This is a genomic window from Marinococcus halotolerans DSM 16375 (genome assembly GCF_000420725.1).
In the GTDB taxonomy this organism is placed as follows: Bacteria; Bacillota; Bacilli; order Bacillales; family Marinococcaceae; genus Marinococcus; species Marinococcus halotolerans.
In genome coordinates, this window is the sequence record NZ_ATVM01000018.1 from 1 (window position 1) to 55,816 (window position 55,816).

The 55,816-nt window shown below is 47.5% G+C and carries 68 protein-coding genes, 2 rRNA genes and 2 other annotated features (1 of these 72 cut by a window edge); all 70 genes read left to right on the forward strand.

Going from position 1 to position 55,816, the window contains the following annotated elements; all coding sequences use genetic code 11:
- A 23S ribosomal RNA gene (locus tag G548_RS0112200) occupies positions 1-145 on the forward strand; the annotation flags it as partial.
- Between the two features lie 66 nt (positions 146-211).
- Positions 212-328 (forward strand): 5S ribosomal RNA (gene rrf, locus G548_RS0112205).
- Between the two features lie 103 nt (positions 329-431).
- Positions 432-1,142, forward strand: coding sequence for an MgtC/SapB family protein (locus G548_RS0112210; RefSeq protein ID WP_022794435.1), 711 nt, complete (start codon positions 432-434; stop codon positions 1,140-1,142).
- Positions 1,143-1,283: 141 nt separating this feature from the next.
- Entirely contained in the window at positions 1,284-1,748 is a 465-nt protein-coding gene (locus G548_RS0112215; protein ID WP_022794436.1) for a CtsR family transcriptional regulator, read from the forward strand.
- A gap of 14 nt (positions 1,749-1,762) precedes the next feature.
- Positions 1,763-2,332: a protein-arginine kinase activator protein McsA gene (mcsA, locus tag G548_RS0112220; RefSeq protein ID WP_022794437.1), complete on the forward strand. Its 570-nt coding sequence runs from the start codon at positions 1,763-1,765 to the stop codon at positions 2,330-2,332.
- On the forward strand, positions 2,332-3,396 hold the full coding sequence (gene mcsB, locus G548_RS0112225) for a protein-arginine kinase McsB (RefSeq protein ID WP_022794438.1): 1,065 nt from the start codon (positions 2,332-2,334) through the stop codon (positions 3,394-3,396). The genes mcsA and mcsB overlap by 1 nt, the downstream gene beginning before the upstream one ends.
- Before the next feature lie 30 nt (positions 3,397-3,426).
- On the forward strand, positions 3,427-5,880 hold the full coding sequence (gene clpC, locus G548_RS0112230; RefSeq protein WP_022794439.1) for an ATP-dependent protease ATP-binding subunit ClpC: 2,454 nt from the start codon (positions 3,427-3,429) through the stop codon (positions 5,878-5,880).
- A gap of 131 nt (positions 5,881-6,011) precedes the next feature.
- The gene (gene radA, locus G548_RS0112235; protein WP_022794440.1) at positions 6,012-7,400 is read left to right on the forward strand and encodes a DNA repair protein RadA; all 1,389 of its coding nucleotides are present in this window, start codon (positions 6,012-6,014) and stop codon (positions 7,398-7,400) included.
- A 183-nt stretch (positions 7,401-7,583) separates the two neighbouring features.
- Positions 7,584-8,708 (forward strand): PIN/TRAM domain-containing protein, encoded by a 1,125-nt coding sequence (locus tag G548_RS0112240; RefSeq protein WP_022794441.1) that lies wholly within the window; start codon positions 7,584-7,586, stop codon positions 8,706-8,708.
- A gap of 239 nt (positions 8,709-8,947) precedes the next feature.
- On the forward strand, positions 8,948-9,643 hold the full coding sequence (ispD, locus tag G548_RS0112245; RefSeq protein WP_022794442.1) for a 2-C-methyl-D-erythritol 4-phosphate cytidylyltransferase: 696 nt from the start codon (positions 8,948-8,950) through the stop codon (positions 9,641-9,643).
- Complete coding sequence (ispF, locus tag G548_RS0112250) at positions 9,643-10,122, forward strand: 2-C-methyl-D-erythritol 2,4-cyclodiphosphate synthase (RefSeq protein ID WP_022794443.1); 480 nt, start codon at positions 9,643-9,645, stop codon at positions 10,120-10,122. The genes ispD and ispF overlap by 1 nt, the downstream gene beginning before the upstream one ends.
- Positions 10,123-10,175: 53 nt before the next feature.
- Complete coding sequence (gene gltX, locus G548_RS0112255; RefSeq protein WP_022794444.1) at positions 10,176-11,636, forward strand: glutamate--tRNA ligase; 1,461 nt, start codon at positions 10,176-10,178, stop codon at positions 11,634-11,636.
- Between the two features lie 9 nt (positions 11,637-11,645).
- Positions 11,646-11,861: a binding site (T-box leader), on the forward strand.
- Positions 11,862-11,949: 88 nt separating this feature from the next.
- A complete protein-coding gene (gene epsC / locus G548_RS0112260) occupies positions 11,950-12,624 on the forward strand; it encodes a serine O-acetyltransferase EpsC (protein WP_022794445.1) in 675 nt (224 codons plus the stop codon).
- Positions 12,624-14,018: a cysteine--tRNA ligase gene (cysS, locus tag G548_RS0112265; protein WP_022794446.1), complete on the forward strand. Its 1,395-nt coding sequence runs from the start codon at positions 12,624-12,626 to the stop codon at positions 14,016-14,018. Before epsC ends, cysS begins: the two co-directional genes overlap by 1 nt.
- A gap of 1 nt (position 14,019) precedes the next feature.
- On the forward strand, positions 14,020-14,436 hold the full coding sequence (locus G548_RS0112270) for a Mini-ribonuclease 3 (RefSeq protein WP_022794447.1): 417 nt from the start codon (positions 14,020-14,022) through the stop codon (positions 14,434-14,436).
- Complete coding sequence (rlmB, locus tag G548_RS0112275; protein WP_022794448.1) at positions 14,433-15,185, forward strand: 23S rRNA (guanosine(2251)-2'-O)-methyltransferase RlmB; 753 nt, start codon at positions 14,433-14,435, stop codon at positions 15,183-15,185. The genes G548_RS0112270 and rlmB overlap by 4 nt, the downstream gene beginning before the upstream one ends.
- Positions 15,182-15,694 carry an NYN domain-containing protein gene (locus G548_RS0112280; RefSeq protein ID WP_022794449.1) on the forward strand — a complete coding sequence of 171 codons (513 nt, stop codon included), beginning with the start codon at positions 15,182-15,184 and terminating at the stop codon, positions 15,692-15,694. The genes rlmB and G548_RS0112280 overlap by 4 nt, the downstream gene beginning before the upstream one ends.
- A 79-nt stretch (positions 15,695-15,773) precedes the next feature.
- A complete protein-coding gene (gene sigH / locus G548_RS0112285) occupies positions 15,774-16,424 on the forward strand; it encodes an RNA polymerase sporulation sigma factor SigH (protein WP_022794450.1) in 651 nt (216 codons plus the stop codon).
- Positions 16,425-16,776: 352 nt separating this feature from the next.
- Positions 16,777-17,604 carry an MIP/aquaporin family protein gene (locus G548_RS18135; protein WP_022794451.1) on the forward strand — a complete coding sequence of 276 codons (828 nt, stop codon included), beginning with the start codon at positions 16,777-16,779 and terminating at the stop codon, positions 17,602-17,604.
- A 33-nt stretch (positions 17,605-17,637) separates the two neighbouring features.
- The gene (gene glpK / locus G548_RS0112295) at positions 17,638-19,167 is read left to right on the forward strand and encodes a glycerol kinase GlpK (protein ID WP_022794452.1); all 1,530 of its coding nucleotides are present in this window, start codon (positions 17,638-17,640) and stop codon (positions 19,165-19,167) included.
- Positions 19,168-19,469: 302 nt separating this feature from the next.
- A complete protein-coding gene (gene secE, locus G548_RS0112300; RefSeq protein ID WP_022794453.1) occupies positions 19,470-19,667 on the forward strand; it encodes a preprotein translocase subunit SecE in 198 nt (65 codons plus the stop codon).
- Positions 19,668-19,722: 55 nt separating this feature from the next.
- Complete coding sequence (gene nusG, locus G548_RS0112305) at positions 19,723-20,256, forward strand: transcription termination/antitermination protein NusG (RefSeq protein WP_022794454.1); 534 nt, start codon at positions 19,723-19,725, stop codon at positions 20,254-20,256.
- Positions 20,257-20,435: 179 nt separating this feature from the next.
- Positions 20,436-20,861, forward strand: a complete 426-nt coding sequence (rplK, locus tag G548_RS0112310) for a 50S ribosomal protein L11 (RefSeq protein ID WP_022794455.1) — start codon at positions 20,436-20,438, stop codon at positions 20,859-20,861.
- A 120-nt stretch (positions 20,862-20,981) separates the two neighbouring features.
- On the forward strand, positions 20,982-21,680 hold the full coding sequence (gene rplA, locus G548_RS0112315; RefSeq protein WP_022794456.1) for a 50S ribosomal protein L1: 699 nt from the start codon (positions 20,982-20,984) through the stop codon (positions 21,678-21,680).
- Between the two features lie 100 nt (positions 21,681-21,780).
- Positions 21,781-21,935 (forward strand) — a sequence feature (ribosomal protein L10 leader region).
- 44 nt (positions 21,936-21,979) lie between these two features.
- Positions 21,980-22,483, forward strand: coding sequence for a 50S ribosomal protein L10 (gene rplJ, locus G548_RS0112320; RefSeq protein WP_027847394.1), 504 nt, complete (start codon positions 21,980-21,982; stop codon positions 22,481-22,483).
- A gap of 52 nt (positions 22,484-22,535) precedes the next feature.
- The gene (gene rplL, locus G548_RS0112325) at positions 22,536-22,898 is read left to right on the forward strand and encodes a 50S ribosomal protein L7/L12 (protein WP_022794458.1); all 363 of its coding nucleotides are present in this window, start codon (positions 22,536-22,538) and stop codon (positions 22,896-22,898) included.
- 105 nt (positions 22,899-23,003) lie between these two features.
- On the forward strand, positions 23,004-23,600 hold the full coding sequence (locus G548_RS0112330) for a class I SAM-dependent methyltransferase (protein WP_022794459.1): 597 nt from the start codon (positions 23,004-23,006) through the stop codon (positions 23,598-23,600).
- Between the two features lie 575 nt (positions 23,601-24,175).
- The gene (gene rpoB, locus G548_RS0112335) at positions 24,176-27,715 is read left to right on the forward strand and encodes a DNA-directed RNA polymerase subunit beta (protein WP_022794460.1); all 3,540 of its coding nucleotides are present in this window, start codon (positions 24,176-24,178) and stop codon (positions 27,713-27,715) included.
- A 122-nt stretch (positions 27,716-27,837) separates the two neighbouring features.
- A complete protein-coding gene (gene rpoC, locus G548_RS0112340; protein WP_022794461.1) occupies positions 27,838-31,455 on the forward strand; it encodes a DNA-directed RNA polymerase subunit beta' in 3,618 nt (1,205 codons plus the stop codon).
- Between the two features lie 77 nt (positions 31,456-31,532).
- Entirely contained in the window at positions 31,533-31,784 is a 252-nt protein-coding gene (locus tag G548_RS0112345) for a 50S ribosomal protein L7ae-like protein (RefSeq protein ID WP_022794462.1), read from the forward strand.
- Between the two features lie 117 nt (positions 31,785-31,901).
- Positions 31,902-32,321, forward strand: coding sequence for a 30S ribosomal protein S12 (gene rpsL, locus G548_RS0112350; protein WP_022794463.1), 420 nt, complete (start codon positions 31,902-31,904; stop codon positions 32,319-32,321).
- 39 nt (positions 32,322-32,360) lie between these two features.
- Complete coding sequence (gene rpsG, locus G548_RS0112355; protein WP_022794464.1) at positions 32,361-32,831, forward strand: 30S ribosomal protein S7; 471 nt, start codon at positions 32,361-32,363, stop codon at positions 32,829-32,831.
- Positions 32,832-32,882: 51 nt separating this feature from the next.
- A complete protein-coding gene (fusA, locus tag G548_RS0112360) occupies positions 32,883-34,961 on the forward strand; it encodes an elongation factor G (RefSeq protein WP_022794465.1) in 2,079 nt (692 codons plus the stop codon).
- Between the two features lie 130 nt (positions 34,962-35,091).
- Entirely contained in the window at positions 35,092-36,282 is a 1,191-nt protein-coding gene (tuf, locus tag G548_RS0112365) for an elongation factor Tu (RefSeq protein ID WP_022794466.1), read from the forward strand.
- A 321-nt stretch (positions 36,283-36,603) separates the two neighbouring features.
- On the forward strand, positions 36,604-36,915 hold the full coding sequence (gene rpsJ / locus G548_RS0112370; protein ID WP_027847395.1) for a 30S ribosomal protein S10: 312 nt from the start codon (positions 36,604-36,606) through the stop codon (positions 36,913-36,915).
- A gap of 43 nt (positions 36,916-36,958) precedes the next feature.
- A complete protein-coding gene (rplC, locus tag G548_RS0112375; protein ID WP_022794468.1) occupies positions 36,959-37,600 on the forward strand; it encodes a 50S ribosomal protein L3 in 642 nt (213 codons plus the stop codon).
- A gap of 18 nt (positions 37,601-37,618) precedes the next feature.
- Entirely contained in the window at positions 37,619-38,242 is a 624-nt protein-coding gene (gene rplD, locus G548_RS0112380) for a 50S ribosomal protein L4 (RefSeq protein ID WP_022794469.1), read from the forward strand.
- Positions 38,242-38,529, forward strand: coding sequence for a 50S ribosomal protein L23 (gene rplW / locus G548_RS0112385; protein WP_022794470.1), 288 nt, complete (start codon positions 38,242-38,244; stop codon positions 38,527-38,529). Before rplD ends, rplW begins: the two co-directional genes overlap by 1 nt.
- A gap of 32 nt (positions 38,530-38,561) precedes the next feature.
- Positions 38,562-39,401 carry a 50S ribosomal protein L2 gene (rplB, locus tag G548_RS0112390; protein ID WP_022794471.1) on the forward strand — a complete coding sequence of 280 codons (840 nt, stop codon included), beginning with the start codon at positions 38,562-38,564 and terminating at the stop codon, positions 39,399-39,401.
- A gap of 60 nt (positions 39,402-39,461) precedes the next feature.
- Complete coding sequence (gene rpsS, locus G548_RS0112395; protein WP_022794472.1) at positions 39,462-39,740, forward strand: 30S ribosomal protein S19; 279 nt, start codon at positions 39,462-39,464, stop codon at positions 39,738-39,740.
- 23 nt (positions 39,741-39,763) lie between these two features.
- Positions 39,764-40,105 carry a 50S ribosomal protein L22 gene (gene rplV, locus G548_RS0112400; protein ID WP_022794473.1) on the forward strand — a complete coding sequence of 114 codons (342 nt, stop codon included), beginning with the start codon at positions 39,764-39,766 and terminating at the stop codon, positions 40,103-40,105.
- 3 nt (positions 40,106-40,108) lie between these two features.
- Positions 40,109-40,768 carry a 30S ribosomal protein S3 gene (gene rpsC, locus G548_RS0112405; protein ID WP_022794474.1) on the forward strand — a complete coding sequence of 220 codons (660 nt, stop codon included), beginning with the start codon at positions 40,109-40,111 and terminating at the stop codon, positions 40,766-40,768.
- A gap of 1 nt (position 40,769) precedes the next feature.
- Positions 40,770-41,204, forward strand: coding sequence for a 50S ribosomal protein L16 (gene rplP / locus G548_RS0112410; protein ID WP_022794475.1), 435 nt, complete (start codon positions 40,770-40,772; stop codon positions 41,202-41,204).
- The gene (rpmC, locus tag G548_RS0112415; protein WP_022794476.1) at positions 41,194-41,397 is read left to right on the forward strand and encodes a 50S ribosomal protein L29; all 204 of its coding nucleotides are present in this window, start codon (positions 41,194-41,196) and stop codon (positions 41,395-41,397) included. Before rplP ends, rpmC begins: the two co-directional genes overlap by 11 nt.
- A 23-nt stretch (positions 41,398-41,420) precedes the next feature.
- Positions 41,421-41,687: a 30S ribosomal protein S17 gene (rpsQ, locus tag G548_RS0112420; protein WP_022794477.1), complete on the forward strand. Its 267-nt coding sequence runs from the start codon at positions 41,421-41,423 to the stop codon at positions 41,685-41,687.
- Between the two features lie 32 nt (positions 41,688-41,719).
- Positions 41,720-42,088 (forward strand): 50S ribosomal protein L14, encoded by a 369-nt coding sequence (gene rplN, locus G548_RS0112425; RefSeq protein ID WP_022794478.1) that lies wholly within the window; start codon positions 41,720-41,722, stop codon positions 42,086-42,088.
- 47 nt (positions 42,089-42,135) lie between these two features.
- A complete protein-coding gene (gene rplX / locus G548_RS0112430; RefSeq protein WP_022794479.1) occupies positions 42,136-42,459 on the forward strand; it encodes a 50S ribosomal protein L24 in 324 nt (107 codons plus the stop codon).
- Positions 42,460-42,490: 31 nt separating this feature from the next.
- Positions 42,491-43,030 (forward strand): 50S ribosomal protein L5, encoded by a 540-nt coding sequence (gene rplE / locus G548_RS0112435; protein WP_022794480.1) that lies wholly within the window; start codon positions 42,491-42,493, stop codon positions 43,028-43,030.
- A 64-nt stretch (positions 43,031-43,094) separates the two neighbouring features.
- Positions 43,095-43,493 carry a 30S ribosomal protein S8 gene (gene rpsH / locus G548_RS0112440; RefSeq protein WP_022794481.1) on the forward strand — a complete coding sequence of 133 codons (399 nt, stop codon included), beginning with the start codon at positions 43,095-43,097 and terminating at the stop codon, positions 43,491-43,493.
- A gap of 32 nt (positions 43,494-43,525) precedes the next feature.
- Complete coding sequence (gene rplF / locus G548_RS0112445) at positions 43,526-44,062, forward strand: 50S ribosomal protein L6 (RefSeq protein WP_022794482.1); 537 nt, start codon at positions 43,526-43,528, stop codon at positions 44,060-44,062.
- Between the two features lie 45 nt (positions 44,063-44,107).
- Entirely contained in the window at positions 44,108-44,467 is a 360-nt protein-coding gene (rplR, locus tag G548_RS0112450) for a 50S ribosomal protein L18 (protein ID WP_022794483.1), read from the forward strand.
- Between the two features lie 20 nt (positions 44,468-44,487).
- Positions 44,488-44,988 carry a 30S ribosomal protein S5 gene (gene rpsE / locus G548_RS0112455; RefSeq protein ID WP_022794484.1) on the forward strand — a complete coding sequence of 167 codons (501 nt, stop codon included), beginning with the start codon at positions 44,488-44,490 and terminating at the stop codon, positions 44,986-44,988.
- Between the two features lie 13 nt (positions 44,989-45,001).
- On the forward strand, positions 45,002-45,187 hold the full coding sequence (gene rpmD / locus G548_RS0112460; RefSeq protein ID WP_022794485.1) for a 50S ribosomal protein L30: 186 nt from the start codon (positions 45,002-45,004) through the stop codon (positions 45,185-45,187).
- Positions 45,188-45,222: 35 nt separating this feature from the next.
- Positions 45,223-45,663 carry a 50S ribosomal protein L15 gene (gene rplO, locus G548_RS0112465; protein WP_022794486.1) on the forward strand — a complete coding sequence of 147 codons (441 nt, stop codon included), beginning with the start codon at positions 45,223-45,225 and terminating at the stop codon, positions 45,661-45,663.
- Positions 45,663-46,955: a preprotein translocase subunit SecY gene (gene secY, locus G548_RS0112470; protein ID WP_022794487.1), complete on the forward strand. Its 1,293-nt coding sequence runs from the start codon at positions 45,663-45,665 to the stop codon at positions 46,953-46,955. The genes rplO and secY overlap by 1 nt, the downstream gene beginning before the upstream one ends.
- Before the next feature lie 70 nt (positions 46,956-47,025).
- Entirely contained in the window at positions 47,026-47,679 is a 654-nt protein-coding gene (locus G548_RS0112475; protein ID WP_022794488.1) for an adenylate kinase, read from the forward strand.
- 251 nt (positions 47,680-47,930) lie between these two features.
- On the forward strand, positions 47,931-48,239 hold the full coding sequence (locus G548_RS0112480; RefSeq protein WP_022794489.1) for a KOW domain-containing RNA-binding protein: 309 nt from the start codon (positions 47,931-47,933) through the stop codon (positions 48,237-48,239).
- Between the two features lie 3 nt (positions 48,240-48,242).
- Entirely contained in the window at positions 48,243-48,461 is a 219-nt protein-coding gene (infA, locus tag G548_RS0112485; protein WP_022794490.1) for a translation initiation factor IF-1, read from the forward strand.
- 70 nt (positions 48,462-48,531) lie between these two features.
- Positions 48,532-48,645, forward strand: a complete 114-nt coding sequence (gene rpmJ / locus G548_RS19030; protein WP_084687350.1) for a 50S ribosomal protein L36 — start codon at positions 48,532-48,534, stop codon at positions 48,643-48,645.
- 18 nt (positions 48,646-48,663) lie between these two features.
- On the forward strand, positions 48,664-49,032 hold the full coding sequence (gene rpsM / locus G548_RS0112490) for a 30S ribosomal protein S13 (protein WP_022794491.1): 369 nt from the start codon (positions 48,664-48,666) through the stop codon (positions 49,030-49,032).
- Between the two features lie 26 nt (positions 49,033-49,058).
- Positions 49,059-49,454, forward strand: a complete 396-nt coding sequence (gene rpsK, locus G548_RS0112495; protein ID WP_022794492.1) for a 30S ribosomal protein S11 — start codon at positions 49,059-49,061, stop codon at positions 49,452-49,454.
- A 131-nt stretch (positions 49,455-49,585) separates the two neighbouring features.
- Positions 49,586-50,530, forward strand: coding sequence for a DNA-directed RNA polymerase subunit alpha (locus G548_RS0112505; RefSeq protein WP_022794494.1), 945 nt, complete (start codon positions 49,586-49,588; stop codon positions 50,528-50,530).
- 36 nt (positions 50,531-50,566) lie between these two features.
- Entirely contained in the window at positions 50,567-50,926 is a 360-nt protein-coding gene (gene rplQ / locus G548_RS0112510; RefSeq protein ID WP_022794495.1) for a 50S ribosomal protein L17, read from the forward strand.
- Positions 50,927-51,063: 137 nt separating this feature from the next.
- A complete protein-coding gene (locus G548_RS18140; RefSeq protein WP_022794496.1) occupies positions 51,064-51,867 on the forward strand; it encodes an energy-coupling factor transporter ATPase in 804 nt (267 codons plus the stop codon).
- A 4-nt stretch (positions 51,868-51,871) separates the two neighbouring features.
- A complete protein-coding gene (locus tag G548_RS0112520; protein ID WP_022794497.1) occupies positions 51,872-52,747 on the forward strand; it encodes an energy-coupling factor transporter ATPase in 876 nt (291 codons plus the stop codon).
- Complete coding sequence (locus G548_RS0112525) at positions 52,740-53,537, forward strand: energy-coupling factor transporter transmembrane component T family protein (RefSeq protein WP_022794498.1); 798 nt, start codon at positions 52,740-52,742, stop codon at positions 53,535-53,537. The genes G548_RS0112520 and G548_RS0112525 overlap by 8 nt, the downstream gene beginning before the upstream one ends.
- 19 nt (positions 53,538-53,556) lie before the next feature.
- Positions 53,557-54,294 carry a tRNA pseudouridine(38-40) synthase TruA gene (gene truA, locus G548_RS0112530; protein ID WP_022794499.1) on the forward strand — a complete coding sequence of 246 codons (738 nt, stop codon included), beginning with the start codon at positions 53,557-53,559 and terminating at the stop codon, positions 54,292-54,294.
- A 242-nt stretch (positions 54,295-54,536) separates the two neighbouring features.
- Positions 54,537-54,974 (forward strand): 50S ribosomal protein L13, encoded by a 438-nt coding sequence (gene rplM, locus G548_RS0112535; RefSeq protein ID WP_022794500.1) that lies wholly within the window; start codon positions 54,537-54,539, stop codon positions 54,972-54,974.
- Between the two features lie 20 nt (positions 54,975-54,994).
- Positions 54,995-55,387 (forward strand): 30S ribosomal protein S9, encoded by a 393-nt coding sequence (gene rpsI / locus G548_RS0112540; protein WP_022794501.1) that lies wholly within the window; start codon positions 54,995-54,997, stop codon positions 55,385-55,387.
- Positions 55,388-55,579: 192 nt separating this feature from the next.
- Positions 55,580-55,816, forward strand: the 5' portion of a protein-coding gene (locus G548_RS0112545; RefSeq protein WP_022794502.1) for a P-loop NTPase. Its footprint extends 816 nt past the window's final position; only the first 237 of its 1,053 coding nucleotides appear in the window; it begins with the start codon at positions 55,580-55,582; the stop codon falls past the right edge of the window.

Below are 55,816 nucleotides of genomic sequence, written 5' to 3' on the forward strand. Positions count from 1 at the left end.
CATCTAAGCATGAAGCCCCCCTTAAGATGACCTTTCCCCTCTACGGAGATAAGACCCCTTGGAGATGACGAGGTAGATAGGTCCGGCGTGGACGCATGGCGACATGTGCAGCGGACGGATACTAATCGGTCGAAGTCTTATCCACGCACGAACACGATACGCGGCGGTGGCTGCGGTCTCGGTATTTGGTTGTCAGGGCCCGACGGGCCGGTCCGGTGGCAACAGCGAAGAGGATCCACCCGTTCCCATGCCGAACACGGAAGTTAAGCTCTTCAGCGTTGATGATAGCCGGGGGTTCTCCCCCCGTGAAAGTAGATCGCTGCCGGGCGAGTTAAACCGTTTCCCTTTTCGGAGGGAGGCGGTTTTTTATATGAGAAGCTTTAAATAAAGTAAAAAAGGTAAGGTATAATAGACGAAAGGATGTGATTCAGATGGAGCAGTGGATGGAATATGAATCAATCATTATATTAATTCGTTTAATTCTTGCCGCCTTTTTGGCGGGAGTGATAGGAATTGAGCGGGAATCGAAAGGACATCCAGCTGGTTTTCGAACCCATATGCTCGTTGGGACCGGCTCCTGTTTAGTGATGCTGCTTGCTTTATTTGGCTTTCAGGATTATTTAAACCAAAACGGGGATCTGGTCGCTTATGATCCTTCACGTTTGGCCTCGTATGTAATAAGCGGGATTGGTTTTCTTGGAGCTGGTACCATTATAGTGCAGGGGGCTTCTATCCGGGGACTGACTACCGCTGCTTCCATCTGGATAGTCGCTGCTATCGGTTTAACCATAGGGGCCGGCATGTTTTTTGCTGGTATCGCTGCCACAGTCCTGGTATTAACAAGTCTTATTTTTTTAAATCACGTGGACAAATGGTTTAAAAACGTTTCTGATACGGACGTATTGTTTATAGCTATGGATAAAAAAGCAAACGAACTCGGCGAAACAATTCAGCGCCTCGAAAGTATGGAAGTTCAAGTTCAAAAAATAAAGGGCAAGGAATTTGATGAAGAAGAAGCACCTTTGCTTCATTATTATATTAAAATTCACCTGCCGGAGGGTATAGCTGAAACAGAACTGTACCAGTCCTTATATAAAGTAGAAAGCATAAAAGAAATAGAGCTGAATCCGTCCTATGATTAATATATCACAGGGCGGATTTTTCATTTTGCCCCTCTCTAGCTTGAAAACAGCTGAATAATATTATATATTATAGTCAAAGATAGTCAAAATCAATTTTTTGATAATAGCAAGACGAACCGGGGCGGAGAGGAGGTCGCGGGAATGAAAAGCATGTCTGATGTTATTGAAAATTATTTGAAACAAATTTTAACACAGAGTGAACAGGATCTAATTGAAATTAAAAGAAGTGAACTTGCAAAGCGCTTTGAGTGTGTTCCCTCCCAGATTAATTATGTCATAAGCACGCGTTTCACTATTGAAAAAGGCTATGTAGTAGAGAGTAAACGTGGCGGTGGCGGGTATATACGAATTACAAGGGCTAAAATTTCAGATCACGCAGAACTGCTTCGACAAGTTTCAGATCTCGTGGGACATGGTATTGATCAAAGAACCGCGGAGAGTGTTATTATGCGTTTATTCGAGGAAAAAGTGGTGAATAAACGTGAAGCAAATTTGATGCTTGCGGCAGTTGATAGGTCTATACTGGCCTTAAAGTATCCAGAAGAAAGGGATATTGTTCGTGCGCGGATCATGCAAGCTATAATAGAAAGTCTGCGCTATGAATAAGGGAGGGAAGATATATGATCTGTCAGAATTGCGGTCAGCGACCGGCCTCTTTACATTACACGAAAATCGTTAATGGAGCTAAAACAGAGCTTCATTTATGCGAAGAGTGTGCAAAAGAGCAGGGGGAATCTTCTGAAACGGAGCATTCTTTCATGTCGGCTGCGGGCGGCTATACCATCCAGGACTTATTGTCGGATTTATTAAACATGGATCAGTCCAATACAGCTGGAAATGCTGAAAAGAAACAGCCTAAAAAAGCAGCCAGGCCGCTGACATGCGACAACTGCGGACTGACGTATAAACAGTTCACTAAAACCGGCCGTTTGGGCTGTGCTCATTGTTATCACGCCTTTGAATCGAAGCTGACCCCTGTTTTTCGCCGGGTGCACAGCGGCAATACTAATCATACCGGCAAGGTTCCAAAGCACAGGCATGAAAAGCTGCATGCCCAAAGGGAGCTGGATGAGAAAAAACGACAGATTAACATCCTCGTCCAAAATGAAGAGTTTGAAAAGGCTGCGGAATTAAGGGATGAAATCCGTACCCTTGAAAAACAGTTTCAGGGAAGGGAGGAAGACAGCTGATGGCATCCGAACACTTTTTTTCAGAGGCGATCAGTCCGTGGATGCAGGAAGGCCCGGGACCAGAAGGCGATATTGCTCTTAGCACCAGGGTCCGGCTTGCCCGTAATATAGAGCAGTACCCCTTCCCGGTGTTTGCTTCAGAAGAAGCAAGCGCAACACTTCTGCGCTACGCTTCCTCTACTTTGTTGAATCAATCAGAAGAAGTAGGCTCCCTTGAAGCATTGAATATGAATGAACTTCGTCCGAATGAACGCCAGGTACTGGTGGAAAAACATCTTGTGAGTCCGTATTTAATAAAAAACATGGAACATAGTGCTGTTCTTTTGAATAACGATGAATCAATCAGTATTATGGTTAATGAGGAAGATCATTTGCGTCTTCAATGTCTGAGTAACGGCATGCAGCTTGAAGAATGTTACAATGAAGCTGACCGCCTGGATGATTGGGCGGAAGCCAACCTTACCTATGCGTTTGACGAACGGCTCGGTTACTTAACAAGCTGCCCGACAAATGTAGGAACAGGTATGAGAGCTTCAGTAATGGTACATCTGCCTGCTCTAGTCTGGACCAACCAGCTCAGCCGCATTCTTCCGGCTATTCACCAGCTTGGTCTGGTCGTAAGAGGTATCTACGGAGAAGGCAGTGAAGCACTCGGCAACCTTTTTCAAATTTCCAATCAGATGACATTGGGAAAATCGGAAAAAGACATCATCGAAGATCTGCGCGGTGTAGTAATGCAGGTGATTCAAAGAGAACGCCATGCACGCGAGTCTCTGCTCGGCTCTTCAAGGGTAAAGCTCGAAGACCGGGTGTTCAGGTCCTATGGCATCCTTGCATACAGCCGCATGATGACGACCAAAGAAGCTGCCAACCGTTTATCGGATGTGAGGCTTGGTATTGATCTGGATTTAATTAAAGGGATTTCGGGTAATATTTTAAATGAACTTATGTTACTGACTCAGCCTGGTTTTCTTGAACAGTATGCAGGAGAATCACTGACTCAGGAAGAAGCAGATATAAGACGGGCAAATGTGATCCGTGAAAGAATAAAACTTGAATTATAGATTCACCAATGCGTAGGAGGTGCGTGCGACATGATGTTCGGCCGTTTTACAGAACGAGCGCAAAAAGTATTGGCGCTAGCTCAGGAAGAAGCTATCCGCCTTGGCCATAATAATATAGGGACAGAGCATATTCTGCTCGGTTTAGTGCGTGAAGGTGAGGGTATTGCTGCAAAAGCTCTCCAGGCACTGAATTTGGACACAGACCAGATTCAGCAGGAGGTAGAAACCCTTATCGGCACCGGTCAGCAGGGATCGAAAACGATTCATTATACCCCCCGGGCGAAAAAAGTCATTGAGCTTTCCATGGATGAAGCAAGAAAGCTTGGTCATTCCTATGTTGGCACAGAGCATATTCTGCTCGGATTAATCCGGGAAGGAGAAGGCGTTGCAGCCCGGGTATTGAATAATCTTGGAGTCAGCCTGAACAAAGCCCGTCAGCAGGTGCTTCAGCTTCTCGGAAGCAATGAAGGGGCTTCGAGCTCTGGCAGCCAGCAGGCTCCAGGAGCAGGCGGAAGCGCCAACACGCCGACTCTTGACAGTTTAGCAAGAGATTTGACGGCAGTAGCGAAAGAAGAAGGCCTCGATCCGGTCATCGGAAGAAGCCAGGAAATTGAACGTGTTATTCAGGTATTGAGCCGCCGGACAAAAAATAACCCGGTTCTTATCGGGGAGCCTGGTGTAGGTAAAACAGCTATTGCTGAAGGCCTGGCATTGTCGATTGTTTCCAATGAAGTACCGGAAACGCTACGCAATAAGCGGGTTATGACTCTCGATATGGGTACCGTTGTTGCTGGTACAAAATACCGCGGTGAATTTGAAGACCGTTTGAAGAAAGTAATGGAAGAAATCCGTCAGTCCGGAAATGTACTGTTGTTCATTGATGAACTTCACACATTAATCGGTGCCGGTGGTGCAGAAGGGGCCATCGATGCCTCAAACATCCTGAAGCCGTCACTTGCACGTGGAGAGCTTCAATGCATCGGTGCCACCACTCTGGATGAATACCGGAAGTATATTGAAAAGGATGCCGCGCTTGAACGTCGTTTCCAGCCAATTCAAGTGAACGAACCGACACTTGAAGAATCTATTCAAATCCTTGCCGGTCTGAGAGACCGTTACGAAGCCCACCACCGGGTAACTATTGGAGATGAAGCGATTGAACAGGCAGTGAAATTATCCGACCGGTATATTTCGGACCGTTTCCTGCCGGATAAAGCGATCGACTTAATCGACGAAGCGGGTTCACGGGTGCGCCTGCGTTCTTACACAGCGCCGCCGAACCTGAAAGAACTTGAACAGAATCTCGAAGAAACACGTAAGGAAAAAGATGCGGCCGTGCAGAGTCAGGAATTCGAAAAAGCGGCTTCACTTCGTGATTCCGAACAGCGGCTGCGTGCAGAAGTCGAAGAAATGAAAAATGAATGGAAAGAAAAGCAGGGGCAGGAAAACTCCGCAATTACCACAGAAGACATCGCCCAGGTGGTTTCAAGCTGGACAGGCGTTCCGGTATCCAAGCTTGCAGAAGAAGAAACGGACCGTCTGCTTCATATGGAAGATATCCTGCATAACAGGGTCGTCGGCCAGGACGAAGCAGTCAATGCTATTTCCAAAGCAGTGCGTCGTGCCCGTGCCGGCTTGAAAGATCCGAAACGGCCGATCGGTTCCTTTATCTTCCTCGGACCTACCGGTGTAGGTAAGACAGAACTGGCACGAGCTGTTGCAGAAACGTTATTTGGCGATGAAGAATCTATTATCCGAATCGATATGTCCGAATATATGGAACGGCATGCGACGAGTCGCCTGGTCGGTTCTCCTCCAGGCTATGTCGGCTATGAAGAAGGCGGACAGCTGACAGAAAAAGTGCGCCGTAATCCGTACTCCGTGATTTTGCTGGACGAAATTGAAAAAGCTCACCCGGAAGTATTTAACATTCTGCTTCAGGTACTTGAAGACGGTTTTCTTACCGACTCTAAAGGACGCCGGGTTGACTTTAGAAATACAGCGCTGATTCTGACCTCAAACGTCGGGGCAAGCACGCTGCGTCAAAATAAAAGTGTTGGCTTTGCGGCCCAGTCTACCGAGCAGAAATTCGACGATATGCGAGATAAAATCATGGGCGAGCTGAAAAACACGTTCCGTCCTGAATTTATCAACCGTCTGGATGAAATTATTGTCTTCCACAGCCTGGAAAAAGAGCACATCAAAAAGATTGTGCGCTTAATGACAGAGCAGCTTAAAAAGCGTGTGGAAGAGCACGGTATCAGTATTGAAATTACCGATGCAGCACTCGATAAAATTGCTGATGAAGGTTTTGACCCTGAATACGGGGCCCGGCCGCTCAGACGTGCTCTGCAGCGTCACGTGGAAGACCGCTTATCCGACGAACTGCTTAAAGGCACGCTTGAAGAAGGGAACACTGCTGTGATTGACGTAAAAGACAACGAGTTTATTGTTGAAACGAAAACAGGCACGGCAAAAGCATAATAAAGCTATATTCGAAACAGCTGCCTTGTGGCATATTGATGTCAGGGGGCAGCTGTTTCTCTTTTTATGAACAACATCGAGTGGAATCGAAACGCAAATAGATACAGCTCGTAGTAAAAGAGGAGGCTCGTATGGCAAAAGCAAAAACAAAATTTGTCTGCCAAGAGTGTGGGTATGAAACTCAAAAGTGGATGGGACGCTGTCCGGCCTGCAACAACTGGAATACGATGGTAGAGGAAAAGGAAGCTCCGGCTTCGAAAGCAGGCCGCCGCCCGGCGGCAAATGTATTCAGCGAAGCTGACAAACCGACACCGATTACCCAGGTAACTGGAGAAAAGGAAAACCGCATTTCAACGTCTGTAGGCGAATTAAACAGAGTGTTAGGCGGGGGCATCGTGCCCGGATCACTTGTGTTGGTCGGGGGAGATCCGGGGATTGGGAAGTCGACGCTGCTTCTGCAGGTTTCTGCTCTGCTTGCTTCCCAGAAGTACCGGGTCCTTTATGTTTCCGGAGAGGAGTCGGTCAAGCAGACGAAGATGAGAGCGGAACGCCTCGGTGTGGAAGCAGACACGCTGTTTGTGTTTGCCGAAACAAATATGGAGCGGATCGAGGCGGCGATGGAAGAAGTGAAGCCGGATCTTGTAATTATCGATTCAATTCAGACCGTTCATTCGGATGAAATCCAGTCGGCGCCCGGAAGCGTAGCGCAGGTGCGTGAATCAACATCGACATTTATGCACATTGCAAAAAATCGGGGCATTGCTGTATTTGTTGTTGGCCATATGACCAAGCAGGGATCAATTGCCGGACCGAAAATGCTCGAGCACATGGTGGATTCCGTGCTTTATTTTGAAGGTGAACAGCATAATACGTACCGGATCTTACGGGCCGTGAAAAACAGGTTTGGCTCAACGAATGAAATCGGGATCTTTGAAATGAAAGAGGCAGGGCTGAAGGAAGTAACAAATCCTTCAGAAATCTTTCTTGAAGAGCGCACGGAAGGTACTTCGGGATCGGCTGTTGTAGCTTCTTTAGAGGGGACCCGGCCAGTGCTTGTAGAACTGCAGGCGCTGATCGCCCCTACCAGCTACGCTTACCCGCGCCGGACAGCTACAGGAATTGATCAGAACCGGATTGCGCTGCTGATGGCAGTGCTTGAAAAGCGGCTTGGCATGCTTCTTCAAAATCAGGATGCCTATATTAACGTCGCGGGAGGCGTGAAGCTCGACGAGCCGGCAGTCGACCTTGGTATTGCTATATGCGTTGCTTCGAGCTTTCGGAACCAATCCACGAATCCGGGTGACATTGTTATGGGAGAAGTAGGCCTTACCGGAGAAATCCGGCGTATTTCCCGGGTGGAGGAGCGCGTGAAAGAGGCCGCGAAGCTCGGGTTTTCACGGGCGATTATTCCCTCGAAAAATATAGGCGGTTGGACATTTCCGGAAGGCATTCATGTAGTAGGCGTCAAAACGCTTGAAGAAGCACTCGATGCAGCACTCGAACCGGCTCCGCTTAGATAAGTTAACGATGAAGGTCCTGACCGCACATTAGGACCTTCTACATCCTTTTTCCTAATAATTAAGAAAATTCAACGATCTTATGAACAAATTGTATCAAATTGTCCAAAGTTATGATAAATATGACGTTAGTGGTTTGTGCCAGAGGAAAAATGTTTATAATACACTTAAGGAGGTGTTTGGAAAGTGTTGGAAAAGATTGTACAGCTGTTTTTTGTTCTTGCCGGTATTACGTTAGGATTTCTTTATATTCCTGAACTTATTTCTTTATTTCCTTTTTATACTTTTCCTGACTGGGTTTACAATACCTATATCGGTGCTACTGTAGGAGCGGTAATCGTTGGATTTGTGTTTTGGGCCGCGAGCCTTTGGATCGCGGGGCCAATCGTCAACGGTATGCGGTTCCTGGAAGAAAAGGTAGTCAAAGCTCCTGTTACAGACGTATTGTTCGGAACGCTCGGACTGATTTTCGGACTGGTCATTGCCTTTCTTATTTCCCTTCCACTCAATTCGATCCGTATTCCTGTAATTGATTCCGTACTTCCCTTGTTTTTATCCTTTTTCTGTGGCTATTTTGGCTTCCAGATTGGATTTAAAAAGCGTGATGAACTGTTAGGTCTTTTTTCGAGTTCAAAAAACGCTGCAGCAAAGGAAGAAGCAGCGTTGGCAGCTGCGGCAGCTTCAGAAGAAAATCAGGCATGGGAGAAGCTGCTCGATACAAGCGTAATTATTGACGGGCGCATTGCAGATATCTGCCAATCAGGATTTATTGAAGGGAAACTGGTGATCCCCGAATTTGTACTCGAAGAGCTTCAGCATATTGCGGATTCCTCGGATGTATTAAAGCGTAACCGTGGCCGCCGCGGGCTCGATATCCTAAACCGTATTCAAAAGGAACTTCCTATCGAAGTAGAAATTACGGATACTGATTTTGAAGATATTCATGAAGTGGACAGCAAGCTGGTAAAACTTGCGAAAGTGCGAAATGGTATTGTCGTTACCAATGATTTTAATTTAAACAAGGTGTGCGACCTTCAGGGCGTCAGCGTGTTAAATATTAATGATTTGGCAAATGCAGTAAAACCGGTGGTTCTTCCTGGCGAGGAAATGATGGTCCAGGTGATCAAGGACGGGAAGGAACAAAGCCAGGGAATTGGATACTTAGACGATGGCACGATGATTGTAGTCGAAAGCGGAAAAGGCTATATTGGCCAGGAAATAGAAGTGGTAGTTACGAGTGTCCTGCAGACGAGTGCGGGGCGGATGATATTTGCAAAACCAAAGGTATCAAAGCGCGAAAAAGCTTTATAATGAGATGCCCTGTGCCTGCACAGGGTTTTTTTATGCGGATTTTCATCAAATATAAATGGCTGGCAGCTTTTCCTATAGGGGAAGTTTTGGTAAAATTAATGTTTGATAAGCGGTGCGGTAGAATAAATACAGTGTTTTTCGGGTATCAGCATATTATTAACAGGCGGAATTTGCTTTAAGAGCAAAGAGAACGCGATACATACAACGGGAACACAATGTCTTGAAATTGGAGAGGTACTATGAACTATGCGGTAGTCATTCCTGCAGCCGGCCAGGGGAAACGAATGCAGGCGGGCCATAATAAACAGTTTCTCGTTTTAGAAGAACGGCCATTAATAATTCATACTGCATCTGTTTTCGAGCAGGATCCGTGGTGTAAAGAAATTATTGTTGTTGCCAACGCTTCCGAAATTTATGACATGGAAGAGCTTTTCAACGATTGGGGCATACGAAAGGTAAAGCAGGTGGTCGTGGGTGGAAACGAACGCCAGAACAGCGTGCATGAAGGGTTGAAACGCCTTCTTCCCGAGCACCAAGTCGTTCTGGTGCACGACGGGGCCCGCCCGTTCGTGGAGCAGGAAGATATCCACCGCCTCGTGGAACAGGCAGAGCAAACGGGGGCAGCGGTGCTTGGCACAAAAATGAAAGATACCGTTAAACGTACCGATGGGGCAACGGTGCTTGAAACGATCGACCGTTCCAGCTTATGGGCGGTACAGACTCCGCAGGCTTTTCAGGCAGCGGTTGTGACAGAAGCCTACGATTACGCAGCGACCCACCAGATTGTCGGCACAGACGATACCAGCCTGGTGGAATATATGGGCCGGCCGGTAAAAATTGTGGAAGGAAGCTACGATAATATCAAGCTGACTACTCCTGAAGACATGGTGGTGGCCCGGGCGATTTTGCAGAAGCGAAGAGAGGGAAGAAAGTAATGAGAATTGGACATGGATATGATGTACACCAGCTGCAGGAAGGCCGCCCTTTAATCCTCGGAGGAATAAATATTCCTCACGATAAAGGGCTGCTTGGACATTCGGATGCGGACGTTTTACTTCATGCAGTGACAGATGCGATACTGGGGGCAGTCGGGCTGGGCGATATCGGCAGGCATTTCCCGGATACGGACCCGGAATTTAAAGATGCTGATTCTGCAGACCTGCTTGCGCATGCCTGCAGTCTAGTACAAGCAAAGGGATGGAAGCTTGGAAATGTCGACGCGACTATTCTGGCCCAGCAGCCAAAAATGGCCCCGCACATCCCGGAAATGAAAAAGCGGATCGGCGACCTGCTTGAAGCAGAAGCAGAGGAGCAGGTGAATGTAAAAGCGACGACCACAGAAAAGCTCGGGTTTGTCGGCCGAAAAGAAGGTATTGCTGCTCATGCTGTTGTACTTCTGCAGCCGGCTGATTAAATAGACGTAAAAATAGAGCATATAAAAAAGAAAGTCTACGGAGGGTGAAGGACATGAGTGAAAAAGTACGTGTACGGTTTGCGCCGAGTCCGACCGGCCATCTTCATATCGGCGGAGCGCGCTCGGCGCTGTTTAATTATTTATTCGCCAGAAGCCAGGGCGGAGATTTTATTCTGCGCATTGAAGATACAGATCAGGAGCGTAACGTGGAAGACGCTACTGCCCGTTTAATGGAAAGCCTTCGCTGGCTGGGCATTGAATGGGATGAAAGTGTGGATGTGGGCGGTCCGCATGCGCCTTACCAGTCGATGGAACGAATCGACCTGTATAAAGAATACGTCCAGCGTCTTCTCGATGAAGGCAAGGCTTACTATGATTACATGACAGAAGAAGAGCTTGCCCAGGAAAGAGAAGAGCAGATGGCCCGCGGGGAAGCACCGAAATACAGCGGGCGCGACAGAGACCTTACACCGGCCCAGCGGAAAGCATATGAAGACCAGGGGATTAAACCGGTCGTTCGTTTCCGTGTTCCGGAAGGGCAGAGCGTCATCATTGATGATGTTGTAAGAGGAAACGTTATTTTCGAATCCAACGATATCGGTGATTTTGTCATTGCCCGTAAAGACGGCATACCAACATACAACTTTGCGGTAGTAATTGATGATCATCTAATGGAAATTTCTCACGTCATCCGTGCAGAAGAACATCTTTCCAACACTCCGCGCCAGGCCCTGGTCTACGACGCTTTTGACTGGGAGAAGCCGCGTTTTGCCCACGCATCGCTGATTTTAAATCCGAACCGCCAGAAAATGAGTAAGCGTGACGGCTCCGTGATCCAATTTGTCGAGCAGTACCGTGATCTTGGATACCTGCCGGAAGCTATCGTGAACTTCCTGGCACTGCTAGGGTGGTCTCCAAAAGGAGAAGAGGAGCTGTTTACCATTGAAGAATTAAAAGAACAGTTTTCGCTTGAGCGGGTGTCGAAGGCCCCGGCGGTCTTTGATACGGACAAGCTTGCCTGGATGAACAACCAGTACGTAAAAGAAGTGGACACAGAACGTCTGACCCTGCTTGCGCTTCCGCATCTGCAGGAAGCAGGCAAGCTGCCGGCAGAGCTTTCGGAAGATCAGTACGAGTGGCTGAAGCAGCTTGTCGGCATCTATCAGGAACAAATGCACTATGCAGCAGAAATTGTCGAGCTGACAGATTTGTTCTTCAAAACAGAAATTGACTATACCCAGGAAGCCCGGGAGGTGCTCGAGCAGGAGCATGTAAGCACCGTGCTGCAGCACTTCTCGAAAGAGCTCGACGAAGCTCCGGACTTTGAACCGGAAACGGTGAAAAAAGCGGTAAAGGCTACCCAGAAAGCGACAGGCTATAAAGGCAAGCAGTTGTTTATGCCAGTCCGGGTGGCAACGACCGGACAGACACACGGACCTGAGCTTCCGGTGGCTATTTCGCTTCTTGGAAGAAACGTCGTGCAGGCAAGACTGCAGCAGGTTCTCTCCTCCTAAATAAATATCTGTAAAACTATGACAGGAAGAAGTAAAAAACAACAGGCTTTATACAGAGATGCTCTCCGGTGGCTGAGAGAGGGCACTGAGCCGGTTTTTGAAATGCGTCCTGGAGTCCTCTGCTGAATGTAGTAGGCAGCGGCGGCATACCCCGTTACGGTAAAAAGAGAAGTGCCTGTTCCGGCGCTTAAACAGAGTGGGACCGCGTTATAAAACGTCTCTGTGCGAATTCGCACAGAGACGTTTTTTTTATTGATATACTAAGCATATAATATGAAAGCTTGAGAGAAGGAATAGAAAGTGGGGAAGCACCATGTGGAAAACGCTGAAAAATGATTTGGACGTTGTATTTGACCAGGACCCGGCAGCGCGGAACCGTCTGGAAGTGGTCTTCACGTACGCGGGTGTACACGCAGTATGGTCTCATCGTTTCGCCCATTGGCTGTGGAAGAAAAAGATGTTTTTTCTCTCCCGCGTGATCTCTCAGCTCAGCCGCTTTATCACCGGAATTGAAATTCATCCCGGAGCGGTCGTCGGCGAGCGGCTGTTTATTGATCACGGCATGGGAGTCGTTATTGGAGAGACGTGTGAAATCGGTGATAACGTTACGATTTTCCAGGGCGTTACCCTGGGCGGCACGGGCAAAGAAAAAGGCAAGCGGCACCCGACGATTGAGGACCATGTATTGATCGCAAGCGGCGCCAAAGTCCTTGGTTCCATGACGATCGGAAAGCATTCCCGTATCGGCGCGGGCTCGGTGGTATTGAATGAGGTGCCTCCCAATTCGACAGTCGTCGGCATTCCGGGAAAGGTGGTTGTGCAGGATGGCGTAAAGATTAACAGAAATTCGCTCGACCACCAGAATCTCCCGGATCCGGTGGCTGACAAGATTCGATCACTCGAAGAGGAAATTGAGATGCTGAAAGAACGGCTCCCGGAGCAAGAAAGTGCAGAGCGCGAACAACCGGTGAAAGGAAGAGAGCAGTAATGGCGATTCATATATACAATTCATTAACCAATCAAAAAGAGCTGTTTCAACCGATAGACCCGGACCGGATTACAATGTATGTGTGCGGGCCGACTGTGTACAACTACATTCATATCGGCAACGCCCGTCCAGCTATCGTTTTTGATGCTGTCCGCCGCTATCTGATGTACCGCGGATACAATGTGTACTACGTGTCGAATTTCACCGATGTGGATGACAAAATTATTAAAGCTGCCCAGGAAATGAATGAAGAAGTGCCGGCTCTCGCCAATCGTTTTATCAACACGTACCTTGAAGATATCGAATCGCTTGGAGTTGAACAAGCGGATCTTCATCCGCGGGCGACCGAAACTGTGGCAGAAATGATCGAGTTTATCGAGCAGCTGATCGCAAAAGGATTTGCCTATGAATCAAACGGCGATGTGTATTACCGCACGAAGAAATTCAAAAACTACGGGAAGCTTTCCTCGCAGTCTGTCGGAGATCTACAGATGGGGGCGCGGATTGAAGTAGGCGAGCAGAAAGAGGACCCGATGGATTTCACGCTCTGGAAAAAAGCGAAGGAAAACGAAATTGCGTGGAACAGCCCGTGGGGCGAAGGGCGCCCCGGATGGCATATTGAGTGCTCGGCGATGGTGAAAAAATATATGGGGGATACTATCGACATCCATGCCGGAGGCCAGGATTTAAAATTCCCTCACCACGAAAATGAAATTGCCCAGACGGAAGCATTGACCGGCAAACCAATGGCCCACTACTGGATGCATAACGGCTATATTAATATTAACAATGAAAAAATGTCGAAATCTCTCGGAAATTTCGTACTGGTGCATGACATGATTCAGCAGCACGATCCGGAAGTAATCCGCTTTTTCATGATGCAGGCGCACTACCGCAATCCTATTAACTTTGATAACGATCTGCTTGAATCAGCCAGGGCCGGGCTGGAGCGGCTGCGCTCGACGCTTGAAAACGTCAAGCACCGCTGTGGCGAAAGCGCAGACGGTGGCAGCGGAGAAGGCCGGGAGGCAGCAGAACGGGCCAAGGCGCGTTTTCTGGAGGAAATGGACGATGACTTCAACACGGCAAATGCTGTCAGCGTACTTTTTGACCTGGCCCGGGAAGCAAATAAATATATGCAGCAGCCGCAGACAAGTATTGATTCACTGGATGCGATTATTGAAACGATGACAGAAATCGGAAGCGTGCTTGGGGTTTCTTTAGAAAAAGAGGAAGAAATGCTCGATGAAGACATCGAACGGCTTCTCGAAGAGCGGGTGGAAGCAAGAAAAAATAAAAACTTTGCCCGTGCCGATGAAATCCGGGACCAGCTCGAGAACGACGGAATTTTATTAGAAGATACGCCGCAGGGAACCCGGTGGAAGAGGAAGTAACATGATAAACTATAGTAAAGTAGATGAAAAGCAGTTAAATGCTTTGGCGCTTGCCTATATGGGCGACGCAGTGCTCGAAACCCACATCCGTCATTATTTGATTTCGGAAGGGAAAGTACGGCCGCAGGAGCTGCATAAGCAGGCTACCTCCTACGTATCGGCTCAGGCCCAGGCGGAGGTACTCCGGTCCATGTGGGAGGAAGGGTATTTAACTGAAGAGGAGACAGCCGTGGCCAGACGTGGACGTAACGCGAAATCCGGAAGCATCCCCAAAAATACGGATCTGGCCACCTACCGGATGAGTACAGCGTTTGAAGCAGTGCTTGGGTATTTGTATTTTGCCGGGAGGCAGGAACGGGTGAACGAAATTATTGCATTTGCGATAGACAAAACACAAGAAAGAGGCCAGTCATTATGAGCCAGGAATGGATCGCGGGGAAAAATCCTGTTATAGAAGCGTTAAAAGCCGACCGGAAAATTGAGAGAATTATGATCGCAGACACTTCCAAAAAAGGAGCGGCACAGGAAATACGAGCTCTGGCAGGAAAAAAAGGAATAGAGGTGCAGGAGGTTTCAAAGAAAAAACTCGATGAGCTCGATGCAGGCCTACACCAGGGAGTAGCGGCTGCTGTGCCAACTTATCAGTACGCAGGAATGGACGATTTATTCCGTAAAGCAGAAAAGCAGAATGAGGATCCTTTTTTCCTTGTGCTGGACGGGGTGGAGGATCCTCATAATCTGGGATCGATGATACGGACGGCGAACGCCTCCGGCGTGCACGGCGTCATTATCCCGAAAAGGCGGGCTGCAGGCGTGACCCAGACGGTGGTAAAAACGTCGGCAGGAGCCGTCGAGTACGTGCCGGTAGTGCGGGTAACAAACATTAATAAAACGCTAGATGAACTAAAGGACAAAGGTCTTTGGATAGCCGGGACGGGAACAGACAATGCCTCTGATTACAGGCAGATGCAAGCAGATATGCCGCTTGCTCTGGTAATCGGAAACGAAGGAAAGGGACTGAGCCGGCTTGTAAAGGAAGCATGTGACTTTCTGGTACAGATTCCGATGCACGGACCGGTTACTTCATTGAACGCTTCTGTTGCCGGTGGTGTTCTAATGTATGAAGTGATGCGCAAACGCCAGGAGAAGGGAAGGCAGACACCATGAAGGACATTCTTCTCGTAGATGGGTATAATGTGATTGGCGACTGGCCGGAGCTGAAGCCGCTCCGGGCCGGTCATCTTGAAGAGGCACGGGACCGGCTTGTTGATGCAATGGCGGAATACCAGGCTTATAAAGGATGGAGAGTTATTGTTGTTTTCGATGCCCATATGGTTCCCGGCATTGGAAAAAACTATCAGCTGAAACGTGTGGAGGTAGTATACACGAGAGAACACGAGACAGCCGATGAGCGCATCGAAAAACTAGTCGGGGAGTTAAAAAACGTGGAAACGAGAGTGCACGTGGCCACCTCCGATTATGCTGAACAGTCAATGACGTTTGGGAGCGGAGCGTTAAGAAAATCGGCAAGGGAGCTCCGGCATGAAACAAAGCTCGTCGAAAAAGGCATCGAAGAACAGCTTGAAAATCAAAAAAAAGCAATTCATAAGACTACTCTTCCTATTACGGAAGAAATGGCAGAAATTTTCGACAAATGGCGCAAAAGGGATCTGTAGGCAGTTGACGCTTTTATGAACACTCCGATATAATGATTGCTATATTTATACTACTATGCGCATGGGCGGAGGGATTGTATTGAGTACAGACCTCAAGAAACCGGAACAACATCAAACTACCCGAACCGAAGATGAAATACTGATTGAATTTGCACGTGCAGGCGATAACCAGGCGTTAGAACGACTGATTGAGAAATACCGGCATTTGGTGCGGGCGAAATCACGATCGTATTTTCTCATCGGGGGAGATTATGAAGATATTATACAAGAAGGAATGATCGGGCTGTATAAAGCTGTACGAGATTTCCGGGGGGACAAACTATCCTCATTCCGTGCCTTTGCTGAGTTGTGTATTACGAGGCAGATCATTACAGCTATAAAGACGGCGACGAGGCAGAAGCATTCGCCGCTGAACTCATATATCTCGTTAGACAAGCCAGTGTATGAGGAAGATTCGGAAAGGCCGCTGCTCGATATTTTAGTAGAGACCCACGCCAAAAGTCCGGAGGATCTGCTGATTATCAGGGAGAAACAGGCGGATATGGAAACGAAAATTGGCAGTGTTCTGAGTGAGCTCGAACAGCAGGTGCTGCAGCTCTACATTGATGGTCGCTCCTATCAGGAAATGTCCGGACTGCTCGGTAGAAGAAATAAATCAATCGACAATGCGCTTCAAAGAATCAAGCGGAAACTCGAAAATTGTGAAGAGTGGAATGCGTTAATCTCTTGAAATACGGGATTTGTAGACCTTATGATTTCAGAAAAATCAAAAATAATTATGTGACAAGTTATTGACAGCGTTTTCTCATGGTGGTAAGATTTATTTAAGTTAATACGTTAGGTTGAGTATATGAAAGCCGCACACCAGTCATTCCATTGGGATACGTGTGCGGCTTTTTCTAGGCTTTCCGGTTGTTTTCTGAGTGTTCATGCTAATTTTAATTCATTGTTATGAAAGCGTTTTTTTGGAAAATAACCGGGGTTAAAGGTCTGGGTCTTATGGCGCCGCAACAAATAATAAGACGAATGCGCCTAACGTTATGACGGTAAGTAAGCTTTAATAATAAAAGGAGGAAGAAGAAATGTCTGTTTATTTAGCGGAGCTTATCGGTACGATGATTCTTATTATTTTTGGCGGCGGCGTAGTTGCAAACGTAAGTCTGAATAAATCCAAAGCTCAGGGTGCTGGCTGGATTGTTGTAGCGCTTGGGTGGGGGTTTGCCGTTGCAATGGCTATCTACGCAGTAGGTCAGTTCTCTGGCGCTCACATTAACCCGGCGGTAACACTTGGTCTTGCTTCTGTTGGAGAGTTTGCATGGGCCCAGGTTCCAGGCTATATTATTGCCCAATTGATTGGTGCCGGTCTGGGAGGGGTTGTAGTTTATCTTCACTTTCTTGGTCACTGGAAGGAAACAGAAGATTCGAATACAAAGCTCGGGGTATTTTCGACCGATCCGGCTGTTCCGAACCGGTTTAACAACTTTTTGAGTGAATTTATCGGCACAGCTGTTCTTGTCGGCGGTATTTTAGGAATTGGGGCCAACCAGTTTACTGAAGGATTAAATCCGCTGATTGTCGGCTTCCTGATTCTCGCGATCGGCCTTTCACTCGGGGGTACGACCGGTTACGCGATCAACCCGGCTCGTGACCTTGGTCCGCGTATTGCCCACGCTCTGCTGCCAATCCCGGGTAAAAGAGATTCCAACTGGTCCTATGCCTGGATTCCAGTTGTAGCCCCGGCTGCAGGCGGTGTGTTCGGTGCCATGGTTTACCGGTCGTTCTTCTTAGGAGAAGGCGCGATGGCACTGATGATTTACTCGGTTGTCGTAGCCGTTTTCCTAGGAAGCCTGTACTATATGGGCAAACGTTCTGAAAAAACAATCATGTCCAACCCTGAAGTGAAAAACTAATACAACTTATATATGAAAGAGGAGATGAGGCGGATGGAGAAGAAATACATTTTAGCAATCGATCAGGGAACAACAAGCTCGCGTGCCATGATTTTTAATAAAGAAGGAGAAATTGTAGGCACCGCGCAAAGAGAGTTCAAGCAGTACTTCCCAAAATCCGGCTGGGTGGAACATAACGCCCAGGAAATCTGGACCTCTGTCCTTGCCGTACTCGCAGAGGTGCTTGGTGAAAACGATATCCAGGCAGAGGAAATCAACGCGATTGGGATCACGAACCAGCGTGAAACAGCGGTTGTGTGGGACAAACACACCGGACGCCCTGTCTATAACGCAATTGTATGGCAGTCCCGGCAGACGATGGATATCTGCAACGAGCTGAACGAGCAGGGCTACGGGGAAATGTTCCGAAATAAAACGGGCCTCCTGATTGATGCTTATTTCTCAGGAACGAAAGTGAAATGGATTCTTGATAATGTGGACGGTGCCCGGGAAAAAGCAGATAATGGAGATCTTCTGTTTGGCACCATTGATACGTGGCTTATATGGAAGATGTCCGGTGGAAAAGCACATGTAACGGACTATACCAATGCTGGCCGTACGCTTATGTACAATATTTATGATCTACAGTGGGACGATGAGCTGCTTGATGTCCTTGGCGTACCGAAGAGCATGCTTCCGGAAGTGCGTTCTTCTTCCGAGGTGTATGCCAATACGGTGGATTACCACTTCTTCGGACAGGAAGTTCCGATTGCCGGCGTAGCAGGAGACCAGCACGCTGCCCTGTTCGGCCAGGCATGCTTTGAAAAAGGGATGGCAAAGAATACGTATGGCACCGGCTGCTTTATGCTGATGCATACCGGAGATAAACCAGTGCCTTCTAATAATGGACTATTGACCACGATTGCCTGGGGAATTGATGGGAAAGTTGAATACGCTCTTGAAGGAAGTATTTTCGTAGCCGGCTCGGCTATTCAGTGGCTGCGCGATGGCCTGCGGATGTTTACGAACGCTCCGGACAGCCAGAAGTATGCCGAGCGCGTTGACGATACAAATGGAGTATACTTTGTACCTGCTTTTGTAGGGCTCGGGGCTCCTTACTGGGACAGTGAAGCGCGCGGTGCCATCTTTGGGCTCAGCCGCGGAACGGAAAAAGAGCATTTTGTAAGAGCGACGCTTGAATCGCTTGCATACCAGACAAAAGACGTTCTCGGTGCGATGGAAACGGACTCGGGTATTGAAGTGAAATCTCTCCGTGTTGACGGCGGCGCCGTTTCAAACGATTTTCTGATGCAGTTTCAAAGCGATATTGTCGGCGTGCCCGTAGAACGTCCGGCTGTTATTGAAACCACTGCGATGGGAGCGGCTTATTTAGCGGGGATCGCGACCGGCTTCTGGAGCAGTAAAGAAGAAGTGAAAAAGCAGTGGAAAAAAGAAAAACAGTTTGATCCGCAAATCAATGAAGATACAAGAACAGAACTGTACGAAGGCTGGAAGGAAGCGGTGGACGCTACCAGAGCGTTCAAGCCGGGAAAAAAGAAAACACCAACCCAGTCAGCTAACTAATAATTATGATGTGAAGGGACCGGCGTTCCCTATGGAGCGCCGGTTTTTATATGCCATTTAATTTCTCCTTGATTATAGTGCGGAAGTTGTTTATGATTGATATTGGTAGAAATATATGTGCACCTAAAGCAAACAGACCGCAGAGCCCTTAGGAGCGGCTGTTTTTTTAATGGTTGAAAACAAGCAGGACAAAGAAGTCTGAGGGTACATGGAATGCAGAAAAAGATGCAGATACATTGTTCGTACGAGACCTTATATTAATAATTCTATAACCGTAAACACCGGTTGATGGAGGTGGCTGCATGGCTGGGGGTACGAAAAAAAGCCCTATCCGCTTTCTTAAAGAAGTAGGGCAGGAAATGAAGCGTGTTACATGGCCGACACGCAAAGAGCTAACGAAGTATACAATTGTCACGGTGCTGACTGTCATCTTTTTTGTAATCTATTTTGCCGTTATCGATTTAGGGCTTTCTGAACTTGTTCGTATATTTTTGGAGTAGTAACGGTTGAACGTTTGGAATAAAGGAGGGAAGGGACTTAGCTCCCACTCTAGATATGGAAAAAAGCTGGTATGTAGTCCATACTTATTCGGGCTATGAAAACAAAGTAAAAACAAACCTGGAAAAACGGGTGGAATCCATGGGTATGACGGATAAGATTTTCCGTGTGCTGGTACCGGTGGAGGAAGAAACGGAAACCAAAAATGGAAAGAGCAAAACAGTTTCCAAAAAGGTTTTCCCTGGGTATGTCATTGTTGAAATGGTAATGACAGACGATTCCTGGTACGTTGTCCGCAATACGCCTGGAGTAACCGGGTTTATCGGTTCGACAGGAGCAGGATCGAAGCCGACGCCGCTTTTGCCGGACGAGGTGGACACCATTCTCGGTCAGATGGGCGAGAAGGAACCGAAGGCAGAGGTTGATTTCGAACTTAAAGAAGCAGTGAAGGTTACCGAAGGGCCGTTTGCTGATTTCACCGGCACGGTCGAAGAAATTAATGCAGAGAAGCAGAAGGTCAAAGTTTATGTAAACATGTTCGGCCGCGAAACACCGGTGGAACTGGAGTTTACTCAAGTAGAAAAAATCTAGAGCCGGTTTACGGTTTCCGTTCTCTCATGAATTAACCATTGCTTATTTTGGCTGCAGGTGATAAAATCATCCTGTTTGGTATTGAAAGATATCATAGCCTAAAGCACATGGTGTTTTAGAATGAGTGGGAGGATACATCGTATCCGGCTACCACATCACGGACGAAGGAGGTGTGTCGCGTGGCTAAAAGAGTCGAGAAGGTTGTTAAACTTCAAATTCCGGCTGGTAAAGCGAACCCGGCACCACCGGTAGGCCCAGCGCTTGGTCAAGCCGGTGTGAATATCATGGGATTCTGTAAAGAATTCAACGCTCGTACACAGGAGCAGACAGGGACAATCATTCCTGTAGAAATCAGTGTCTATGAAGACCGTTCGTTCACTTTTATTACGAAAACTCCGCCAGCTCCTGTACTTCTTAAAGAAGCAGCTGGAGTCAAAGGCGGTTCCGGAGAGCCTAACCGTAACAAAGTCGGTTCAGTAACCCGGGATCAGGTTCGTGAAATTGCTGAAACGAAAATGCAGGATTTGAACGCATCTGACGTTGATTCAGCAATGCGTATGGTTGAAGGAACAGCCCGCAGCATGGGCTTAAACGTTGAAGACTAATTGAAAGATTTGCCTTGCTGAAGGTTGTGTGGACGCCTCTGACGCTCTTGCTGAGGAGACGGCTCGCAACCTTTACTAGTGGGAGGTCTTACCGTTAAACCACAACAAGGAGGAAAAACAATGCCTAAAAGAGGTAAAAAATACCGCGAGGCGGCGCAGCTCATCGACCAGGAGCAGCAGTACAATGCTGAAGAGGCGATTGAGCTTGCAAAGAAAACATCGATCGTAAACTTTGATGCAACGGTAGAAGTGGCGTTTCGTCTTGGAATTGATCCGCGTAAAAACGATCAGCAGATCCGTGGCGCGATTGTACTTCCAAACGGAACAGGAAAAAGCCAGCGCGTGCTTGTTTTTGCTAAAGGCGAAAAAGCCCAGGAAGCAGAAGCGGCCGGCGCTGATTATGTAGGAGAAGAAGATTTGGTGAACCGCGTGCAGCAAGGCTGGTTTGACTTTGATGCAGTGGTAGCTACTCCTGACATGATGGCCCAGGTAGGTAAATTGGGCCGTACCCTCGGACCAAAAGGCCTTATGCCTAACCCGAAAACTGGTACGGTTACGATGGACGTTACAAAAGCTGTTGAAGAAATTAAAGCAGGTAAAGTGGAATACCGTGTCGATAAGTCCGGTAACATCCACGCGCCAATCGGCAAAGTATCCTTTGATACTGCAAGCCTGGTGGAAAACTTCAACACGGTTGCCGATGCGCTTCAAAAAGCAAAGCCGGCAGCTGCTAAAGGAACGTACATGAGAGGCGTTGCTGTAACGACTTCCATGGGTCCTGGCGTAAAAGTCAGCACTTCTTCGTTGAAATTCGCATAAATTAAACCGTAATACTTTGTTTGCCGGCAGCTCCCGGGCGATCTTGAAAAAGCTCTTGACCCGGGTGCTGCTTCCATTTATACTAAATGACGGATCAGCCAACAATTTTATATTGTTGCCGCAGACAGCAGGAGTGCCCAGCACTTAAACGTCCTGCCGAGGTACCATTCCTATACATTGAACGCTTTGAGGCGTTTTACGGGAGTAGTGTCTTCGTGTCTGCTAATTGAGACAGGAAGATTTTTTTGTGTCTGCGGTGGCAGGCGGCAAACAATAAAGAATGGCAGGAGGTGGAACGGATGAGCAAAGTAATCGAACAAAAGCAGGCGGTTGTTGATGAAATCGCGGCTAAGCTGAAAGACAGCGTATCGACCGTATTGGTGGACTATCGCGGTCTGGACGTATCGGAAATCACGGAATTGCGTGCGCAGCTTCGTGAAGCAGACGTTGATTTCAAAGTATATAAAAATACAATGGCTCGTCGTGCAGCAGAAGACGTGAATCTCAAAGACGAGTTGAACGAATACCTGGTAGGCCCTACAGCTATTGCGACAAGCAAAGAAGACGCAGTAGCACCTGCAAAAGTATTGTACAATTTCGCTAAGGATCACGAAGCACTGGAAATTAAAACGGGTGTCATTGAAGGCAGCGTTGTTTCCCAGGAGCAGATCAAAGAATTGGCAAGCCTTCCATCCCACGATGGACTTGTGGCTATGCTGCTTAGCGTTATGCAGGCGCCAATCCGTAACTTCGCACTGGCTACAAAAGCAGTGGCAGAGCAAAAAGAAGAAGAGAGCGCCTAACCAACCGGCGTTTAAATCGGCTTAAATATTAATATTAAGAGGAGGATTATCCATGAGTAATCAAGAAATGATTGATGCGATTAAGGAAATGTCCGTTCTGGAATTGAACGAATTAGTAAAAGCAATTGAAGAAGAGTTCGGCGTAACAGCAGCTGCACCAGTAGCAGCTGGCGGTGGCGGCGGTGAAGCCGTTGAGGAAGAGCAAACAGAATTCGACGTAGTACTCGAAAGCGCTGGTTCTTCTAAAATCAACGTCATCAAAGTTGTCCGCGAAATCACCGGCCTTGGCTTGAAAGAAGCTAAAGCATTGGTAGACGGAGCTCCTGACACATTGAAAGAAGGCGTATCTAAAGAAGACGCTGAAGAAATGAAAGGTCAACTCGAAGAAGCAGGCGCTTCTATCGAATTGAAGTAAGCTTTTGTATAAACTCATCCGCACCTGTGCGGGTGAGTTTTTTGTTGCAATAAACTGCTTGGCCCTGCTATGATAATATTCCAATAATTAGAACGGAGCGATGCTATGAGCGGTGAACAATATTTTCATACAAATCCAAGCGTGGCGAGCAGCGAGAAAGTCATTCATGCAGAGCTTAGAGGCAGAGACTGGTCGTTTATTACAGACAGCGGGGTCTTCTCGAAGCAAACGGTGGATTTTGGTACGGAGACACTGCTTGAAACCTTTGAGTGGCCGGACTTAGATGGAGACATTGTAGACATTGGCTGTGGTTACGGCGTAGTGGGAGTCACCCTCGCCAAAGAAACCAGCCGGAGCGTTCTGCTTTTTGATATCAATCAACGCGCCGTGGAGCTGGCCAGGAAAAATATCCAGCGGTATCAGGCCGAGAACGCGGAGGCGGCGGAGAGTGATTTGTTCAGTGCCTATCAAGGCAAGGCGGCGGCAGTTTTGACGAATCCTCCTATCAGGGCCGGAAAGAAAGTGGTGCACCGGCTGTTCGAAGAAGCTTACGAAGCGCTGAAGCCGGGAGGCGAATGCTGGATTGTCATTCAAAAAAAGCAGGGTGCCCCTTCAGCGAAGGAAAAGCTTAACGAGCTGTTTCCGGTAGTGAAAAATGTGAAAAAGAATAAAGGTTATTATATTTTTCGTGCGCGTAAATAAATAAAACAGCACCATCAGAAGTTGACGGTGCTGTTTTGATATGGTATTATAATTTAATGCGTATAAGTATCCATGCGCGTCAAACTACATGTAATATTCTACTTATTAAATCAGGTGATACCGTAAGAAGTATCATCCATTTCTTTTCTATTTGCCACTTCACGGCTGGGCTGAATTACGGTTGCAGCAAGCTTATCCACTAAAACGAGAACGTTTGTGCTTTTGATTCCTTCTTATTCTAACACACTCGAATGAGAAATGGGAGAATCGATCGTAATAAGTATTAGGAAACACAACTCCATTTAAGATAATCAACATAAGTCAGGGAGAAGCAATCAGCATTCTCAAACTGGCTATTCGGTTTGTGAAACTTTTTAACGACGGCATGTGTGAGCGGGCTGTTCTCTGTGTTCTGATACGCAGGCGCTTTTAATCAGAACAGAAAGAGCCGTCCGTCTACATGACGACGCGTCTCTGCATTTATCACTATTTAGCTATATTACCGATAATTGCCTTGGAAAAACGCTTGTTTTTAAAACGGGCGGATATCATGCGAGATTTGAGGGGTGAATCTGTTGTCAAGTCAACTTATTCAATTTGGACGTCACCGCCAGCGGAGAAGCTATGCCCGAATCAATGAAGTGTTGGACCTTCCAAACCTCATTGAGATTCAGACGGCTTCTTATCAATGGTTTCTAGATGAAGGTATTCGCGAAATGTTTCAGGACATTTCGCCGATTGAAGATTTTACCGGAAACTTGGTGCTTGAATTCATCGATTATAATTTAGGAGAGCCTAAATATCCGATCGATGAATCAAAAGAACGCGATGCTACGTATTCTGCACCGCTCCGGGTCAAGGTTCGCCTGATGAACAAAGAGACCGGCGAAGTAAAAGAGCAGGAAGTATTTATGGGTGATTTCCCGCTTATGACCGACACAGGTACTTTTGTGATAAACGGGGCTGAGCGTGTTATCGTATCCCAGCTCGTACGTTCACCGAGTGTATATTTTAATAATAAAGTAGACAAGAACGGCAAGCGCGGCCATACCGCAACCGTTATTCCGAACCGTGGCGCGTGGCTCGAGCTTGAAACAGATGCAAAAGATGTCGTTCATGTTCGTATTGACCGCACCCGGAAAATTCCGGTTACCGTGCTCCTTCGTGCACTTGGGTTTGGATCTGATCAGGAGATTATCGATCTTCTGGGTGAAGACCAGTACCTGCGGAACACACTCGAAAAAGATAACACAGAAGGCAGCGAAAAAGCCCTTCTCGAAATTTATGAACGTCTCCGCCCTGGGGAGCCGCCAACAGTGGATAGCGCGAAGAGTTTATTAAACACGCGCTTTTTTGATCCGAAGCGGTACGATCTCGCAAATGTCGGGCGTTATAAAATGAATAAAAAACTTCACATCCAGAATCGTTTATTCAATCAGCGTTTAGCAGAAACGCTTGCTGATCCAGACACGGGAGAGGTCATTGCCGAATCGGGCACGATGCTCGACCGCCGGACATTGGACCGCCTGATGCCGTACCTGGAAAACAATCTTGGATTTAAACGGTACACCGTTTCCGGTGGAGTGGTGGAAGATGCAGATTTGGACGTACAGTCTATTAAGATTTATGCAGATGACGGTCAAGGCGAAGACCGTGAAATTAACGTAATCAGTAACGGAAATATTGATCATGATACGAAGAATATTACTCCGGAAGACATGATTGCTTCGGTTAACTATTTCTTCAATCTTCTTCACGGCGTCGGCCGTACAGATGATATTGACCACCTGGGCAACCGTCGTCTCCGTTCCGTCGGAGAGCTGCTTCAGAACCAATTCCGTATCGGGCTTTCCCGTATGGAGCGTGTTGTACGTGAGCGTATGTCCATTCAGGACCCAAGCTCCATCACACCGCAGGCGCTTATCAATATTCGCCCGGTAATTGCTTCTATTAAAGAGTTTTTCGGAAGCTCGCAGCTTTCCCAGTTTATGGACCAGACAAATCCTTTGGCTGAATTGACGCACAAACGCCGTCTGTCAGCGCTTGGACCGGGCGGTCTGACCCGTGAGCGTGCCGGCTTTGAAGTACGTGACGTTCACTATTCCCACTACGGTCGTATGTGTCCGATTGAAACGCCGGAAGGTCCGAACATCGGTTTGATTAACTCCTTATCGAGCTACGCCAAGGTAAATAAATTCGGCTTCATTGAAACAGCTTACCGCCGTGTAGATCCGGATACAGGAGTGGTCACCGAGCAGTGTGACTATCTTACTGCCGATGAAGAAGACAACTACGTAGTCGCTCAGGCGAACGCTTCACTTGCTGAAGACGGAACGTTTGCCGACGATGAAGTTATTGCCCGTTTCCGCGGGGACAACACGATCGTTCCAAAAGAAAAAATTGACTATATGGACGTATCGCCAAAGCAGGCAGTTTCTGCTGCGACAGCGTGTATTCCGTTCCTTGAAAACGATGACTCCAACCGGGCATTGATGGGAGCAAACATGCAGCGCCAGGCAGTGCCGCTTCTTGAGCCGGAAGCACCTCTTGTAGGTACCGGCATGGAATACGTTTCAGCGAAGGATTCAGGTGCTGCCATCATCGCACGTCACAAAGGCGTAGTTGAGCGGGCCTCCGCACGTGAAATCTGGATCCGCCGCATTGAAGATGTAGACGGAAAAGAAGTAGAAACAGATATCGACAAATATCGCATGATGAAATACGTTCGTTCCAACCAGGGCACAAGCTACAACCAGCGTCCAATCGTTAAAGACGGAGACCGCATTGAAAAAGGCGAAGTGCTTGCAGACGGTCCATCGATGGACAACGGGGAAATGGCATTGGGCCGTAACGTGTTAACCGCCTTTATGACCTGGGACGGCTATAACTATGAGGACGCCGTTATCCTGAGCGAACGGGTAGTAAAAGACGACGTTTACACTTCCATTCACGTCGATGAATACGAGTCAGAAGCCCGCGATACTAAGCTCGGACCGGAGGAAATCACCCGTGATATTCCAAACGTCGGCGAAGAAGCGCTGAAGGACCTGGATGACCGCGGTATTATCCGCGTCGGTGCGGAAGTGAAGGACGGCGACATTCTTGTTGGGAAAGTAACGCCGAAGGGCATGACAGAGCTTTCCGCAGAAGAACGTCTGCTTCACGCGATCTTCGGGGAAAAAGCTCGTGAAGTACGGGATACTTCGCTTCGTGTGCCTCACGGCGCAGACGGCATTGTACTCGACGTAAAAATCTTTAACCGTGAAGACGGAGATGAACTTCCGCCGGGAGTGAATCAGCTTGTCCGGGTTTACCTCGTGCAGAAGCGTAAGATTCACGAAGGGGATAAAATGGCCGGCCGTCACGGAAACAAAGGTGTTATTTCGCGTATTCTTCCAGAAGAAGATATGCCTTACCTGCCGGACGGAACACCGATTGATCTTATGCTGAACCCTCTCGGGGTGCCTTCGCGTATGAACATCGGACAGGTGCTTGAAATGCACCTGGGCATGGCTGCCCGTTCCCTGAACCTTCACATGGCAACGCCGGTATTTGACGGTGCCCGTGAAGAAGACGTTTGGGAAACCATTCAGGAAGCCGGCCTCGCCCGGGACGGAAAGACCGTATTGTATGACGGACGTACAGGGGAAACCTTTGACAACCGTATTTCAGTCGGGGTCATGTATATGATCAAGCTTGCCCACATGGTGGACGACAAGCTTCACGCCCGTTCAACCGGTCCTTACTCCCTCGTTACCCAGCAGCCGCTTGGTGGTAAAGCGCAATTCGGCGGCCAGCGTTTCGGGGAAATGGAAGTATGGGCACTTGAAGCGTACGGCGCAGCTTATACGCTGCAGGAAATTCTCACGGTGAAATCCGACGACGTTGTCGGCCGTGTGAAGACGTACGAAGCGATTGTTAAAGGGGAAAACGTGCCGGAGCCTGGCGTTCCCGAGTCGTTTAAAGTTCTGATTAAAGAGCTTCAAAGCCTTGGCATGGACGTAAAAATGCTTTCGAGCAATGAAGAGGAAATCGAAATGAAAGAGCTCGATGATGAAGATGAACAACCCGGAGATAACTTGAATCTTAGAATCGAGTCCACGGAAAACGCATAAGGTCTCATCGGTAAAACGGAGAACACGGGGTGTCTAATTAAAAGCTTTTCAGCTTTTTGTAGGCACCTCTTGTCCCTCTTTCAGCCATGCCACCTTTAAAGATTGAAAGGGAGGTCGACCTCTTGATAGACGTCAATAACTTTGAATATATGAAAATTGGACTTGCCTCTCCGGAAAAAATTCGTTCCTGGACCCACGGCGAAGTGAAAAAGCCAGAAACGATCAACTACCGGACGTTAAAACCGGAAAAAGACGGGCTGTTCTGCGAGCGTATTTTTGGTCCGACCAAGGACTGGGAATGCCACTGCGGTAAATACAAGCGTATTCGCTATAAAGGCGTAGTCTGTGACAGATGCGGAGTAGAAGTTACCCGTTCGAAGGTGCGCCGGGAACGCATGGGCCACATTGAACTTGCAGCTCCGGTATCTCACATTTGGTACTTTAAAGGTATTCCGAGCCGTATGGGACTTGTCCTTGATATGTCCCCGCGTTCACTCGAGGAAGTTATTTATTTTGCTTCCTATACAGTGACGGAGCCGGGAGAAACACCGCTTGAATACAAGCAGCTGCTTTCCGAAAGAGAGTACCGGGCGTATTACGATAAGTACGGCAAAACCTTCTCTGCTCAAATGGGTGCAGAAGCCATCCGTAAGCTTCTTCAGGATATTGATCTTGAAAAAGAAGTGCACGGCTTAAAAGGCGAACTCGAAACAGCGCAGGGACAGCGCCGTACTCGTGCAATCAAGCGCCTGGAAGTGCTTGAAGCGTTCCGTCACTCCGGCAACCATCCGGCATGGATGATTCTCGATGTGCTCCCGGTTGTTCCACCGGAAATTCGTCCGATGGTTCAGCTTGACGGCGGCCGGTTTGCCACATCTGATCTGAACGATCTGTACCGTCGCGTTATCAACCGGAACAATCGTTTGAAACGCCTTCTTGATCTGGGAGCACCGAGCATCATCGTACAAAACGAAAAACGGATGCTTCAGGAAGCCGTCGACGCCTTGATCGACAACGGGCGCCGCGGCCGTCCAGTTACTGGTCCCGGCAACCGTCCGCTAAAATCTCTTTCTCACATGCTGAAAGGGAAGCAGGGACGTTTCCGTCAGAACCTTCTCGGTAAACGTGTCGACTATTCCGGCCGTTCCGTTATCGTGGTCGGGCCGAGCCTGAAAATGTATCAGTGCGGACTGCCTAAAGAAATGGCGCTTGAGCTGTTCAAGCCGTTTGTAATGAAAGAGCTCGTGAACCGGAGCCTGGCACACAACATTAAGAGCGCTAAGCGGAAAGTGGAACGCGTGCATCCGGAAGTCTGGGACGTGCTTGAAGACGTTATCCGTGAACACCCGGTGCTTTTGAACCGTGCACCGACGCTTCACCGTCTTGGTATCCAGGCGTTCGAACCGACGCTGGTCGAAGGACGCGCCATCAAGCTTCACCCGCTCGTATGTACAGCGTATAACGCCGACTTTGACGGGGACCAGATGGCCGTACACGTACCGCTTTCAGCAGAAGCCCAGGCAGAGGCGCGCGTGCTCATGCTTGCGGCGCAGAACATCCTGAACCCTAAGGATGGTAAGCCGGTTGTTACACCGTCCCAGGACATGGTGCTTGGAAACTATTATCTGACCCTTGAGCGTGAAAACGCGATGGGTGAAGGCTCTATTTTCAATGATATAAAAGAAGTTCTCACTGCTTATCAAAACGGCTATGTGCATCTGCACACCCGTATTGCTCTGCCGGTGCGTGCGTTAAATAAAACGAACTTCAGTGAAGAAGAGATGAGTAAGCTCGTCTTAACGACACCAGGAAAGCTCATTTTCAATGAAATACTGCCGACGTCGTTCCCTTACGTGAACGAGCCGACAGCATTAAACCTTGAACAGGAGCTCCCGGAAAAGTATGTAGTGCCGAGCACGACAGATGTAAAAGAAGAATTTAAGAACCGCGAACTCATCCAGCCATTTAAAAAAGGCTTTTTGGGTGACATCATTGCAGCGGTGTTTAAAAACTTCCAGATCATTGAAACGTCGAAAATGCTTGACCGTATGAAGGATCTTGGCTTCCATTACTCCACAAAAGCAGGAATTACGGTTGGTATTTCCGATATTGTTGTGCTTCCGGACAAGCAGGACGTGCTTTCGGATTCCGAAGATCAGGTCTCGAAGGTAATGAAACAGTTCCGGCGCGGTTTAATTACCGAAGAAGAGCGCTATGATAAAATTATCAGCATCTGGGGCAGTGCCAAAGACATCATCCAGGATAAACTCATGGGTACGCTTGATATTCGCAACCCTATTTTCATGATGAGTGATTCCGGTGCCCGTGGTAACGCCTCGAACTTCACGCAGCTTGCAGGTATGCGCGGACTGATGGCCAATCCATCCGGACGAATCATCGAGCTTCCGATTAAATCGAGTTTCCGTGAAGGACTTACAGTGCTTGAGTACTTTATTTCCACGCACGGTGCACGTAAAGGTCTGGCTGACACAGCGCTTAAAACTGCCGACTCGGGTTATCTGACCCGCCGTCTTGTGGATGTGGCTCAGGACGTTATCATCCGTGAAGACGACTGCGGCACTGACCGCGGGCTTTCGGTAGCAACGCTCCGCGAAGGCAATGAAATTATTGAAAAACTTCAGGACCGCCTGATCGGCCGGGTAGCCTTTGAAACAGTGCGTCATCCTGAAACAAACGAAGTACTGGCTCAAAAAGGTGAGCTTCTAAATGAAGATTCGGCTCGTATTATCGAAGAAGCCGGCGTCGAAAAAGTTGTTATCCGCTCTGTCTTTACGTGCGATACGCATCACGGCGTCTGCAAAAAATGCTACGGCCGTAACCTTGCTACAGGAGCCGACGTTGAAGTGGGCGAAGCAGTAGGGATCATCGCTGCCCAGTCCATCGGTGAGCCGGGTACACAGCTTACCATGCGTACGTTCCACACAGGCGGCGTAGCCGGGGATGACATCACCCAGGGTCTTCCTCGTATTCAGGAGCTTGTTGAAGCCCGTAATCCGAAAGGTCAGGCTGTTATTTCTGAGCTCTCCGGCGAAATTGTCGATGTGAAAGATCTGACGGATAAAAAAGAAGTTACAGTACAGGGTGCGCTTGAAAGCCGCTCCTATACTACTCCGTACGGTGCACGCCTCCGTGTGGGAGTAGGAGACCAGGTGGAGGTCGGCCAGGCTCTTACTGAAGGCTCCATCGATCCGAAAGAGCTGTTGAAAGTTACCGGACTCGACCAGGTACAGCAGTATCTTCTGAAGGAAGTTCAGAAGGTATACAGCATGCAGGGCGTTGAAATTGGCGACAAGCACATTGAAGTGATGGTCCGTCAAATGTTCCGTAAAATCCGGATTACTGATTCCGGTAATACAGACGCTCTTCCTGGCAGTCTGGTGGAAGTGCATGCGTTTGAAAAAGCAAACCGTGAAGCACTGCAAAAACATCATCAGCCAGCCGTCGGTCAGCCGGTTATTCTTGGTATTACGAAAGCATCGCTTGAAACGGATTCCTTCCTTTCGGCCGCTTCGTTCCAGGAAACGACAAGAATTCTTACGGACGCAGCGATTCGCGGCAAGCGCGACGAGCTGTTAGGCCTGAAAGAGAACGTTATTATCGGGAAACTGGTTCCGGCCGGTACAGGCATGCAGCGTTACCGCAGCCTCGAACAGGTTCTCCCGGAAGAAGCCGTTCAGGAAATGCAGGAATCAGGCGAAGAAGTATATTCGTCGGAATGAAATAGTGTTGACATCGCAAAAACGCGGTGATATGCTATCTAAGGTGCGTTAAGCTCCTGTGCTTTGGAGGATGAATGATGTCTTATGAAAAAGTAACACAGGCTGACGAAGTTTTAATTGGAACTAAACAAACGCTTAAAGCGATTGAACATGGCACAGCTTCCGAAATCATTGTGGCAGAAGATGCCGCTGCAGAAATTCAGCAGCGTATTCTTAAAGCAGCAAATGAAAGCAGTGTTTCCATCCAGTTTGTCGATTCGATGAAAAAACTTGGAAAAGCTTGCGGAATTGATGTAGGAGCGGCTACGATCGCTTTAAAAAAGCAATAATAAGTTTTTGCTGGTGGGGTTTCGGATCTCATCGGCAAAAACTTTCATTTTGCTTATCAATGAACCACCTGGAACGGTGGTCTTGAAATAACTTAGTCGGAAAGGAGGAAAACAACTATGCCAACTATTAATCAGCTGGTTCGTAAAGGCCGTCAGATGAAGACTAAAAAGACTGATTCTCCGGCATTGAACCGAGGTTACAATAGCTTGCGTAAAGTCCCAACAGATCAAAATGCTCCGCAAAAACGTGGTGTATGTACTCGTGTAGGAACACTTACTCCGAAGAAACCAAACTCGGCTCTTCGTAAGTATGCACGTGTTCGCCTGACTAACCAAATCGAGGTTACAGCATACATTCCTGGTATTGGTCACAATCTCCAGGAGCACAGTGTAGTATTGATCCGTGGAGGCCGTGTTAAGGACCTTCCTGGTGTGCGTTATCACGTTGTTCGTGGCGCCCTTGATACTGCCGGTGTACAAAACCGCATGCAAAGCCGTTCCAAATACGGAACCAAACGCGGGAAGAAAAAGAAATAATAACAGCTAATTCATAATATAAAGAAAGGAGGAGGATTTATGTCTCGTAAAGGACCAGCACCACGCCGTGATGTTCTGCCTGATCCTATTTATAATTCCAAGCTTGTTACACGCATGATCAACCGTGTAATGAACGATGGTAAAAAAGGAAAAGCGCAAAATATCCTATACAGAGCATTTAACCTCGTGCAGGAGCGTTCCGGTCAGGAGCCGATGGAAGTTTTCGATCAGGCTATGAAAAACGTTATGCCTGTACTGGAAGTAAAAGCCCGCCGTGTAGGGGGAGCTAACTATCAAGTACCAATCGAAGTTAAACCAGATCGTCGTACGACCCTGGCGCTTCGTTGGATTGTAAGCTACGCCCGTCTTCGTGGAGAAAAAACCATGGAAGAGCGTCTTGCAAATGAAATTCTTGATGCTTCCAACAACACAGGATCTGCTGTTAAGCGTCGTGAAGATACTCATCGTATGGCTGAAGCAAACAAAGCGTTTGCTCACTACCGTTGGTAAGCACTACCGCGGAAAATACTACTTTGATGAATGGAAGGAGAAAGAAAGTCCATGGCACGTGAATTCTCCTTGGAAAAAACCCGTAATATCGGGATCATGGCTCACATTGATGCTGGGAAAACGACAGCAACAGAGCGTATCCTTTATTACACGGGTCGTATCCATAAAATTGGTGAAACCCATGAAGGTGCTTCTCAAATGGACTGGATGTCACAGGAACAAGAGCGTGGTATTACTATCACCTCTGCTGCGACAACAGCCCAGTGGAAAAACCACCGTATCAATATTATCGACACTCCAGGTCACGTAGACTTTACCGTAGAGGTAGAACGTTCCCTGCGTGTGCTTGACGGAGCTGTTGCTGTATTGGATGCACAGTCCGGCGTGGAGCCACAGACAGAAACTGTATGGCGCCAGGCGACTACCTACCATGTTCCGCGTATTGTTTTCGTTAACAAGATGGATAAGGTAGGAGCGGATTTTGTTTATTCCTTAAGCACACTGACAGATCGTCTCGGAGCGAATGCTCAGGCAATTCAGCTTCCGATTGGTGCTGAAGATGACTTTGAAGGAATTATCGACCTTATCGAAATGCAGGCTTACTACTACCTCGATGATCTCGGAACCCGTGCGGAAGCGCGTGAAATTCCGGAAGAATATCAGGCACAGGCGCAGGAATACCGCCAGAAGCTGGTAGAAGCTGTATCAGAGCTTGATGAAGATCTTATGATGAAATACCTTGAAGAGGAAGAAATCACAAATGAAGAACTCAAGCTGGCAATCCGTAAAGGAACGCTGAACGTTGAGTTTTATCCAGTACTCTGTGGTTCTGCCTTTAAAAACAAAGGTGTTCAGCTTATGATCGATGCTGTGCTCGACTATCTTCCATCTCCGTTGGATGTTCCTCCTATTAAAGGGAAATATCCGGATTCGGAAGAAGAGGAAGAGCGTCCGGCAGACGACGGCGGGAAGTTCTCTGCACTTGCCTTTAAAGTGGCTACAGACCCTTACGTTGGTAAACTTACTTTCTTCCGGGTGTATTCTGGTACACTTACTTCCGGGTCGTATGTCAAAAACTCCACAAAGGACAAGCGTGAGCGTGTGGGTCGTATTCTTCAAATGCACGCAAACTCCCGTGAAGAAATTTCAACGGTATACGCCGGTGATATTGCAGCGGGCGTCGGTTTGAAAGATACGAGCACCGGTGACACTCTTGTGGCAGAAAAAGACAACATCGTGCTTGAATCGATGGACTTCCCTGAACCGGTTATTTCCCTTTCTGTAGAGCCGAAATCGAAAGCGGACCATGACAAAATGAGTATCGCTCTCGGAAAGCTCGCAGAAGAGGATCCAACCTTCCAGACAGAAACAGACGAAGAAACCGGACAAACGATCATTAAAGGTATGGGTGAACTTCACCTTGATATCATCGTTGACCGTTTGAAACGGGAATTCAAAGTAGAAGCAACTGTAGGTGCCCCTCAGGTATCCTATCGTGAAACTATCCGCCAGGAAGCTAACTGCGAAGGTAAATTCGTACGTCAGTCCGGTGGACGCGGTCAGTACGGTCACGTTTGGGTTAAATTTGAGCCAAACGAAGAAGGCGCCGGCTTTGAATTTGTAAACAAAATCGTCGGCGGTGTGGTACCTCGTGAATATGTACCTTCCGTGCAATCCGGTATTGAAGAGTCCCTTCAAAGCGGTATGCTTGCCGGTTATCCGGTAATCGACGTAAAAGCTACTCTTTTTGACGGTTCCTATCACGATGTCGACTCTAACGAGATGGCATTTAAAGTGGCGGCTTCGATGGCTCTGCGTGAAGCAAAGCAAAAATGTAAGCCGGTACTGCTTGAACCTTTAATGAAAGTAGATATCGTGGTTCCAGAAGAATACATGGGCGACGTCATGGGTGATGTAACATCCCGCCGTGGCCGTGTAGACGGCATGGAAGCACGGGGCAACTCTCAGGTTATCCGGTCGTTTGTACCGCTTGCTGAGATGTTTGGCTACGCCACGACTCTTCGTTCGAACACGCAGGGCCGCGGAACGTATTCCATGTTCTTCGATCATTACGAAGAAGTGCCAAAAAGTGTTTCTGAAGATGTTATCAAGCAGGCTACAGGACAGTAAAAATCCAGCAGCTTGATGATTGTATGCATGAGCGATTTATTGTAAGCTAAGGAAGGGCGTTTACTGATAGCAGCGCCCGCCTGGCTGCTATACAACATTAATTACCTGAAATAAAGGGAGGACAATTATAATGGCAAAAGAAAAATTCGACCGTTCGAAAACGCATGCGAACATTGGTACTATCGGTCACGTTGACCATGGTAAAACAACTTTGACTGCTGCGATCACAACGGTACTTCATAAAAAATATTCCCGCGGAACGGCTATGGCCTATGACGCAATCGACGGTGCACCTGAAGAGCGTGAGCGTGGAATTACGATCTCTACTGCACACGTAGAGTACGAAACAGATTCCCGTCACTATGCACACGTTGACTGCCCAGGTCACGCTGACTATGTTAAAAACATGATCACTGGTGCAGCTCAAATGGACGGAGCGATTCTCGTTGTGTCTGCAGCTGACGGCCCAATGCCTCAGACTCGTGAGCACATCCTGCTTTCCCGTCAGGTTGGTGTACCATCCATCGTTGTTTTCTTGAACAAAGTTGATATGGTAGACGACGAAGAGCTTCTTGAACTCGTAGAAATGGAAGTTCGTGATCTCTTATCCGAGTACGACTTCCCTGGTGACGATGTACCAATCATCAGCGGTTCTGCTCTGAAAGCCCTTGAAGGCGACGAAGAGTATGAAAACAAAATTCTTGAACTGATGGAAGCTGTAGACAACTACATTCCAACTCCAGACCGTGACAAAGACAAGCCATTCATGATGCCTGTAGAGGACGTATTCTCTATCACAGGCCGTGGTACAGTTGCAACTGGCCGTGTTGAACGTGGCGTTCTTAACGTTGGGGATGAAATTGAAATCATCGGTATCGATGAAGACTCCCGCAAATCCACGGTTACTGGTGTGGAAATGTTCCGTAAGCTTCTTGACTATGCAGAAGCTGGCGACAACATTGGTGCGCTTCTCCGCGGTGTTTCCCGTGATGACATCAAACGTGGCCAAGTTCTTGCAAAGCCAGGTTCGATTACTCCACACACTAACTTCAAAGCAGAAGTTTATGTACTTTCCAAAGACGAAGGTGGACGTCATACTCCATTCTTCTCTAACTACCGCCCGCAGTTCTACTTCCGTACTACGGACGTAACTGGTATCATCCAACTGCCTGAAGGCGTTGAGATGGTAATGCCTGGCGATAACGTAGAAATGACAGTTGAGCTTATCAACCCAATCGCTATCGAAGAAGGAACTAAGTTCTCTATTCGTGAAGGTGGCCGTACAGTTGGCGCCGGCGTTGTTTCTACTATCCAAAAATAATCATCCGATTATTCTCCTCTAATGCTGAAAAGCATTAGAGGTTTTTTTATTTCTTCCATATTAATAAAGGCTCTTAAAGTTAAATGAGAAAAAGGGGGAGGCATATCGAGATTTTTTTGAAAAAACCCTTGCGTAAAAGGCGAACGATCACTATAATAGATGAAGTGTGACCATGGGAGACATAGAAATACTTCTATATCCACCCACGGTCAGGCGATGATGCGGAAGGTTGCTGACACACCCGGGTCCATTGCCATGATCAGGTGTGAGGAAATTTTCGCGGAGTATGTCTGTAAAATCGGACGAGAAGGAGGGCTTTTAATGGCAGCTAATGAAAAAATTCGTATTCGTTTAAAAGCGTATGATCACAGAGTATTGGATCAATCCGCTGAAAAGATTGTAGACACGGCAAAACGTTCTGGTGCAGGTGTTTCTGGGCCGATTCCATTGCCAACAGAGAAATCTGTTTATACAATTCTTCGTGCTACGCACAAATTTAAAGATGCTCGTGAGCAGTTTGAAATGCGTACACATAAACGTTTAATCGACATTTTAACGCCAACGCCGCAAACGGTAGATTCGCTTATGCGTTTAGATTTACCGTCGGGTGTAGACATCGAAATCAAATTATAATAACAAATATATGAAAAACAAAATTTATTAGGAGGTGTGACTCATGGCCAAAGGAATCTTGGGTAAAAAACTCGGCATGACGCAACTGTTTAAAGAAAACGGCGAACTGCTTCCAGTTACGGTCATTGAAGCAGAACCAAACGTTGTGCTTCAAAAGAAAACTACTGAGTCCGATGGATACGAAGCTATTCAGCTAGGTTTCCACGACAAAAAAGAAGCACGCGTAATCAAACCGGAAAAAGGACATGCTGAGAAAGCAAACACGACCCCCAAGCGCTTCGTTAGAGAAATCCGCGGGACAAACCCAGAGGATTACGAGGTTGGTCAAGAGGTCAGTGTAGCAACATTTGCAGAAGGAGATATCGTAGACGTCACCGGAAAATCCAAAGGGAAAGGCTTCCAGGGTGCTATCAAGCGCCATAACCAATCCCGCGGACCAATGACGCACGGCTCCCGTTTCCACCGTGCCCCTGGTGCGATGGGTGTTATCGACCCTAACCACGTATTGAAAGGCAAAAAGCTCCCAGGACGTATGGGTAACAACACGGTTACAGTACAGAATCTGGAGATTGTTAAAGTAGATACTGAGCGTAACGTGCTTTTAGTTAAAGGCAACGTTCCTGGTGCGAAACGCAGCTATGTAACAGTACAGAACGCTGTGAAAGCAAACACTGAAAAAGCATAATAGAAAGGAGGGCGCAAGATGCCAACAGTAGATTTACTAAACCAAACCGGTTCCCGCGTAGGAGATATCGAATTAGCAGACACTGTTTTCGGTATTGAACCAAACGAGCACGTTTTGTATGACGCAGTAATTATGCAGCAAGCATCGTTACGACAAGGAACGCACAAAGTAAAAAACCGTTCCGAACGCCGCGGCGGTGGACGCAAGCCATGGCGCCAAAAAGGCACAGGCCGTGCCCGTCAAGGTTCCATCCGTTCCCCGCAATGGGTGAAAGGTGGTATCGTGTTCGGTCCGACGCCAAGATCTTACGGCTACAAACTTCCGAAAAAAGTTCGCCGTCTGGCGATCAAATCAGCACTTGCAAGCAAAGCACAGGAAAATGACCTTGTCGTGCTTGATGAGCTGAAGTTTGATGCTCCAAAAACGAAAGAGATGGTTAAAGTACTTTCTTCTCTTTCCATTGATACGAAGGTACTGATTGTTACTGGCAACGACGACGAAACCGTCGGTCTGTCTGCACGCAATCTTCCTAACGTAACATTCCTCACGGCAAGCAGTGTAAACGTCCTGGACGTTGTTAAACATGACAAATTGGTTATGACACAGGACGCCGTGAAGAAAGTAGAGGAGGTGTTCGCATAATGGAAGCACGTGACTTGATTAAAAAACCCGTTATTACAGAACGCTCCGCTGACTTGATGGATGAAAAGAAATACACGTTTGAAGTAGACGTGAAAGCTAATAAATTCCAAATCAAAAACGCGGTTGAAGAAATCTTTGATGTTCAGGTAGAAAAGGTAAATACAATGAACAAAAAGGGTAAATTCCGTCGTTTTGGCCGTCATGAAGGGTACAAACCCAACCGTAAAAAAGCGATCGTGACGCTTACAGCAGACAGCGAAGATATTGAATTCTTCGAAGGTGCTTAATTAACAAATAGATACGAAGGAGGGTAATGAGCATGGCTATCCAAAAGTATAAACCGACCACAAACGGCCGCCGTCACATGTCGGTAAACAAGCACAGCGAAGTCACTTCAGAAACACCAGAACGTTCGCTGCTTGAACCGCTTCACAAAAAAGGCGGTCGTAATAACCAGGGTCGTATGACCAGCCGTCACCAGGGCGGCGGGCATAAACGTCAATACCGTGTTATTGACTTCAAACGTAATAAAAACGACGTACCAGGTAAAGTTGCTGAGATCGAGTATGACCCAAACCGTTCAGCAAATATCGCGCTTATCAACTATGTTGATGGCGAAAAACGGTACATCCTTGCTCCAAAAGGGTTGAAAATTGGCCAGGAAATCATGGCTGGTTCGAGTGCAGATATCAAACTTGGTAACGCATTGGACCTTCGTGACATTCCAGTGGGTACTGTTATTCATAACATTGAATTGAAGCCGGGCCGCGGCGGACAGCTCGTTCGTTCTGCTGGCGCAGAAGCCCAGGTTCTCGGTAAAGAAGGCAAGTACGTACTCGTGCGTCTTCGTTCCGGCGAAACCCGCCTGATCCTTGCTTCCTGCCGTGCAACTGTCGGCCAGGTTGGAAACGTAGAGCATGAACTGGTGAACATCGGTAAAGCCGGACGTTCCCGTTGGTTAAACAAACGTCCACACGTTCGTGGTTCCGCAATGAACCCTAGCGATCACCCACACGGTGGTGGTGAAGGCCGTGCGCCAATCGGACGCGTTGCACCTGTATCCCCTTGGGGTCAGCCTGCAGTTGGCTATAAAACAAGAAAACGTAATAAAGATTCCAATAAATATATCGTACGGGGCCGTCGCCGTAAGAAAAAATAATAAAAAGATGAAGCTGCGGTTCTTCGGAATCGCAGGTTAATCGCGAAAGGAGGTTCTCTCATGGGTCGTAGTTTAAAAAAAGGACCTTTCGTCGACTTGCACTTGATGAATAAAATCGAGAGACTAAACGATTCGAACAATAAAGAAGTTATTCGTACCTGGTCACGCCGTTCCACAGTATTCCCGGAATTTGTCGGCCACACAATTGCAGTGTACGACGGACGCAAGCACGTACCTGTTTATGTATCTGAAGACATGGTAGGCCATAAGCTTGGTGAATTCGCGCCAACGAGAACGTTTAAAGGCCACAAAAATGACGATAGAAAAACGAAAAGATAAGACCTGAGGGGAGGTAAAGAAACATGGAAGCAAAAGCAGTAGCAAAGCAGATCCGTATCGCCCCCCGCAAGGCTCGTCTTGTGATAGACCTAGTTCGGGGAAGATCCGTCGGAGAAGCTATTGCCATCCTTAAGAACACGCCAAAATCGGCGTCTCCGATTGTTGAGAAAGTTATTAACTCTGCTATCGCCAACGCAGAGCACAACTATGAGATGGAACCAGAAAATCTTTACATCAGCCAAGCATTCGTAGACGAGGGAGTAACACTCAAACGTTTCCGTCCACGTGCAATGGGGCGCGCAAGCCGCATTAACAAACGTACGAGTCACATTACTGTAATCGTCGAAGAAAAAAAGGAGGGATAACGCGTGGGACAAAAAGTTAATCCTATCGGACTTCGTGTTGGAGTCATCCGTGATTGGGAATCGAAATGGTATTCGGAAAAAGAATACGCGAATTTGCTTCATGAAGACTACAGAGTGCGCCGTCACATCGAAACGAAGCTCGTTGACGCTTCTATTTCTACCGTGGAAATCGAACGTGCGGCAAACCGTGTGAATATTACGATCCATACTGCGAAGCCAGGAATGGTTATCGGCCGCGGTGGTTCCGAAGTAGAAGCACTTCGTAAAGAATTGAATAACCTGACTAACAAGCGAGTACACATTAATATCGCAGAAATAAAGCAGGCAGATATGGATGCCCGTCTCGTAGCGGCAAACATTGCCCGTCAGCTTGAAAACCGTATTTCTTTCCGCCGTGCAATGAAACAGTCTATTCAGCGTACGATGCGCGCAGGAGCAAAAGGGATCCGGACAGAAGTGAACGGACGCCTGGGGGGCGCAGACATCGCCCGCTCTGAAAGATACAGTGAAGGAACAGTACCTCTCCATACGTTGCGTGCAGATATTGATTACGGCACTGCAGAAGCAGATACAACGTACGGTAAACTGGGTGTAAAAATCTGGATTTATCGCGGGGAAGTCCTTCCAACGAAAGGAACGAACAAAGAGGAAGGAGGCAAATAATATGTTATTGCCAAAACGCGTAAAGTATCGTCGCGAACACCGTGGCAAAATGAGAGGCCGTGCAAAAGGCGGCAAAGAAATCACTTTTGGCGAGTACGGGCTGCAGGCAGTAGAAGCTTCCTGGATCACGAACCGTCAGATCGAATCAGCACGTATCGCTATGACTCGTTATATGAAACGTGGCGGTAAAGTCTGGATCAAAATCTTCCCGGACAAGCCATATACAGCGAAGCCCCTCGAAGTCCGCATGGGTTCCGGTAAAGGTTCTCCTGAAGGCTGGGTAGCAGTTGTGAAACCAGGAAAAATCATGTTTGAAATTGCCGGGGTTAACGAAGAAATTGCCCGTGAGGCGTTGAGACTTGCAGCTCACAAGTTACCGATTAAAACGAAATTTGTGAAACGCGAAGAAGTGGGTGGTGAGGCAAATGAGAGCTAATGAATTGAGAGATCTAACCACAGCTGAAATCGAAGATCAAACAAAAAGCCTGAAAGAAGAACTTTTTAACCTTCGTTTTCAATTAGCGACCGGTCAGTTGGAAAATCCCGCCCGCATCCGTACTGTAAGAAAAGATATTGCACGTGCCAAAACCGTGTTGCGTGAACGTGAACTCGGGATGAACAAAGGCTAAAAGGAAAAGGAGGTTAAACCAATATGGCTGAAGAACGTAACAACCGTAAGGTTTATAGCGGCCGCGTGACATCCGACAAAATGGATAAAACGATTGCCGTTGTTGTTGAAACGTATAAAAAAGACCCGTTGTACGGCAAACGTGTCAGAGACTCCAAAAAGTTTAAAGCTCACGATGAAGAAAATGTTGCAAAAGTTGGCGACATCGTCCAGATCATGGAAACCCGCCCGCTGTCGAAAGACAAGCGTTTTCGTCTCGTGAAAGTAATAGAAGAATCAGTTATTCTTTAAATCGTTTTTAAAGAAAGGAGGTACCGTGACCTATGATCCAACAAGAATCACGCTTAAGAGTAGCGGATAACTCTGGTGCCCGCGAAGTACAGTGTATAAAAGTTTTAGGCGGTTCCGGCCGTAAAACTGCTAATATCGGTGATATGATTACATGCACTGTCAAACAAGCAACACCAGGGGGCGTTGTCAAAAAAGGCGAGATTGTTCAGGCAGTTATTGTACGTTCCCGCAGCGGCGTCCGCCGTCCAGACGGTTCTTACATTCGCTTTGACGAAAACGCAGCTGTAATCGTACGTACGGACAAAGGACCACGTGGAACACGTATCTTTGGCCCAGTAGCAAGAGAGCTTCGTGATGAGCAGTATATGAAAATTATCTCCCTTGCACCGGAAGTTCTGTAATACAAATATCATGCGAAGTCATGATGTCCCGTTAAGGAGGTGCGAAAATGGCCCAAAATAAGCTTCATGTTAAACAGGGTGAAAAAGTAAAAGTAATCAGCGGCAAGGATAAAGGCAAAGAAGGCGTTATCCTTAAAGCAATGCCTGCAGAGGAACGTATAATCGTCGAAGGTGTTAACATCGTGAAAAAGCATGCGAAGCCTTCCCAGGAAAACCCACAAGGCGGTATCTTAAATCAAGAAGCTGCCATTCACGTATCAAACGTTATGCCGCTTGATCCGAAATCCGGCGAACCGACCCGTGTTGGTCACAAGGTGGAGAACGGCAAAAAAGTACGTGTCGCCAAAAAATCAGGTGAAGCCCTGAACTAAGTAAGACAAAGGACGAGAGGAGGTCACACGAATGAACGCTTTAAAAGAAAAGTATCAAACATCAATCGTACCGAGTCTGCACGAGAAATTCGACTACTCTTCCGTAATGGGAGTACCGAAGGTTGATAAAATTGTTATTAACATGGGTGTCGGGGAAGCAGTACAAAACCCTCGCTCATTGGATAAAGCAGTAGAAGAGCTGGAGGCAATCAGTGGGCAGAAGCCTTTGATTACAAAAGCAAAACGTTCTATTGCAGGATTTAAACTTCGTGAAGGTATGCCAATCGGTGCAAAGGTAACTTTGCGCGGAGCACGTATGTATGACTTCCTGGAGAAATTAATCCACGTCACGCTTCCACGTGTCCGTGACTTCCGCGGGGTGTCGAATAAAGCATTTGACGGCCGTGGCAACTACACACTCGGTGTGCGTGAACAATTGATCTTCCCGGAAATTTCCTACGATCAGGTAGAAAAAGTTCGCGGAATGGACATTGTTATCGTTACTACTGCTTCTACTGACGAAGAATCTTACGAACTGCTCGATCAAATGGGCATGCCGTTTCAAAAATAAATTATTCACGTAAACGCCGGCAGGCGCCGGCGCACGACCCCGTAACTGGGAGGGAGGTATTCAAATGGTCATGACAGATCCGATTGCTGATATGCTTACTCGTATCCGCAACGCAAACATGGTGAACCACGAGAAAGTAGAATTTCCTGCATCGAACCTGAAAAAAGAAATCGCTGAAATCCTCAAGCTGGAAGGTTTCATCCGCGATGTTGAATATGTTGATGATAAAAAACAGGGAATGATTCGCTTATTCTTGAAAGCAGGTACGGAAAACAAAAAAGTTATTTCCGGTATCAAAAGAATCAGTAAACCAGGTCTCCGTGTTTATGCAGGATCCAACGAGGTTCCTAAAGTGCTGGGCGGACTTGGTATCGCAGTAATTTCTACATCCAAAGGTGTTATGTCTGATAAAGAAGCAAGAAAACAAAACGTTGGCGGCGAAGTACTCGCATACGTTTGGTAATAAAATCGTTATAAAGAACGGAGGTGTGCAATATGTCTCGTATTGGCCTGAAACCAATCGAAATTCCAGAAGGCGTCACAATCGCTAAAGACGGAAATACAGTTACAGTTAAAGGACCAAAAGGTGAATTGAGCCGTGAACTTCACCCGGCTATTACTGTGAATATTGGAGAGTCGGAAGTGACTTTTGAACGCCCTTCTGACAATAAAACGTACCGCTCGCTTCATGGTACGACCCGAAGCCTTGTAAACAACATGGTAGAAGGCGTAACAAAAGGGTACGAAAAGAACCTCGAGCTCGTCGGCGTAGGTTATCGTGCGCAGAAGACTGGTGAGAAGTTAGTGTTAAACGTTGGTTACTCCCACCCGGTAGAATTCGTTTCCGAGGAAGGAATCGACATTGAAGTACCTTCTAACACGAAAGTGACAGTCCGCGGTATTGATAAAGAACGCGTTGGTGCAGTAGCTTCCAACATTCGCTCTGTACGTCTTCCTGAACCTTACAAAGGCAAAGGAATCCGCTACGAAGGTGAAGAAGTTCGCCGCAAAGAAGGTAAAACGGGTAAATAATCGATTAATTAACATCGCAACAAGCACGAAAGGAGGAACTGTACGATGGCTCAAGCAACAAGCTATGAAAAACGCAAGAAACGCCATATGAGTATCCGCCGTAAAATCAGCGGCACACCAGAACGTCCTCGTCTGAACGTTTTCCGTTCTGCAAAGCATATCTATGCGCAGCTGATTGACGACGAAGCAGGAGTAACTCTGGCAGCAGCATCGACAATGGAAAAGGATTCCGGAATCGAAAACGGCGGCAATAAAGAGGCAGCCCGTAAAATCGGGGAAACTCTCGCCAAGCGTGCTACAGAAAAAGGCTATGACACAGTCGTTTTTGACCGGGGTGGATTTGTTTATCACGGCCGTGTTCAAGAACTCGCTGAAGCAGCCCGCGAGAACGGACTAAAATTCTAAAAAGCAAGGGAGGGACAAGAATGCAAAGTATTGATCCGAATAAACTGGAACTTGAAGAACGTGTTGTAACCATCAACCGTGTCGCAAAAGTTGTGAAAGGTGGACGTAACTTCCGCTTTGCAGCACTCGTAGTAGTTGGAGACCGTAACGGCCACGTCGGCTTTGGCCAGGGAAAAGCTATTGAAGTACCAGAAGCAATCCGTAAAGCGGTAGAAAACGCTAAAAAGGACCTTGTACAGATTCCGATCGTAGGAACAACTATTCCACACGAAATCACTGGTCACTTTGGCGCAGGCAACGTTCTATTGAAGCCTGCATCTGAAGGTACTGGAGTAATCGCTGGAGGACCGGTACGTGCCATCTTAGAGCTTGGCGGCGTACAGGACATTCTGTCGAAATCTCTTGGTTCCAACAATCCTATTAACATGGTTCGCGCTACTATCAACGGATTAACTTCTTTGAAAACAGCTGAAGAAGTAGCTAAATTGCGTGGTAAGAGCGTCGAAGAATTGTTAGGATAAGGGGGGAAAGCAAATGGCCAAACAATTGGAAATCACCCTTACCCGCAGCATGATCGGGCGCCCGGAAGAACAACGTGTTACAGTCCGTACACTTGGTTTGCATAAAATCAACCGTACGGTAGTAAAAGAAGACAATCCTGCAATCCGCGGTATGGTGAACAAAGTAGCTCACCTGCTGACGGTAAAAGAACTGAACTAATAAATCTCATTCCTAAATGACAGGGAGGTGGCAACATGAAACTCCACGAACTTCAGCCTGCAAAAGGCAAAAACAAACAGCGTAACCGTGTAGGCCGCGGGCCAGCTTCTGGCAACGGCAAAACTTCCGGCCGCGGACAAAAAGGGCAGAACGCCCGTTCCGGCGGTGGTGTACGTCCAGGTTTTGAAGGTGGGCAGAACCCTATCTTCAAGCGTTTGCCAAAACGCGGCTTTACGAATATTAATCGTAAAGAATACGCTATTGTTAATGTGGAAACGCTCAACAGCTTCGACAATGGTACAACAGTAACTCCAGAAGCGTTGCTTGAAAAAGGCGTAATCAGCAAGTACAAAGATGGCGTGAAAATTTTAGGCAACGGCAAGTTGGAGAAAGAGCTTCAAGTGCACGCGAACAAGTTCTCTGCTTCAGCAGTGCAAGCAATTGAGGCAGCAGGCGGAAAAACCGAGGTGGTCTAATGTTCCGCACGATTATCAACATGTTTCGTGTGAGTGACATTCGAAACAAGGTGTTGTTCACCTTAGTCATGTTGATTATATTTCGGATCGGAAGTTTTATTCCGGTGCCTGGAACAAACCGCCAGGTGCTAAATTTCTCTGATGAAGCAAGTGCATTTGGCTTTTTGAACACGTTTGGAGGCGGGGCGCTGTCGCAGTATTCCATATTTGCGATGGGCGTCATGCCATACATTACCGCTTCAATTGTGGTACAATTGCTTCGTATGGATGTTGTGCCTAAATTTTCGGAATGGGCAAAGCAGGGGGAAGCAGGAAGACGGAAGCTGAATCAGTTCACCCGTTATTTCACTGTTGTTCTTGCATTTGTTCAGGGACTTGGAATGTCTGTTGGGTTTAACAACTATTTTCCAGGGCTTATTCCGGACCCAAATGCTGCAAAATATATATTTATTGCGTTGATAATGACAGCCGGCACGGCTTTTTTAATGTGGCTTGGTGAGCAAATCACTGCAAAAGGTGTGGGGAACGGTATCTCTATCCTGATCTTTGCCGGTATTGCGGCGGGTATTCCTAATGGAATCAACCAAATTTATGCGACGCAGATCCAGGATGCTGGCGGAGAGTTATATATAGGCATTATCACTATAGCGCTTCTGGCAGTAGCAGTTCTTGCTATTATTGTAGGCGTCATTTTTGTACAGCAGGCGCTGCGCAAAATTCCTATTCAATACGCAAAACGAACTGTGGGACGGAGCCCGGTTGGCGGCCAGTCGACACACCTTCCTTTAAAAGTAAACGCTGCAGGGGTTATCCCGGTAATTTTTGCTTTGGCGTTATTTATTTTTCCGCCAACAGCAGCGAGCTTTATTGGGGAAGAGAATGCGATTGCCAACTGGATTGTAAATAACTTTGATTATACGCAGCCTATAGGAATGGTCGTATATGCAGCTTTAATCATTGCGTTTACGTACTTTTATGCCTTTGTTCAGGTGAATCCCGAACAAATGACGGAGAACCTGAAAAAGCAGGGTGGCTATATTCCCGGCATACGCCCAGGGTTTGCTACTGAAAAGTACATCCGGCGGACGCTCTACAGGCTTACATTCGTCGGAGCCCTGTTTTTAACCGTGGTTGCCATCATTCCAGTCTTTTTCATCACACAGATGGGTCTCCCACAGTCGATTCAAATTGGCGGTACAGGCCTTCTAATCGTTGTAGGGGTTGCTTTGGAAACGATGAAGCAAGTAGAAAGCCAGTTAGTTAAACGGAACTATCGCGGTTTCATTAAATAGAATTGGCCTCGAAGACGAAGCTCGCCTATGCCGCTTCCCTTCGGGTAAAATAGTCGTTGGAGGAGATAGCGTGAATCTGATATTGATGGGGCTGCCGGGTGCTGGAAAAGGCACGCAGGCTGCAACAATTAGTGAAGAATACAATATTCCCCACATTTCTACTGGGGATATGTTCCGCACAGCCATTAAAGAAGAGACAGAGCTTGGCAGACAGGCAAAGTCTTACATGGATGCTGGTGATTTAGTTCCAGACGAAGTCACAAACGGTATTGTTGAAGAACGTTTGCAGAAAGAAGACTGCCGAAACGGATTTTTGCTCGATGGTTTTCCTAGAACTCCGGCACAGGCCGGGGCACTGGAGAAAATGCTGGCAGATATGGGCAGGCAGCTCGATTACGTACTGAACATCGATGTTCCAAAAGAAAAACTTGAAGAACGTCTTACCGGCCGTCGCGTTTCACCTTCTTCAGGCAGAACGTATCACGTGATTTACAATCCGCCGAAGCAGGAAGGTATTGATGATGTAGACGGAAGTGAACTCGTTCAGCGCGATGATGATAAACCGGAAACGGTTAAGCGCCGTTTGGAAGTAAACATTGAACAGCAGCAGCCGCTGATTGATTTCTATGAAGAAAAAGGATATCTCCGCAACATCGATGGAGATCAGGATATAGATAAAGTATTTCATGACATTGAAGCACTCTTGAAAGACCTTCGTGCATGATTGTTTGTAAAACGGGTCGGAATCTCGTTATAATACGGGAAGTGCGATGTGGCAGAAGCGTTTCATAAGTAACGTGGAGCCCATCGGATGCGATCCGGGAACATGATGCAATACCATCATTTTAGGGGTACACTGAATTTGCCTAGAGCAAACACGTATACACCCTCTCCGATGGTTGGACAACCCAGGCCGTTTATTACGGTTTCAGGTTGCTAAATCCTAACGAAGCCTAAGGAAAAGAGGATGCATGCATGAAAGATTCGGAGTCAAGGCGACCCGATCTGGGACAAATCGTTCGAGTGACCCGGGGGCGCGAAGCTGGTCAGTACGCGGTAGTAATTGATGTGCTGGATGATAAGTTTCTAATGCTGGCGGACGGGGAAAGACGAAAGTTCGATCGGGGAAAGAAGAAAAACACGTCCCACGTAGAATTGCTTTCGTATATTTCGCCGGAAGTACAGTCGAGTTTAATAGAAACCGGCCGAGTGACTAACGCGAAAATCCGGCACGCTCTTTACACCTTTTTTGAACAAGAAGCCTTATTTGAAAAGGAGAATTAATTCATGGCTAAAGATGATGTTATTGAAATGGAAGGCACGGTGGTTGAGCCTCTTCCAAACGCTATGTTTCGTGTTGAGCTTGAAAATGGACACAAAATTTTAGCGCATGTTTCCGGTAAGATCCGTATGCACTTTATCCGGATTCTTCCTGGTGATAAAGTAACTGTTGAAATTTCACCATACGACCTTTCCCGCGGACGTATTACGTACCGCTACAAATAGACCCGCAAGTTCATTCTTGAGCACTCTTACCAATGCATGGCTTACATGCAGTGAAGGAGGTAAATGGAAAATGAAAGTAAGAGCTTCCGTTAAAAAGATTTGTGACAATTGTAAAGTTATTCGCCGTAAAGGTTCGGTAATGGTAATTTGCTCGAACCCGAAGCATAAACAAAGACAAGGATAATAAAAAGGAGGTGCCCGCATGGCACGTGTTGCAGGAGTAGATATTCCGCGTGATAAGCGTATTGCTATTTCACTCACTTACGTATACGGCATCGGCAAATCGCTTGCAGTTCAGGTTCTGAACGAAGCTGACGTTGACCAGAACACCCGTGTGCGTGATTTAACAGAAGACGAGCTGGCCCGTATCCGTACGGCTATTGATAACAACCATACGGTAGAAGGGGATCTTCGCCGTGAAACTTCCCTCGACATCAAACGCTTGATGGAGATCGGAAGCTATCGTGGGATCCGTCATCGTCGTGGACTGCCGCTTCGCGGACAAAACACGAAGAACAATTCCCGTACCCGTAAAGGTCCGCGTCGTACAGTAGCAAACAAACGTAAATAATTTATTTATAAAGGAGGTTACCTATTATGGCAAAAGCAAAGTCGAACGCACCACGTAAACGCCGTCAGCGCAAGAATATAGAGTCGGGTGTGGCTCATATCCGCTCGACGTTTAACAACACGATTGTAAACATTACGGACGTGCAGGGGAACACACTTGCATGGGCAAGCGCTGGAGTGCTTGGTTTCAAAGGTTCCCGTAAATCCACTCCGTTCGCAGCTCAAATGACTGCAGAAACAGCAACAAAAGCTGCAATGGAACACGGATTGAAAAGCGTAGAAGTTACAGTGAAAGGTCCAGGTGCTGGACGTGAAGCTGCAATTCGTTCCCTTCAGGCAACCGGTGTAGAAGTTACGGTTATTCGTGATGTTACGCCAGTACCTCATAACGGGTGCCGCCCGCCAAAACGTCCACGTGCATAACTGAAAGCGAACATGACTATTGCAAAGGAGACAGGCTGGAAGGTGTGCTTATGCATCCTGCTTTCCTGCTTTCCTTATTTTCCGGCACCGGCTGCCGGATGTACGACGTTTGAAGGAGGGTACGCAAACAAATGATCGAAATTGAAAAGCCTAACATTGAAGCGGTCGAAGTGAGCGAAGATGCCAAGTTTGGCAAATTTGTTGTTGAACCATTGGAACGTGGTTATGGTACTACCCTGGGGAATTCCCTGCGTCGTATTCTTTTATCCTCGTTACCGGGAGCAGCGGTCTCTACGGTTCAAATCGATGGGGTTCTTCACGAGTTTTCTACGATTGAAGGCGTGCTTGAAGACGTAACGACCATTATTTTGAATTTGAAAAAGCTCGCTTTGAAGGTGTACTCTGATGATGAAAAAGTGCTTGAGGTTGATGTGCAGGGAGAAGGTACAATCTCTGCTCGGGACATCACGCACGACAGCGACGTAGAAATCCTGAATCCGGATCTTCACATCGCCACTCTATCAAAAAACGCCAACCTGCATATGCGTCTTACCGCTCATCGCGGACGCGGCTATGTCCCGGCTGAAGGAAACAACAGCGACGACCTTCCAATCGGTGTCATTCCCATTGATTCTATTTATACGCCGGTCGAGCGTGTAAATTACCAGGTGGAAAATACCCGCGTCGGACAGATTACCAACTATGATAAGTTAACGTTGGATGTCTGGACAGACGGAAGCATCCGTCCCGAAGAGGCAGTATCCCTTGGTGCGAAAATCATGAATGAGCACTTGAATATCTTTATCGGCCTGACCGACCAGGCACAGAATGCGGAAATTATGGTGGAAAAAGAAGAAGACCAAAAAGAAAAAGTGCTTGAAATGACAATTGAAGAGCTTGATCTTTCGGTCCGTTCTTATAACTGCCTGAAACGCGCAGGCATCAATACTGTGCAGGAGCTGACGCAGAAGTCAGAAGAAGATATGATGAAAGTCCGCAACCTCGGACGCAAATCGCTCGAAGAAGTTCAGGAAAAGCTCGGTGAACTCGGCCTCGGATTGCGCGAAGAGGACTAATCATAAATATTTGTTTGACCAAAGGAGGGAATTGTAATGCCATACTCAAAGCTTGGACGCGACACATCGGCAAGAAAAGCACTCTTTCGTGATTTGACTACCGACCTTATTATTAATGGCCGGATTGAAACAACTCACGCAAAAGCGAAGGAAGTACAGCCGATCGCAGAAAAAATTATTACTCTTGGAAAACGTGGAGACTTGCACGCACGCCGTCAGGCAGCTGCATTTGTTCGCAAAGAAACAGCTAATGAAGAAGGCCAGGATGCTGTTCAGAAGCTGTTCTCTGAAATCGGTCCTCGTTACGAAGACCGCCAGGGCGGATACACGCGCGTACTGAAACTCGGACCGCGCCGTGGGGACGCTGCTGAAATGGCTATCATCGAACTTGTATAAACGGGAAGTCCTCGTTTATACATTTCTTTCATTTGCAAATGAAGGTTACATGTAAAAGAGGCAGGACGATGTCTGTAAAGACTGCGTCTTGCTTTTTTTCTATGCAAAAATCGAACATTAAAGGGAGGGGAGTGGGCATGGCGATTATTGAACTCCGGGATCTTGAATATCAATATGAGGAGAGCAACGAGAAGGTATTGAAAGGGTTAAATAAAAAGATCCATCAGGGGGAATGGCTTTCGATTATAGGAGCCAACGGTTCGGGAAAATCGACACTCTCCCGTCTCTTTAACGGCCTGTCCCAGCCAACCGGAGGATCCGTTCTTGTGCTGGGTAAAAAAACAACGGACGAGGCGTCCCTGCAGATGATCCGGCGGGAAGTGGGCATGGTTTTCCAAAACCCGGAGCATCAGTTTGTGGCACCGACAGTGCGTGATGACATTGCTTTTGGAATGGAAAACGCCGGAATTCCGCGTGAGGTAATGCTTGAACGTATTGATGAAGTCAGCCGCTGGGTAAACATCGAGCATATTTTACATATGGAGCCGCACCGCCTGTCCGGTGGCCAGAAGCAGCGGGCGGCGATAGCCGGAATTCTTGCTTTGCGTCCCCAGGTGATGGTGTTTGATGAATCGACCTCGATGCTTGATCCGAACGGCAGGAAAGAAATTTTGGAAACAATGAACCGGCTGTGCCGTGAATCGGGCATTACAATTGTATCGATTACGCATTATCTTGAAGAAGCCTTTATGTCCGACCGTATCTGGTTCATGAAAGCAGGAAGAATCGAAAAAGATGTAACCACAGCGAGCATTCCTGATCAGCTGGAGTGGATGGAGGCAGAAGGGATGCCTCTTCCGTATAAATATCAGCTTTACCGGGAAGCAAAGAAGCGGAGGATCGATATACGAGCGCTCCGTACCATGGTTGAAGGAGAGTAGCGGCATGGAAGTGAATTTTCAAAACGTAAGCCATGTGTACATGAAAAAAACTCCGTTTGAAACATTGGCACTCAAAAACATAGATGCCTCCTTCCGTTCTTCTTCCGTGACGGCTGTCATTGGGCGTACCGGGTCCGGGAAATCGACACTTGTACAGCATATCAACGGCCTGCTGAAGCCTTCCTCCGGCGTGGTAACGGTAGGGGAGCACCAGCTGGAAGCCAGGACAAAAAGAAAAATGGTCAAAACGGTGCGGAGCCATGTAGGGATGGTGTTTCAGTATCCCGAGCACCAGCTGTTTGAGGAAACTGTTGAAAAAGATTTATTATTTGGACCGAAAAACAAAGGAATGGATGTAGCAGAAATACAAAAAAAGCTTCCGGAATTGCTGCAGCAGGTGGGTCTCACTGAGACACTTCTAAAGCGCTCGCCGTTCGAGCTGAGCGGAGGACAGATGCGCCGGGTAGCAATAGCTGGGGTGCTTGCCACCAACCCGGATATTCTTATCCTGGACGAACCGACCGCCGGGCTCGATCCCCAGGGCCAAAAAGAAATTCTGGAGTTATTTATGAACTGGCAGCGTACGTATCAGCCGACTACGATTATGATTACGCATCAAATGGAGGAAGCAGCCGCATTTGCTGAGTATATGTATGTGATGGAGGATGCAGAGATCAAAATGCAGGGAGAGCCGGAAGCCATTTATGCCCAACGGGAAAAGCTTCGGGAAATGGATTTGGATATCCCCGAGCAGGTACAGGTGCTCCAGCAGATTGAGAGGGACAGTGGCATCCGCTTCCCGCATTATAAGCTTTCTCCGGAAGAAGCTGCCGACTACTGGGAGCAGGCGGTTCAGAACGGGGAGGTGCCGTATGTTTGAAAATGTCATAATCGGCCAGTACTTGCCGGGCCGTTCCTTTCTTCATCATATGGACCCCCGGGCAAAAATTGCTGCCGTATTATTTTTAATCATTGTAATTTTTCTGGTGAACAGCTGGAATGGGTACGCGCTTTTCGGAGCGGTGGCAATAGCCATTTATTTTCTTTCCGGGGTCCCGTTCCGGTATATCCGCAAAGGCATGTTTCCGGTATTTATTTTAGTGATATTAACATTTTTTCTGCACGCTTTTTTCACAAGAGAAGGAGATATCCTTTTTTCGGTCGGTATGTTTTCGTTTTATGAAGAAGGTATCCGCCAGGGGCTTTTTATTTCCCTTCGTCTGCTGCTGCTCGTATACTTTACATCGCTCTTAACGCTGACCACGAGTCCGATTGACCTTACAGATGCCCTGGAGCAGATGTTTTCGCCGCTCGAGCGCTTCAAGTTTCCTGCCTACGACGTAGCGATGATGATGTCGATTGCGATCCGGTTTATTCCGACACTGCTGCAGGAAACAGAAAAAATTATTAAAGCCCAGACGGCCCGTGGCGCTGATTTTAACAAGGGTTCTATGCGGGACAGAATGCAGGCGTTTGTCTCCCTGCTGGTTCCGTTATTTGTACGGGCCTTCCGGCGTGCGGAAGACCTGGCCTATGCTATGGAGGCCCGCGGCTATAACGGGGGAGAAGGGCGGACCAAGCTTCGTCTGCTCGTGTGGGGCTGGAGAGATACTTTATGCTGTGTTCTGATTGCGGCGTTTGGAGTTGTTTTATTGTTTTTACGCCAGTAAACGAAAGGAGGAGAGCCTAATGCCGAGAGTGAAAGCAACAGTGGCGTATGATGGTACGTTTTTTGAAGGCTGGCAGGTACAGCCGGGACGCCGGACCGTCCAGAGAGAAATCGAGGAAGCGCTCCAGAAAATGCATAAAGGGGTTCATGTGCCCATTCATGCTTCAGGAAGGACAGATTCCGGCGTGCATGCAAAAGGCCAGGTCTTTCATTTCGATTCTCCGCTGCGCCTGCCCGAGCACAAATGGGGCAAGGCCCTCGAATCCTTTCTGCCCAAAGATATCCATGTCTGGCACTCCGCGTATGCCGATGAAGATTTTCACGCACGCTTTGATGCGGTGGAAAAAGAATACCGGTACTGTGTGCTGCTGCGTAAAGAACGGGACGTCTTCCGGCGGAATCATGCCTTTTATTATCCATATCCTACAGACGTTGAGGCTGTGCAGAAAGCAGTCCGCTACATTGAAGGGGAGCACGACTTTACCTCCTTTTGCGCAGCCAACACCGACGTGAAGGAAAAAACCCGCTCGGTATACAAAGCCGACGTTACGCTCGATGGGGAGGAGCTGTGGTTTACGTTCCGTGGCTCAGGTTTTTTGTATAACATGATTCGTATTGCTGTAGGAACTCTTCTTGAAATAGGGAAGGGAAACCGCTCCCCTGAAGAAATGAAAGCCATTATTGAAGCGAAAGAGCGGGCAGCTGCAGGCAACACAGCTCCCGGCCACGGGCTGTATCTTTGGAAGGTGAATTACTGACAGGAAAAGTCGTGCGTTAACAACGTTTAAGGTCAGCTGAAAGTGTCCCCCGCTCCGAAGAAAATTGATTATAAAAAAACAACGTTTCCTGGTGTTTTAACATTGACATTTTGCCCCTATTATTATACGATGTTATTTGGCATTTCACGTCCCACTGCCCCGGGATACGGAATGATGAGCGTAAATAAGACAAGTGATCGATGATATAATCGGCAGAGAATTGATTTAGGAGGGAAACAACTATGCGTACGACATACATGGCTAAGCCAGGCGACGTAAAACGCAAATGGTACGTAGTAGACGCACAAGGCCAGACACTCGGACGTCTTGCCAGTGAAGTCGCTGCAATCCTTCGCGGTAAAACAAAGCCACAATACACCCCGCACATCGACGTTGGGGATAACGTGATTATTGTTAATGCAGAAAAAATCCACTTGACCGGGAAAAAACTTTCTCAAAAGTATTATCACCGTCACAGCGGTTATCCAGGTGGACTGAGATCTACACGCGCCGACGACATGCGCCGCGAGAAACCAGAAAAAATGCTCGAAATTGCTATTAAAGGCATGCTTCCGAAAAATACTCTTGGCCGTGAACAAGGCAAGAAGCTATTTGTATACGAAGGCCCAGAGCACAATCACCAGGCACAACAACCAGAAGAACTGCAACTGCGCGGTTAAAATAAAAGGAGGGACTACATTTGGCACAAGTACAATATTACGGTACTGGACGTCGGAAAAACTCCTCGGCTAGAGTTTTTCTTGAGCCAGGCGATGGAAAAATCACTGTAAACGACCGTGAACTCGACGAGTATTTCAACCTTGAAACATTGAAGCTTGTTGTAAAGCAGCCACTCGCTGCTACAGGCACGGAAGGTTCTTATGACATTAAAGTAACTGTAAGAGGCGGCGGCTTCACCGGCCAGGCTGGTGCTATTCGTCACGGAGTAGCGCGCGCTCTCCTGAAAGTAGACCCGGATTTCCGTCCTACTCTGAAATCTGAAGGCTACCTGACTCGTGACGCACGTATGAAAGAGCGTAAAAAATACGGTCTCAAAGCAGCACGTCGTGCGCCACAGTTCTCGAAGCGTTAATGCATTTCTTCATCCAAAGCTCCTTCTGCATCCAGCAGAGGGAGTTTTCTTTTTACCTGATTTGTTTATGTGTAGAGAAAAACGGCAGGTTTTAGTTGTAAACGTTTGAAATCTGCTTCTTAAAAACGGTATGCTAGATAAGGAATGTTTCCAATAGTTACAGCTATAGTCTAGAGAAGGAAGGTGTGCAATGTGATTACAGAAGAACAGGTGCGTGAAGCACTTCAGTCCATAGAAGACCCTGATCTGGGCAAGCCGATTGTTGAAACCGGCGGTATCCGCAGTATCAGTGTGAAAGATGACAGCAAAGTGCGTTTGAAAATAGCATTGGCTAAGACTGGGACGCCTGAACAGATGCAGATGCAGCAGCAGGTAGTGGATACAATTAAAGAGGCCGGTGCCGACTCAGTAGGACTCCGCTTTGAAACT

Excerpts from the sequence above, each read along its gene's own strand:
- G548_RS0112210 (WP_022794435.1), top strand. The coding sequence starts at position 432 with ATGGAGCAGTGGATGGAATATGAATCAATCATTATATTAATTCGTTTA.
- G548_RS0112215 (WP_022794436.1), top strand. The coding sequence starts at position 1,284 with ATGAAAAGCATGTCTGATGTTATTGAAAATTATTTGAAACAAATTTTA.
- mcsA (WP_022794437.1), top strand. The coding sequence starts at position 1,763 with ATGATCTGTCAGAATTGCGGTCAGCGACCGGCCTCTTTACATTACACG.
- mcsB (WP_022794438.1), top strand. The coding sequence starts at position 2,332 with ATGGCATCCGAACACTTTTTTTCAGAGGCGATCAGTCCGTGGATGCAG.
- clpC (WP_022794439.1), top strand. The coding sequence starts at position 3,427 with ATGATGTTCGGCCGTTTTACAGAACGAGCGCAAAAAGTATTGGCGCTA.
- radA (WP_022794440.1), top strand. The coding sequence starts at position 6,012 with ATGGCAAAAGCAAAAACAAAATTTGTCTGCCAAGAGTGTGGGTATGAA.
- ispD (WP_022794442.1), top strand. The coding sequence starts at position 8,948 with ATGAACTATGCGGTAGTCATTCCTGCAGCCGGCCAGGGGAAACGAATG.
- ispF (WP_022794443.1), top strand. The coding sequence starts at position 9,643 with ATGAGAATTGGACATGGATATGATGTACACCAGCTGCAGGAAGGCCGC.
- gltX (WP_022794444.1), top strand. The coding sequence starts at position 10,176 with ATGAGTGAAAAAGTACGTGTACGGTTTGCGCCGAGTCCGACCGGCCAT.
- epsC (WP_022794445.1), top strand. The coding sequence starts at position 11,950 with ATGTGGAAAACGCTGAAAAATGATTTGGACGTTGTATTTGACCAGGAC.
- cysS (WP_022794446.1), top strand. The coding sequence starts at position 12,624 with ATGGCGATTCATATATACAATTCATTAACCAATCAAAAAGAGCTGTTT.
- G548_RS0112270 (WP_022794447.1), top strand. The coding sequence starts at position 14,020 with ATGATAAACTATAGTAAAGTAGATGAAAAGCAGTTAAATGCTTTGGCG.
- rlmB (WP_022794448.1), top strand. The coding sequence starts at position 14,433 with ATGAGCCAGGAATGGATCGCGGGGAAAAATCCTGTTATAGAAGCGTTA.
- G548_RS0112280 (WP_022794449.1), top strand. The coding sequence starts at position 15,182 with ATGAAGGACATTCTTCTCGTAGATGGGTATAATGTGATTGGCGACTGG.
- G548_RS18135 (WP_022794451.1), top strand. The coding sequence starts at position 16,777 with ATGTCTGTTTATTTAGCGGAGCTTATCGGTACGATGATTCTTATTATT.
- glpK (WP_022794452.1), top strand. The coding sequence starts at position 17,638 with ATGGAGAAGAAATACATTTTAGCAATCGATCAGGGAACAACAAGCTCG.
- secE (WP_022794453.1), top strand. The coding sequence starts at position 19,470 with ATGGCTGGGGGTACGAAAAAAAGCCCTATCCGCTTTCTTAAAGAAGTA.
- nusG (WP_022794454.1), top strand. The coding sequence starts at position 19,723 with ATGGAAAAAAGCTGGTATGTAGTCCATACTTATTCGGGCTATGAAAAC.
- rplA (WP_022794456.1), top strand. The coding sequence starts at position 20,982 with ATGCCTAAAAGAGGTAAAAAATACCGCGAGGCGGCGCAGCTCATCGAC.
- rplJ (WP_027847394.1), top strand. The coding sequence starts at position 21,980 with ATGAGCAAAGTAATCGAACAAAAGCAGGCGGTTGTTGATGAAATCGCG.
- rplL (WP_022794458.1), top strand. The coding sequence starts at position 22,536 with ATGAGTAATCAAGAAATGATTGATGCGATTAAGGAAATGTCCGTTCTG.
- G548_RS0112330 (WP_022794459.1), top strand. The coding sequence starts at position 23,004 with ATGAGCGGTGAACAATATTTTCATACAAATCCAAGCGTGGCGAGCAGC.
- G548_RS0112345 (WP_022794462.1), top strand. The coding sequence starts at position 31,533 with ATGTCTTATGAAAAAGTAACACAGGCTGACGAAGTTTTAATTGGAACT.
- rpsL (WP_022794463.1), top strand. The coding sequence starts at position 31,902 with ATGCCAACTATTAATCAGCTGGTTCGTAAAGGCCGTCAGATGAAGACT.
- rpsG (WP_022794464.1), top strand. The coding sequence starts at position 32,361 with ATGTCTCGTAAAGGACCAGCACCACGCCGTGATGTTCTGCCTGATCCT.
- fusA (WP_022794465.1), top strand. The coding sequence starts at position 32,883 with ATGGCACGTGAATTCTCCTTGGAAAAAACCCGTAATATCGGGATCATG.
- tuf (WP_022794466.1), top strand. The coding sequence starts at position 35,092 with ATGGCAAAAGAAAAATTCGACCGTTCGAAAACGCATGCGAACATTGGT.
- rpsJ (WP_027847395.1), top strand. The coding sequence starts at position 36,604 with ATGGCAGCTAATGAAAAAATTCGTATTCGTTTAAAAGCGTATGATCAC.
- rplC (WP_022794468.1), top strand. The coding sequence starts at position 36,959 with ATGGCCAAAGGAATCTTGGGTAAAAAACTCGGCATGACGCAACTGTTT.
- rplD (WP_022794469.1), top strand. The coding sequence starts at position 37,619 with ATGCCAACAGTAGATTTACTAAACCAAACCGGTTCCCGCGTAGGAGAT.
- rplW (WP_022794470.1), top strand. The coding sequence starts at position 38,242 with ATGGAAGCACGTGACTTGATTAAAAAACCCGTTATTACAGAACGCTCC.
- rplB (WP_022794471.1), top strand. The coding sequence starts at position 38,562 with ATGGCTATCCAAAAGTATAAACCGACCACAAACGGCCGCCGTCACATG.
- rpsS (WP_022794472.1), top strand. The coding sequence starts at position 39,462 with ATGGGTCGTAGTTTAAAAAAAGGACCTTTCGTCGACTTGCACTTGATG.
- rplV (WP_022794473.1), top strand. The coding sequence starts at position 39,764 with ATGGAAGCAAAAGCAGTAGCAAAGCAGATCCGTATCGCCCCCCGCAAG.
- rplP (WP_022794475.1), top strand. The coding sequence starts at position 40,770 with ATGTTATTGCCAAAACGCGTAAAGTATCGTCGCGAACACCGTGGCAAA.
- rpmC (WP_022794476.1), top strand. The coding sequence starts at position 41,194 with ATGAGAGCTAATGAATTGAGAGATCTAACCACAGCTGAAATCGAAGAT.
- rpsQ (WP_022794477.1), top strand. The coding sequence starts at position 41,421 with ATGGCTGAAGAACGTAACAACCGTAAGGTTTATAGCGGCCGCGTGACA.
- rplN (WP_022794478.1), top strand. The coding sequence starts at position 41,720 with ATGATCCAACAAGAATCACGCTTAAGAGTAGCGGATAACTCTGGTGCC.
- rplX (WP_022794479.1), top strand. The coding sequence starts at position 42,136 with ATGGCCCAAAATAAGCTTCATGTTAAACAGGGTGAAAAAGTAAAAGTA.
- rplE (WP_022794480.1), top strand. The coding sequence starts at position 42,491 with ATGAACGCTTTAAAAGAAAAGTATCAAACATCAATCGTACCGAGTCTG.
- rpsH (WP_022794481.1), top strand. The coding sequence starts at position 43,095 with ATGGTCATGACAGATCCGATTGCTGATATGCTTACTCGTATCCGCAAC.
- rplF (WP_022794482.1), top strand. The coding sequence starts at position 43,526 with ATGTCTCGTATTGGCCTGAAACCAATCGAAATTCCAGAAGGCGTCACA.
- rplR (WP_022794483.1), top strand. The coding sequence starts at position 44,108 with ATGGCTCAAGCAACAAGCTATGAAAAACGCAAGAAACGCCATATGAGT.
- rpsE (WP_022794484.1), top strand. The coding sequence starts at position 44,488 with ATGCAAAGTATTGATCCGAATAAACTGGAACTTGAAGAACGTGTTGTA.
- rpmD (WP_022794485.1), top strand. The coding sequence starts at position 45,002 with ATGGCCAAACAATTGGAAATCACCCTTACCCGCAGCATGATCGGGCGC.
- rplO (WP_022794486.1), top strand. The coding sequence starts at position 45,223 with ATGAAACTCCACGAACTTCAGCCTGCAAAAGGCAAAAACAAACAGCGT.
- secY (WP_022794487.1), top strand. The coding sequence starts at position 45,663 with ATGTTCCGCACGATTATCAACATGTTTCGTGTGAGTGACATTCGAAAC.
- G548_RS0112480 (WP_022794489.1), top strand. The coding sequence starts at position 47,931 with ATGAAAGATTCGGAGTCAAGGCGACCCGATCTGGGACAAATCGTTCGA.
- infA (WP_022794490.1), top strand. The coding sequence starts at position 48,243 with ATGGCTAAAGATGATGTTATTGAAATGGAAGGCACGGTGGTTGAGCCT.
- rpmJ (WP_084687350.1), top strand. The coding sequence starts at position 48,532 with ATGAAAGTAAGAGCTTCCGTTAAAAAGATTTGTGACAATTGTAAAGTT.
- rpsM (WP_022794491.1), top strand. The coding sequence starts at position 48,664 with ATGGCACGTGTTGCAGGAGTAGATATTCCGCGTGATAAGCGTATTGCT.
- rpsK (WP_022794492.1), top strand. The coding sequence starts at position 49,059 with ATGGCAAAAGCAAAGTCGAACGCACCACGTAAACGCCGTCAGCGCAAG.
- G548_RS0112505 (WP_022794494.1), top strand. The coding sequence starts at position 49,586 with ATGATCGAAATTGAAAAGCCTAACATTGAAGCGGTCGAAGTGAGCGAA.
- rplQ (WP_022794495.1), top strand. The coding sequence starts at position 50,567 with ATGCCATACTCAAAGCTTGGACGCGACACATCGGCAAGAAAAGCACTC.
- G548_RS18140 (WP_022794496.1), top strand. The coding sequence starts at position 51,064 with ATGGCGATTATTGAACTCCGGGATCTTGAATATCAATATGAGGAGAGC.
- G548_RS0112520 (WP_022794497.1), top strand. The coding sequence starts at position 51,872 with ATGGAAGTGAATTTTCAAAACGTAAGCCATGTGTACATGAAAAAAACT.
- G548_RS0112525 (WP_022794498.1), top strand. The coding sequence starts at position 52,740 with ATGTTTGAAAATGTCATAATCGGCCAGTACTTGCCGGGCCGTTCCTTT.
- truA (WP_022794499.1), top strand. The coding sequence starts at position 53,557 with ATGCCGAGAGTGAAAGCAACAGTGGCGTATGATGGTACGTTTTTTGAA.
- rplM (WP_022794500.1), top strand. The coding sequence starts at position 54,537 with ATGCGTACGACATACATGGCTAAGCCAGGCGACGTAAAACGCAAATGG.